Raw genomic sequence first — 57,421 nt, forward strand, 5'->3', positions numbered from 1 at the left:
ATGCGGTCGCCGGCGACAAAGCCGTTAGTCCGATCATCAAAGCGGTTTTTGGGGTGTGTGGCGGGTAGCGATGCGTCACCGTCGCTGTTGTACGGATTGGTCTCGGTCTGGTTGTAGTGGGCGTCTGGCGATAGTCGTTCAGTTTCACGCTCAAGCCGAGCTAATGCGGCTTCAGGAACAAAGTTTTTAAGCACCACACAGCCATCTTCTTCGAGTTGGCGACGGCAATCGGCGATAAACGTTTTTCCTGCCGGCGATGACAACTCATTGAGCGGGTAGCGCTCAAGGTCGATCAGCCCTTCGAGGGCATTCACGGGTTGTTTAGCGGCGGTTATTGTCATGGGGTCACGCTCCTGTCGCGTTGGAAGCCTATCTGGACAGGCTAGTGAAGGCTCTTCCATAATAGAAATGAATAGTTAAGATAACACCCATTTAAATGGCTCATTCATCATGGACACAGACTTACTACGTGCGTTTGTCACCGTCGCCGAATGCCAAGGGTTTAGCGCAGCAGGGAAGGTGCTGCATCGAACTCAATCGGCGATGAGCCTGCAAATCAAGCGGCTTGAAGACCAGATGCATCAAGCGCTTTTTGAGCGCACCAGCCGCAGCGTTCTGTTGACGGCCGCCGGGGAACACCTGCTTCCCTATGCGCGCCATATGCTCAAGCTCGAAGATGAGGCCAAGGATCTTTTGAAGGGCGGAATGCATGGCGAGCTTATTCGGCTGGGCACTTCGGAAGAACAGGCCGCTACCTACCTGCCCGACTTGCTGCCACGCTTTGCGGCCCAGTTTCCGCAAATTCAGTTAGAAGTGCATTGCGATATCAGCGACACCCTGGTCAAGCGGTTTCAGGAAGGGCTATTAGACGTGGTGCTCTCGGTAAGGCACAAGCCCACTCAATCCGGTCACTTGCTTGGCTGGGAGCCGATGGTGTGGGTCATGGCCGACCACGTCTCACTTTCGCAATGGCAAACACTGCCGTTGGCCCTTAATCCCGAGGGCTGCATTTTCAGGGCGCATGCGTTATCTGCGCTGGGCCGCGATGAGACCCGCTGGGAGCTTCGCTACGTCAGCCAATCCCCGACAGGTATCAACGTGCCGGTGCAAAATGGACTGGCGATAACCGTTAAAACCCCACGCAGCGTGCCGCCGGGCTGCCGGATAGTGACCGAAGAAGAAGGCCTCCCCAACCTGGGACATGTCGAAATTGAACTCCACCAACGCCCCGGACACTCCAGCGAGGCGTTTCAGGCGTTATGCAAATCCCTTGAAAGCGTGGTCGCCGAACACGAGTCGATTGCCTGCCTTGGGGGCAGGGAAGCACCTTAGTACGTCGCTGGTTTTTATTGACCTGGATATCAAGTTACGCACAGCGGCTTGAGCAAATGAGCTGAGATTGATTGGGCCTGGTATAGAGCCAGCCGCGCAACTCGCTGTGACAAAGATAAAGTCACTGCGGGCTCTAAACTTGGGTGCTACTGAAGATGGAATGATGTCGGTCCAAGGGGAACTGGACCTTGGTATGCCCCCATTAATTCCGCTTTTTATATCGCTTTAATAAATAGCTTGGTAAAGCAGGCGCCTTTAGCTCAATGGTGGAAATCTGCTTTCTTCTCACTTTTCGGAGAAGACAAAGCAAACCTGATCGGCGTTAATTTTTTCGCTTCAGACGAGGAAGAAAACATCATCCACACAGCGGGGATCATGACGACTATGACCACGCCAATTGGCACTAGCCCCAAAAAACTACCGATACCGATTAAGAAGGCGGCTAAACCTGCCAACATCACCCTTGTGGAACCTCTGCTCGTGACCTTCTCGACATTGTCTAAATGAGCCGCAAGAGTCGTGTGCTGTTCTTCGCTTAACTCCCCCTGACGGTTGCACTGGGGGCAAGCCGACAAGCGTTCATCTTGAATTGCTTTGGCCTTTTTCCAATTAGCCGACCATTGATGGCCACATTGCTCACACGTTAGAACGGCCATCGTGTCCAACGGCCACTTTTCCTTTTGCATCATGATGTCCTTATCTGGGTTCGCTTATGGCTCATGTCGGTCGTGCGTTTTATCTAAAGGGCAGAGTGGGGTAAGACGCATGAGGTGCCTTAGGCACGTCTACCCCAAAGCGTTTCTCGATATCCCCCATCTCCACAAACTTTTCGCCGCGCTGGTAAGCGGCTCGCAAGTGCTCACTCAGTTCACTCACGGCTTGGGAAGGCTTAGCCCATTGGGATTCGGGTAAGGGCTTCGACCACTCAGCTAGCCAGTCACGGGGCACGGCTTTAGGCAGGATGTGCTTCATGCGGTACTCGGTGTACCAGTGGGCGAAGCGAGCATGCTCCCATAGCCGCTTGCGCCGAAAGCGCCGCCATCGGGCGCTGTCATTCGTACGCTCGCATTCGGCTTTTTCACGCGCCACGTAGGCGTCGTACCACTCCACGCCCCACTCCTTGGCGGAAGGCGTAATAGCATCAGCGCCTTCTTCCATAAAGCGACGAATGTACTCCCACTGGGCCAGCGCCCCCGGTAGGCCGCCCACGCCGACGATAATGCCCGCCCCTGGCAGAGTGTAGCCAGGGCGCTCCGGGTCGGGCGGCAGCAGCGCAAAGTTCCAGCCAAAGCCAGTGACCGCCCCAGGCCCCAGGTTGGGTTTAAACCTACAGACTGCGACGACATCTTCCCAGGGCACCAGCACCGTGCGGCGCTCACGCTTGCAGACTCGGCAGATGAGATCGTAAAGAGGGGGATAAACGAAGAAAAAGGCAAACCCACCAACATGCATCAGCAAAAAGCCAAAGGGAAAACTCTCGCGAGCACCGCGCAGCCACTCGCCTATTTCGATGATGCCCATAAACCCAGAGGCAGTCACCGCCAGGCCAGCCGTCGACGCTAGCCACAGATTTTGAGGAGCTGGCAGCCAGAAACGACTTGGAGGATCGACCACAAAGGCCAGTTCACGACGCTGGCGGTGCAACCGAATGGGCGGCATACGTTTGAATAACGTATTGAGCCAGAGAATTGCCAGAGTAAAGACGAATAGAAAACTTGCATACAGTCCTCCCCCCCATACTGCAAATGCTACCTCTTGCATCGTGTTTTTCATAAGGGTTGCCAGAACAAGTATTAAGCAAAACCCACTCATACAAGTCATACCTACACTCAGCATATGCCCCGCTGTCATCATGCTATCCGGACTTGCGCCCTGGCGAATATCCATAGTGGCTTCATCGTGGCGTACATCGATTTGGGCCAAATCCACTGCGTATTCGCTGTCTGTAGGCAGTGGTAAGGGGCTTAAACAGTACTGTTCGCCCCCGGCGCGGCTTTCCCGCCCGCCTGCGCGCATGGGCGGTAGCGCGTTTTGGGGAGTCGTTTTAAACATACGGCGATTATGCCCGTTCCGCCTTCGACCGGAACGGATATGACGGATAAGGGGCCTGTACGGCAGTTGGGGCCGCTAYCCCAAAGCGTTTCTCGATATCMCCCATCTCCACGAACTTTTCGCCGCGCTGRTAAGCGGCGCGCAAGTGCTCACTCAGTTCACTCACGGCTTGGGAAGGCTTAGCCCATTGGGATTTGGGTAAGGGCTTCGACCACTCAGCTAGCCAGYCACGGGGCACGGCTTTAGGCAGGATGTGCTTCATGCGGTACTCGGTGTACCAGTGAGCGAAGCGAGCATGCTCCCATAGCCGCTTACGTCGAAAGCGCCGCCAGCGGGCCATGTCGTTGGTGCGTTCGCATTCAGCTTTTTCACGCGCCACGTAGGCGTCGTACCACTCCACGCCCCACTCCTTGGCGGAGGGTGTAATGGTATCAGCGCCCTCTTCCATAAAGCGGCGAATATACTCCCACTGGGCCAGAGCCCCCGGCAACCCGCCCACGCTGACGATGATACCTGCCCCGGGCAGGGTGTAACCGGGGCGCTCTGGGTCTGGCGGCAGGAGCGCAAAGTTCCAGCCAAATCCGGTGATTGCCCCTGGGGCCAGGCTAGGATTAAAGCCGCATACTGCAACCACGTCTTCCCAAGGCACTAACACCGTACTCCGCTCACGCTTAAAAAGCCTGCAGATGGCGTCATACATCAGTGGGTAAATGAAGAAAAAGGCTAGCCCCCCAATATGCAACAGCATAAAGCCGAGCGGAAAACTTTCCCGAGCACCGCTTAGCCACTTGTCTATTTCAATGATGCCCATGAACCCAGAGGCACTCGCAGCTATGCCAACTATAGAAATGAGCCAAAGGTTATGAGGCGCGGGAAGCCAAAAGCGGCTGGGAGGATCAACCACAAAAGCCATTTCGCGGCGCTGGCGATTTAGCCTGATAGGCGGCATGCGCTTTAATACTAAGTTAACCGCTACGATGCCAGCGAAGAACACAAAGAGACAAACGAAATAGAGCCCCCCCCCCCCCCCAAGTTATAAACGCTATGTTATAAAAAGAATTTTTAGCAACGGCGATTATTAATAGTAGTAAACCAAAGCCGCTCATGAATACGGCACCTACACTCAACATATGCCCTGCCGTCATCACGCTATCTGGGCTAGCGCCCTGGCGAATATCCATGGTGACGTCATCGTGACGCACATCGATATGGGCTACATCCACCGCGTGTTCGCTGTCCACGGGGAGTGGCAAGGGGCTCAAGCAGTACTGCTCCCCGCCGGCGCGGCTTTCCCGTTCGCCTGCGCGCATGGGCGGTAGCGCGTTTTGGGGAGTCGTTTTAAACATACGGCGATTATGCCCGCTCCGCCTTCGACCGGAACGGATATGACGGATAAGGGGCCTGTACGGCAGTTGGGGCCGCTACCCCAAAGCGTTTCTCGATATCACCCATCTCCACGAACTTTTCGCCGCGCTGATAAGCGGCGCGCAAGTGCTCACTCAGTTCACTCACGGCTTGGGAAGGCTTAGCCCATTGGGATTTGGGTAAGGGCTTCGACCACTCAGCTAGCCAGTCACGGGGCACGGCTTTAGGCAGGATGTGCTTCATGCGGTACTCGGTGTACCAGTGAGCGAAGCGAGCATGCTCCCATAGCCGCTTGCGCCGAAAGCGCCGCCAGCGGGCCATGTCGTTGGTGCGTTCGCATTCAGCTTTTTCACGGGCCACGTAGGCGTCGTACCACTCCACGCCCCATTCGCGGGCTGCAGGCGTAATAGCATCAGCGCCGTCTTCCATGAAGCGACGAATATACTCCCACTGGGCCAACGCCCCCGGCAGCCCGCCCACACTGACGATAATGCCCGCCCCAGGCAGAGTGTAGCCAGGGCGCTCCGGGTCGGGCGGCAGCAGCGCAAAGTTCCAGCCAAAGCCAGTGACCGCCCCAGGCCCCAGGTTGGGGTTAAACCCACAGACTGCGACGACATCTTCCCAAGGCACCAGCACCGTGCGCCGCTCGCGCTTGCAGAGTCGGCAGATGAGATCGTAAAGGGGGGGGTAAACGAAGAGAAAAGCCATGGAGGACGTATGGATGATGAAGACTGTAAGCGGAAATAAATCCTCGGAACCTCGAAGCCACTCAGCTAATTCCACTACTACAATTAACCCACTCCCCATAGCGATAGCCCCTATGATAGAGACTACCCATAGATTATGAGGAGCGGGAAGCCAAAAGCGACCTGGAGGGTCAACCACAAAGGCCACTTCACGGCGTTGACGATTTAAACGAATGGGAGGCATACGCCTGAGTAGTGTATTCATCCAGACTATGCTGAGCATAAACACAAACAGGAAAACGGTATAGAGTCCCCCCCCCCATGCGGCTGCAAACTGAGGATTAGGAGGAAATCCTCCGATGCCCACCCATATGATAAGAAAAATTATCATTATGGCGGTGACGCCCACGCTCAGCATATGCCCTGCCGTCATCATGCTATCCGGGCTGGCACCCAGGCGAATATCCATGGTGACCTTATCGTGGCGCGCATCGATATGCGCCACATCCATGGCGTACTCACTATTTACCGGTAGCGGCAAGGGGCTTAGGCAGTACTGTTCCCCGCCGGCGCGGCTTTCCCGTTCGCCTGCGCGCATGGGGGGCAACGCTTTATTGGGAGTCGTTTTAAACATGCTTCATCCTTGTTCAGGGTGCCCAGGGGGTAAGCGGCATGCTGGGCCAAGTACCTATTTTAACGCTACTGAAAAAACTCTCCGTCAGGGCTTCCACCCTACGCCACTCGCTAGTCAGGGAGCGGCCACGGCGATGCAACTCGTAGACCTGGGTGGAGGATTCGCCGTTGAGCCGTAAGCGCACTACCAATCGAACAAAGTGGAACTGGCTCAGCACCTCGGGGGCAAAGTGATAGGTGACATCTGTGCCGTTCCTTTCAGAGGCCTGATGCGAATAGGCCAGGACGTCCCGGGTGAGTTCCTGATGAGCACCGCTCATTGGAACGCCCCAGAGCCCAAAAGAGAGGGTTTCCTCGTCTGCTAGCTGGCCGCCTGGCATGGTCAAACGGAAAGCCAGATCGCTGGGAGCGGGACCAGGCCCTGGGCCTGCATGCGGTGCTGCCACCCCTTGCCGTTCTACTACCGGATCACTACCGCTCAATTTGCCCAGTTCCTGCTGGTGTTCTTCAAGGCCTTCATATTCGCTGCGTTGCCCCCAATAGGAGCGCTGGCACCAGCGCTGTACCGGGCTCAGCGAAAAGCGGCTGGCCAGTAAGTCCCCAGCGACCAGCAGCAGCGTGCTGGCAGCAACAAACCAGCCTACGGGTCCGGCAAATTTCAGAAGCAATAGCCGCCACTGGGCGGCGGGGGCACCCAATATTTTGCCCATGAGACCCATACTCCCCAAGAATAAGCCCCCACCCGCCGTACCCGTAGCACCTAGCAGCGCCACCTGAGTGGCTAAACGTTCAGACTGCGTCTCAGCTCGCCCAAGTTTTTGAGACTGTCTAAGCATCTCGAATGCACCTGCCACCCCGCCAACTAGAGCAACAGCACTCATTGCTTTATTTGCCACTCGCGCCCAGCGCTCCAACTGTGCAGGGCTGCCTGCTGCGGCCCTCAGTTCTGCCTGGGCGACTTGTTGGAATGCACGACCTTCATAGAGTTTGCGATGGCGGGCATCGACTAATATCTCTCGTATGGCCAGCAGGGCTGCAGCAGTACCAAGTCCTTGGGCTACAGTATTGCCGAGATATTCAAGGAACCGCTCATGGCTTCGCTCTGCTTGCAACAACTCTTTCATAGCCACGCATGCAGCAATAGCGCCCAAGGCCGACAAACTTCCGTTCACCAAGACCCCCATCGCCCGGGCTACCGATACTTCGTTCTGCTCATTACGTATCAGGGTATCTAGCGTGCTGCGCATCGTCTCATGGGGCTGGTGGGCAAGCTCCTTGAGCGCAGTGCGCTCAGCCAGCGCGGCTCGCGTCGCCACCTGGCTCAAACCGCCCACTTTTAGCGCATGCGTACCGTTTTCATTGGCGGGGAAACTATGCTCTGCCAGTTCGTCTAATGCCTCGCTTATCAACTGCTGTTGCTGTTTGATTTCCGAGGCTTTGTTGCGGATATTGTTGGCGTGGTATTGATCAGCTGCGCGGCGATGGCTTTGGCTTGTTCCTCGCCTGGAAGCTTGTTTTATCTCTGCCTCCCGCTCCTGGTAATAGCGCTCCAATTCCTGCTCCAACCGCCGAAGCTGTGATAAGGAGCGTTCTGCCTTGGTGATGGCTTGCTGTAACTTCCCTAGCACCGTTTGGTCGGGTATGTCCCAGCCCATTTCCAGCAGCCCCAGGCGCTCAACAAACATCAGCCGCTGGCCTTCGGGTAACATGCCGGCCATATTGGCAAAGCGTTGTGGTAGTTCCATTTGCTGCGCATCATCCAGCAATGTCTTGATCACCGCTTCACCGAGCATCTTTTCTTTGAAATAGACCTCTCCGGCAATATCTGCAGCGACTTCGTCGCTAAGACCCGCGATGCTACGAAAACGCAGACCTGTTTGCTGCTCGATAGTGCCCTGCCATGCTTGGTAGTTTCCTAACGCGCCAGCGGCGGCCATCAGTGCCGCCGCCTGCGTTAAGGCTTTTTGCGGGCCTCCCAGCTCAGTCAGAAAGGTCTCAATAAAGGTGTCAGTCGGCTGAAAGTGGAGCAGATGGGCCGTGGTGGGAACATCCCCCATATAGTGTTGAGACAGGAAGTCTCCTTGCCCACACAGGGCCAGGGTTTCCACCGCGCAATGTTCCAGCTTACTGGTGAAGCTGATGTGTAATTCGTCTTCTCGATCCAGCAGCAGTGCATAGTTGTGCCATACAGGTAATAAGCCAGCCAAATCCTGCCCTATCTCCCGATAAGCGGTTTGCCAACCCTCTTCAAGCCCGTTGGCATACGTTAGAAAGTCTTGCAATTCCTGCTGACGAATAACATCGACAATGCCATGGGGGGCTAAAGCGTAGTTTCCGCCAATCACTTCGTTAAAGTGGGCCTGTTCGCTTTGCTCGACAAACGCTTTTACCGCTTCAGACTCCGTGCCAAGCCGTTCGGCAAGGTGTTCGCTCAGGGCATCAATATCTTCGTCAATAGGTTGTAATGCGCCCCCGATAAAACCGGGGTGCCCGCCCGAACTTGCAGCAACTTCTTCTTCCCTTTCACGGCGCTTTTCATATAGATCTGCCAATTCGCGTAGATCAGCTTGGTCATCATTCTCGGCATTGCCTAACCATTCAGGAATATTGCCTTGGCCCGCATTAGCGGCATGTGGAGAAAAATCCAGGCGCATAAAACCATCAATCGTGCGCGCAGCAAAGTTTTCGGTTTGGTAGTTATCATGCCAGTTCCCTTGCTGCTCGGCATGGCATGCCCACGCCTGCGATAAATCTTTTAACCGCCCGGGGATATCTTCAATGATTAAACAAGCGCTATCTTGCTTATACTCGCTCGTTATAGCCGCCACTATGCTACTGGCCCCTGCAAGCTGCCATTCTTTATCGCTTTCCTCAGCCTCGCACCATGCATAGCTACCTGTATCCAACTGGTTTTGCTCACCTGATGGCTCGGGGGCCTCCGGGATACGTCGATGGTCGCCGACGTCATCGGCTAAAGCACTCGCTATATCGTCAGGGTTGAGTAGGTGTGACGTACCATTCCCTGGGCAATAAGCGCCTACATTTACGCGGGTCATGACCAAGTCGCGAAATGCCTCCTGGCGCAACATGGAAACATGCAGAGGTGTCAGTTCAAGAGGGCTATAGAGCACCTGTACCGAGCCTTCTCGCTTGATGACGACGGGGTCGCCACTTCCGTCTGGCTCTACCTTGAACACCTGTACTTCATCGGGCATTAGGCTGTGGACAAGATAAAGCCAGCCACTGCGAATGGGTCGAATACCTGAGCGGCGAAACGTACCCTCATGGGTTGGAGAAAACCCTGGTAGCGCAGCCGCAAGATCCGCTTCATCGGCTTCGGCAATCGCGTATCGCACAGGTACCAATTGAAGATCGGTGCGCGTTAATGGACATTGCCCCTGCGCCTGGCCTGGATCATTGTCTGGCTGGCTTTCCGCAACGCGCTGCGCTTCCGTCATGGAGTCGCTCATACTTGTTTCTCCGTATTCATGAGCCGCGAAGACGCCTCCGCTGCGGCTTTCAATCGTTCCATTGGCGCTCGTTGGTCAGGTCGTTGAAGTAAGGCCGCCATATCAGGCATGACATGATCATCCAGTGCCTGCTCTCCATGCGCGCCCAGAATATTGGCCATGTAGTAATGTGCTCGCCGACCCGTAAATCCCAATTCTCTCGTCAGGTGGATAACTCTTTCTGCGGCAAGGTGGGAGCCACCATGCGCACTCAAAAACACGCCAGAGGAAAAAAAGGTGTCAAGGTGAGTAGACAGCTCTTCAGCAAAGCGCTCCCAAGCAATGTGGCTTAGCGCATCTAGGTGTGCCTGCTGCAGTTGAAAGCTTGCCTCGCGCTGAGAACGCTCCGTACGCTCATTGGCAACCTCATACCAGCTCACCTCGCCATGCTTATTCACCGGGAACCAAGCGGTTTCCATATCTCCCAGTAATTCACTTTGCTGGGGTGACATTTCCGCACTGAGAAGAAGCCTCATGACATCCGCCGACGCCACTCGCAGGATTTTTTCCCCTTCCAATGGGTGTTCAACGAAGAGTAACCATCGTAAGTGCTGTAGCAGCTCGTCAAACCCGGCTGAGCTTGCGAACCCCCATCCCCACTTTCCCTCCACGCCACTCTCCAGAAAGCGCTTCCAGAGAGGATCGTTATCCTGAAGTTGAACCAAACACGGCGAAATGCCCCGGCACCCCTCCAGCGGCGTACCCAAATAAAGCGGTTCGTAAGTAGGGGACTCAACCTGCTCATAAAGCCATCTTTCCAACGGCTCCAGCTGGAGGCCGTCCAGTACCAGATAACGATTTAGCCAGTGGTCGTTGACATGCACTGGAGACGAAATGGCCCGCAACCCTTCCATGCCTTACTCCTGGTTATCCAGAGGCGTGCAGGGCTGAGTTAATGCCATTTCCTGTCTAAGTGCGGCGTCCTGTCGTGGCGGCTCAACTCTGGTGAACTGAGGAGCGGCCTCCACCTCCTCCGGCAACCGCGGCCCCTGCGCGGCTTGCCCGCTACCACTGCCTGGGCTGCCGCCGGAGTTGATCTTGACCTGTGGACCTACAATGGTGACGCCGCTGGGGTCGATTTTCAGAAAGCTACCCCCGGCCTTGAGGGTGATTTCGGCGCCTGCTTCGATCACGACCTTCATGCCGGCCTTGTGGTGTACTTCCTGCCCGGCTTCCAGCAGCTGCGCTCGGCCGACTTTTTCGTGGCGGGTGCCGTCGATCATCAGGTGGTCGTCGCCGTCGACCTTCGTATGGCGGTTGTTATGCACCGTGTGGTGATCGTCGTTATCGATCTCGCTGATGCGGTCGTTGTGCACCTTGAGGTGGCTGTCGCGGCGGATTTCTTCGGTGCGATCATTGAGCGTCAGCAGCTCCAGGTCTTTCTGGGCGTGGAGCCAGATTTGCTCTTCGCCCGCTTCGTCTTCAAAGCGCAGCTCATTGAAGCCTTCTGCCTTGTGGCTTTGGGTGCGCAGCACCGTGCGGGTCTTGTGCTCGGGGAGTGGGTACGGCGCGGTATTGACCGCGTGGTAGGTGCGTCCGGTGACCAAGGGCTGGTCCGGGTCGCCTTCCAGAAACGAGACAATCACCTCGTGGCCAATGCGGGGGATGGCGATGCTGCCGTAGCCGCCGCCTGCCCAGCCCTGAGCGACCCGTACCCAACAGCTTGCCGTTTCATTGGGTTCGGCATAGCGGTCCCAGGGGAACTGGACCTTGACCCGGCCGTGTTCGTCGCAGTGAATCTCTTCGCCGTCGGGGCCGACCACAAAGGCGACCTGGGGGCCGTCGACACGGGGCTTGGGATTTGGCGTGGCCCGCCAGGGCGCATCGCCGGGGATCAGCGTGACCTGGTTGTAATAACGGGTCATACCGTTTGCATCACCCTGGGTGATGCCGTCCTCTTCCAACGCCTGGGGTTGCTCGCCGTGGTGAGTAACGCTAATGGCCTGCCAGTCGCGGTTGAGGCTGTCGGTGTCGTGGTCGGTCAGCGTGAAGCGCAGGCCGGGGGCGAGCTCGGGCAGGTCGCTTTCGGCGCTGGCAGTAATCGCCTCACGGCGCAGCTGTTCCAGTCGAATGCGGGTAAACGGCTCGCCGGAAGCGTCCTGCTTGTAGCGGCCGGGGTAGTCATAGTGTTCGTAATCCACTTGCTGGCCGTGCTGCTCGACGTCCCGCCCCAGGTGGTCGTGCAATTGAGCGTAGGCGGGATTTTTAAAGCTGTAATCCTTGAGCGTGGCGGACGAACTCGCCACCCGGGCGGTGTGGCTAAGCTTGCGTACATGGCGCGTGGGCGCAGTGCCCCCGGCACGGCTGTGGTACGTGCRCTCGCCGAGATGGGTCAGTACCTGCGGGTCATCGGCAAACACCAGCCGATGGGCGCCGTTGGCACTATCTTCGAACTCATGAAAGTAAAACAGGCCTTCTTCGGCGGCCAGGCGCTCGATAAAGGCAAGGTCAGTCTCACGGTACTGCACGCAGTACTCGCGCTCGGCAAGCTCGCGGGTGACCGCAAAGGCTACGTCCCGGATGCCGCGCTCGTCGCATAGGGTATTGATAATGGTGAGCGGGTCGACTTTCTGAAAGATGCGCGAGTTGTGGCGCAGCGAGAGGCGCCAAAGTGCCGGGCGCAGTAACAGGGAGTAGAAGGTACGCCGGTGGCCACGGTCGCCCCGGCCAAATTCGCTGACAATACCGTGCACCCGGCGTAGCGGTTCGCCGTCCTGCCAGATGGTCAGGGTGGCTTCGCGATCCAGGAGGTCGGCGGCATCCAGACTGCCGTCGCGGCTGGCCAGGTTGAGCGCCAGCTCGAAAGGCTGGGAGAGCGCTTCGCGGTGGGTAAAGTCAATCACCGCGATGTCGTCAACACCGGGGAGCGTTAGGGTGAATTGCAGACCTGTGCTTGTCATATCAACTGCCCTCCCCTGAGCCAGAGCCAATCACCACGCCGCCGCAATCCACCGCGTGGCCCGTCAGTGAAGCCGGTTTGCCATCGATTAAAATAGTGCTTGAACCCTGTGCGATGGCACGTGGGTGTGGCGGATGGTCGGGTTTGTCATGTGGTGCCAGAGGGTCACCCACGCGGGCGATTGGCTTGCCGTCCATCACCACCGTGCCACTGCCTGCAGTGACCGGTGTCGGTGGAAAGCCATCGTGGTCGGTCCCCATGTCACCGACGAGTACAAATTTCTGGCCCATTGCGCTACTCCTTTTGCAATCCTGCTTATTCGTGCTTGGTCGCCCTGCTCATTTATCCCGCTCATTCATCCCACATGGCAGGCGCTTCATAGCTGGCGACGTCGAAGGCATCTACGTATTGGCGGCTGAACCCCGCTGCCTCGAGGCTATCGATGGCGGAGTGGCAAGAAACCGGCAGGCGTGTTTGCAGCGGTACGCCATTCAAGCTGCGGCGTACGGCTCTCAATAGCCGCGTGCCATGACCACTGCCTTTCCACTCCTGGCTGATGTAGAAAAACCGCAGCTGCCAAGCGGCCTCATCATCGGGCCGACAGGCAAGTACCATACCCAGCGGGGGGCCCTCGCCAAGATGCAGTGCTAGCAGGCGCCCCTGCCAATGCATCACTTGGCCCTCCACTTGCTGGAGCCATAGGCCACGGTGAACGGTGAATTCCAGTGCGCGGCGCAATGTTTCAAGCACGCTGTTATCACGTAGCACCCAGGGCGAATGCCCCTTGGCATCTGCCTGGTAGACCGCTTCGAGAAACTTATCGATATCCTCATCGCGCGCCGACTCTAACGGGCGGGCACGCTTCACACCTTGACGCGCAGGGTGCGAAGCGGGCCGGGTATTACCCGAGGTAAACAGCTGCTTAAGTTGCTTAAGCATCGTTATCTCGCTCCGCATAGAGTGCTGACGGCAGTTGGAAGCCTGTCACCTGTGAGCGCGTAAAGGGATTGGGCGCCCCGTTGGCAAACAGGCGATAGCGCATCGTACCGCCGTCAACGTTGAAGCGCAGTTCCAGCTCACGCTCGCCAACGTTGGTGATATCGGCCTGTTCCAGCAGGCGGAACCATGCCCAGGCGCCATCCCGTGTCATGCTGCGAGGCGAGCGGTTGACCTCACTGGGCACCATCGTGACACGGCTCTCCGTTCCACCCCGCAGCGAGTTGGGCCATACCATCGACACGCGCTGGCTGGGGCTATGGGCATACTCGATCAGTTGGCCATCCACGCTAATCACGCTTCGCCGTTTATCGGGGCTCAGGCTGATGGGTTCGAGGGCAAACTCAACGTCCAGGGCACCATCCCGGCTGAAGTAAGCACGCCGAATCTGCTCGGCCTGGTCAACCGCGCTATGCACGCTGTCACGCAGTATCGAATTACCCTGGGCATCCACTAGATGCTCGGGGGCGCCCTCAATGAAAGGCTTGAGGTTATCTTGATAGAAAGCATCCAAGGTGCCGTCGGGCGCAAAGAAGTCCTCGAAGTCGCTCAGCGACACGTCCCGGCTTGCATTGGGTACCAGGGGATAACGCCCGGCCAGCCGCTCCTGGTAGGGTGCCACGACATCATCAAGCCATTGGCGTTCGAGGTGGCGAGTGGCGCTGGCCATCAATAGCTGCCAGCTTTGGTCGGCCAAATCCTGCAGCATGCCACCCACCGGCTGAGGCGTGTTTTCGGCTATTTTTTCCAGGTTATTGATGGGGTCGTCACCCCGCAGCGATAGACGATCACGCACGTTCACAAAGGCAGCACGACCGGCGTCACCGGATTCTTCAATATCGAGCAGATAGTCGCGTAGCTCAGTGACAGCCGCCTTGATTTCCTCTAGTGAAGACGGATTATCATCGCGGGCTTCGCTGAGTTGATTGATGGGTGTGAAAGGCTGTTCAATCTGGGCAGCGAGTTCATAGCGCGGGGAGTGCCTTAATGCCTCACGCGCTTTTTCATCGTCTTCTGGAAGCTCTGGATAAAGGCTTGTGTTGTGCTCAACGGCCGATAGCAAACGATCCAGTGGACGCTTGGCACCCACCAGGGCGTCGGCCACCACAATGGCTTGATGAATATCCGGCAGGGGAACCAGTTGGGTATCGCGCAGGGCATCGCGCCAGCTGACATGGTAGTCACTGACATAGTGCTCACGCAGGGCGGTTTTCAACTGCTGTTTATCAGCGTCGCTGAAGTTGATGTCGTCGCGCTGACCCAGCGTCCACGCATCGATGAGCGCTAACTCAGTCGCATGCTCCAACTCTTGTAAAAAGTAGTTCTCAAAACCCTCACGCGTGAGCAAATACGGTAGCGTCACATGGTCCGGGTTGTCGTTGCGAGCCATGAAAACGGTATCAAACAGCGTGCCCACACGCCGCCGTAGATCCAAGGGGTCACCTTCACGACTTCCCGCTGTTTTCAATGCCTCATACACGCGCTCATCGATCGGCTGGCGTGACAGTTCCTCCTGAGCGGCGACCAGGCTGCCCCTGAGTGGCTCCATCGCCTGCTTGGCTCGCTGGCTGCCATCCGCGATATGCCCTTCCAGATCGGTATGGGCCATGGCGAAGTCAAGGTGATCCAGGAGGCGCTCCTGGACCGCGCCCTGCTGGGGAAAGTCGCCTTGCCAGCGCCGAGCCATGAAACGCATCACCCGGTCTGGCTGACGACCGCTGGCGTCGGACATCATGCGTAGCACGCGCAGCAGGGCGAGTTTTGCATTGCTGCCTGCCTCGGCGCGGTTCATGTCATCCATGATGCCGATCATCAAGGCGGGCAGGAATTGATGCTCAAGCATCGCCACGTAGGCACGCTCTACCTGAGCACCGATGACATGCCCCTGATACAGCCCCATGTCTGCCAGGTACGGGGTATGGGTACGGTATTCATCGAAGGTTTCCAGCGCGCTGCGTAAACGATCAAGCGGCTCCAGCAGTTCATAACCGGTGGGATCATCACTTCTGAAAGCCTCAGGATCAGTGGCCAGAAAGGTTTCGGCACGGGCTTCCACGGCAGATAAGGAGACGCTGTTTTTCTGATAAAAATGCGTCCAGCCCCCCACCAGGACCACGCCCATGATCAGGCAGGCCGCCAGGCTTATATTGCGCGTGCGGCGACGCTGCCGGGTCACGCGGGCATTGTCACCCGCCAGCCCCGCTTCGGGATAAATGATATTTTCGAACAGTTCCTCGGTAAAATAGAGGGCGCTGCGCGTCGCCCGGTGAGCGGGCTGAACGCTTTCATCCATGCCATAGCGGCGAGCAGCGGCACCCACGAAGGGGTCTTCGGGCACTCCCTGCTGATAGACCGAGGTAAAGTAGGTACCGCGCACCATGGCGGCCGTCGAGAAACGATCGCTGGAAAGCGACTCGGTCAAAAAGCCCAGCAGCACATCGCGAAGCCCGGCCAGTTGACGCACGAAACGGAATACGGACTCGCGCTCTTCCCGGTCTCGGCATTCCGACAACATGGTGGGCAGTTGCTTGTTCAGACGCGCAAGCATTTCGTCGTACTCGGCTTCGAATTCGGCTTCCCACTTCCCTTGGGTTTCCATTGAGGTAGGGGTAAACGTAAAACCCAGCGGAGCTTTGCGGGCGGCGCGGGAGTAATGCCGGAAAAAGTCGTCAAAACCATGCAGCAAATCCATTTTACTGAAGGTGACATACACCGGCAGTCGTGTGCCGTGACGTTCCATGAGTTCACGCAACCGGGTGCGCAACAGTGCCGCATAGGCCTTGCGCACGGCGACCTGGGCATGGCTTAAACGAGCGAGATCAAGCACCAGAACAACGCCATCGAGTGGCCGCTGGGCACGATTACGTTCCAACCACTCCACAAAGTGGTCCCACAACCGACTCTGAAGCGCTTGGGGCTCGCCGCCTTCCATCGCGCCCTGGGTGAGCAATTCACCGTCAGGATCGATCAGTACGGCTTGGTCACCGATCCACCAGTCAAAGCCAAGATGCCCTTGTTTGGTGCTTTGACCCGAGGCTTTCATCACATGGGTCAACGCAAAGTTCTGGCCAGAGCGGTTGATAAGGCTGGTTTTGCCGGCATTCTCTACCCCCATGACCAGATACCAGGGCAAGCGGTATCGGCTACTGTCACCCCCGCCCAGGTTGGCGGTAATTTCACTCAGAACGTTGTTGAGTGCCGTTTCCTGACGCTCCACCTGGAGCATCACCGGGTCTTGCTGGCGAGCCTCTTCCTGCTCACGCTCGTCATTCAACGAGCGTAACCGCCGTGCAAGGCGTACCCCCCAGATCACGACGACCACGGTGACGATGGCCAACGTCGCTAGCAAGCGGTTGGTCAGCGGGGCCAGGGGCGTTACGCCAAAGACCTCCCAGCGTGGCCCCAGCCACCAAATGGCAATCAATAACGCCACCACCAGCAGCGCCCAAAGCAGCGTTGAAAGCCGTAACAGTCCTTTTGCCTTGTTGCTCTTGGCCTTGGCACTATTGTGCGCGGTCTGTGCTCTAGATAGGCCCGGCACCCAGCGGCCCAGCTTTGATTTTAACGTTGACCACATTAGCCTTTATCCCTCGTCCCTTGTATTAACGATATCGTCAGTGCGATGCATTGAGTGCGGCTTCCAGCCGCGAGACCAATGTCGGCTCCCACTGCTCTAGCGCCAGCGCCGTGACTGTTTGGTGAAGCGTTCGGTAGTGCTGCTGAGCCAGACTTTCCAGTCCCGCTTCATGTAACAAATCTGCGCTTGCCAAACGCCAATAGGCGCTATCACGTGGCGAGCGGGCACGACTCAATCCTTGATCAAGCACTTTTAACGCGGCTCCGACATTGCCATCCGCCATGGCATCGCGAGCCTCTTGCAAGCCTGCCTGCCAAGCTTCCCCACCGTCGCTTGATGCTCCCGCACCCTGCGAACTGCTGAACAACCACCGTTTTGTTTCATCATCAATAAATGCCACCCCGTTATTAAAGGCCAGGGTGTCGATACCCGATAACCGCTCCACAAAGCGCTGGGCTTCCTCACGAATCGCCTCGGCGCAGCGGGGGTGCCCTAACTGTTTCGCAACCCCTGCGCTCAAGCGATGGCCTTCCAGCCAATAAGGGCTCAACGTCAGACTGTTCTCAATACGCTCCCACAGGTCGTGATCGCTTCCCCGCGCAATCGCGTCGCGGTAATCGGCAACCCGGTCAGCTGAAACAGGCGCCAGTTCGGTTTTACCGTCCTCCCTGGCATTGGGAAGTGCCTGAATCGCGCCCCAGATCGCGAAACGACGCAATCGATAGGCCAAAGGTTCTCCGGGGGTTTGCTCGAGCAGGAAATCGGCCATCTTCAACAAGCTTTGGCGATTCGAGCGCTCGTTTCCGGCTTCCATGCGCAGCTCAGGCGCTTTGGCTGAAGAGGGCTGCGTTGTCGTCGCCGACTGTCTATTCGCATCAGGCTGGTCAGGCAGCGTGTTGTCCGACGGCGTTGTCTCGGCAGCGGACGTTGATGCTGTCGGCCGTTGGGCAAGCAATTGTCGGCTCAGCTCATCCAGATTCTGCCCGGGCAACGCGTTCGCTTCTGCTTGCTGCTGGAGCTCTTCAAGCGATGCCTGACAGGCCTCAAATTCATCCTCTGCGTTGTGAAAATCGAGGCTCGACACCAACTTCACGCTGCGCTGGGTGAACTGCTGAAATAAACGGGTACGTAGCTTGGCACCCCGGCTGCCCGAGAACGGGTAAGCCTGTGACCACCAGGGCTGGTCAACGCTGCGGGCAAGCAGCCGCAGCGAAAGCGCAAATCGCACGCCATTCCCGCCGTGCTGCAGGCAATGCACTAAGTGCCCCAACACCTTTAGGTCCTTGCCTTTGTCGCTCAGCATCCGCACGGCAAGGGTTTCAGCGGTGTCCCAGTCAACGTGGGCATGCTGCAACGAGCCTACCTTCATCATTTCTTCATCGAGCGCCAGATAGTCATTGGTGTCTTCCAGCGGCTCGCCGACGGGGTGCCCTTCATCGTTAACGTTCAGCGGAGCCAACACGGGCGTTAGATGATCTTCAACGGTGATGCGCATTGAGTGACTCCTTTACCAGCGACACGCATTGCGCAGTGGTTGAATATCCTCACGAAGGCCTGATACATCAAAGCGCAGCCCGTCCAAGGCACTCTCATCACTGCGTAATGTCAGTTCCTCTGCACTAAGTAATTGGCGAAGGGTATCGATGGCAGGCAAACCGCGGCCGCCGCTAATCACCTGCCCACCGTCACGAACCCGCCACTGCTGCTCAATAACGCCTCCATGACCGGTAAGCTCAAGCGTCACTCGGGCGCTATCTATGGCTACCGGCATATGCAGTTGAAACCGGGTAATCAGCTTTTCACAGGCCATCACCATGATGGGCCTGGGCGGTGTGGTGCCTAATGCGGGCACACTGATCAGCACGTCGCTGCCCGCTTCGCGTATGATCAACCCCATGTCGTCGCCGGAGCGCGCCGCCTCCTGGCGTTCAATGGCGTGCCATAACGCGGGCAATTCGCTGGTGTCGACGCTTGGCGTTGGCGTTTTAAACAGCGCGTCGTAGCAGTTCAGGCGCTCTAAACGGGAGGACTCCTCGGCGCATGCCCGGGCATTTTCCAGCAACGCTGTGGACCCTTCCGCGCGGGAGGGGTGGCTTAATAGCGTCAATAGCAAAAGCAAACCACCGGCTAAGACGTGGCGGTTTAACAACATCGTGTTCATTTGGTATCCAGTTCTAATAGCTGGCATTTATGGGCCAGGGTTCGCTTGGGTAAACCGAGGCTTTCTGCTACCTGGGCACGATTGCCCCCGAACCGCCGCAAGCGTTGACGGATAATGGCGGACTCGACATCGCGCAGGGCTTGGCGCAGGTCATCAATGTCATCGGGTAGTGCGAACCCAGCGTCTTCCGTCACCTCCGATGCCGATGAGGCTTGATCGCTTTGTTCACCTGGCAACAGGTAAGCGTCGATATCGGCCCCCTGAGGCGTCATGGCGCAGGCATAATCAATCACGTTTTTTAGTTCGCGGACGTTGCCCGGGTAATCGCGGCGATACAGCAGGCGCAGTGCGGCGGGGGTAATGCCCATTTCGTCCCGTCCTTCGCGTTCACAAAAGTCGCGAATAAAGGACTGGGCTAACGTGGCAATATCGTCGCGCCGTTCGCAAAGTGGTGGCAATTCAAGAGGGAACTGGCCTAACCGGTAGTAAAGGTCTGCGCGAAACCGCTGCTCACGAATCTGTTCACGCAGCGGTTGATGCGTGGCCGCCACCAGGCGCAAATTCGCGCAGCGTTCCTCACTGGCCCCGAGCGGTCGGTAGCGGCCGCTTTCCAGCACACGCAACAGTTTGGCTTGCAGGGCTAACGGCATATCACCAATTTCATCAAGGAATAACGTGCCTCCATCCGCTTGGCTGATGAGTCCTTCGCGGGCCTGGTCGGCCCCGGAAAAAGCCCCCTTGGCATGGCCAAAAAGCTCTGACTCAAGCAGCGCTTCGGGAATGGCGGCACAGTTAATCGCCATGAAGGGACCTTTTGACCGTCCTGAAAGCTGATGGATAGCCCGAGCCACCCGGTCTTTGCCCGTGCCGGTTTCACCCTGGAGGAGGACTGCCAGATTTGTTTCGGCCGCACGCACCACATGCCGGCGCAGTGCTTGCATGGCTGACGACTGACCCAGCAGGTCGTCGGCGAGCTGATCAGCCAGTGCCTGGCGACGGGCACCATCGTTCAGTTTGGCAAGCGAATCTTGCAGCAGGCGTGAGCGCTGACGCTCCCCCTGCTCCCGGGCCAATCGGGCCCATACACGGCACAACAAGGCATCAAACGCCACCATGCCGGGGTCTTCCGTCAGGCTGCGTAGCCTTGACTGGGTGCCTACCAATACCATCACCCCCAGCCATTCGCGGCCTTTGTCCGCCGCCCGCAGGGGGCGGATGTGCAGGTACGAGCCTGCGCCAAGTGCGGCCACCTGTTGCTGGAAAGTGGCATCATCCAGGCGTGTGCGTGCATCGGCGACGCTAAGGGTCAACGCTTTGCCGCTGCGAATGACGTGGGCATAGGGGTGATTGAAATCGCTGCAATCAAACTGCCCCTCATCGCCATCTCGCCCCAGCCAGCGGCCGCTGCCATCGATATACAGGCATTCGGCCGATGCCAGCCCCAGTTGGTCTTGCAGCAGTTGGGCTGCTCGCTGGCGCAACATCGACGTTGAGCGACTTTCCACCAGCATCAATGCCAATGGCATAGCCGCCAGTTCAGCTGATAACGCACTCTTGGCAGTGGATGTGGCATCGGCAGCAGACGTCATGGTGTCAGGCTACCTCCGCCGTAAAGCTGCCGTGATCAGGATCGACTCCCAACACAACGCTAGCCACGCTTTCACGACGCGCCATCCGCTCAAGCAGTGCACGGGAAAGCGGCGGTAACAACTCGCCGTCGATCACCGACTCCAGCATGCGGGCCCCATTTTCACTGCGCGTTGCCCGAGCACAGATCGCCTCGACCAGTGCATCATCCAGTGTCACGTCTACCTGACGGTGGCGTTCGCGGATGCGCGCCGCCAGGGTGGCAAGCTTGGCATTGACGATAGCACGGAGGGTATCGCCCTCTAGTGGTAAGTAAGTCACCACTTCCATACGTGCCAGCAAGGCCGGCTTGAAGAAGTCGGCCAGCTGCGGATAGAGCGCATCGTCGCGTGCCGTGGGGTTATCACGGTGAGCGACGATGGTTTCATAACCCAGGTTGGAGGTGAGGAAGAAAAGCACGTTCTTACAGTCGATCAACCGGCCTTCCCCATCCGCCAGCTCGCCTTTATCAAACGCCTGGTAAAACAGATTGAGCACATCAGGGTGGGCTTTTTCCACTTCGTCCAGCAGAACGACCGAATAAGGGCGCTGACGAATCGCCTCTGTCAGCAGCCCACCTTCACCAAAACCGACATAACCGGGCGGCGAACCAATAAGGCGGGATACTGTGTGCTTGTCCTGGTACTCGGACATGTTGATCGTCGTAAGAAACTGGCGACCGCCATACAGCTGGTCGGCGATCTGTACCACGGTTTCGGTCTTGCCGACCCCGCTGGGGCCAACGAGCAGGAAAGCACCCAGCGGCCGCCCAGGGCGACGCAGGTCGGCACGCGCGGTCAGTAGATGACGGTGGATACGTTCAATGGCAGCGTCTTGCCCCTGAATCATGTCACCAAGGTAGGCAGGTAGCGCGGTCAAACGCGTTAATTCATCGCTTGTCATCCGCTCAACCGGCACGCCGGTCCAGTCGCCAATCACCTGGGCAACTTGCGCTTCTTCAACGCTCGGGTTGACCAGGGTAAAGGTCTGCTGCAATTGGGCTAGCTGCTGTTCACGCGCCGCCAGCTCGGCGTGCAGGGAAGAGGAAAGCGGGTCTTCAGCATGACTGCCGTCATCGAGTAGTTGGCGGTGCAAGGCGACGATGGCATCGACACATTCACGCTGCTCGCCCCAGGCCGCTTCCAGCGTCGCCAGTTCATCGTCGAGGTTGGCTAAACGCTCGTCGAGTTCCTGACGGCGTGATACGTCGACGTCTCGGCCCAGCAGCGTTTCACGGGCTAGCTGATCACGTTCGCGCAGCGCTGCGGTATGCTCGCTTTGCAAATGGCTAAGCTTTCGCGGCGGTGTATCAAGCGTTTGTGCCAGGCGCGTGCAGGCAGTATCCAGCACGTCGATCGCCTTATCCGGCAATTGCCGACCGGCCAGGTAGCGAGCGGACAGGGCCGCTGCCGCTCTTAGGCCACTGTCGCCAATCAGTACGCCGTGGGCCTGTTCATAGACATCCCGTAAGCCCCGCAGAATCACCAGGGCTTGATCGACGCTGGGCTCAGACAGCGTAACGGGTTGAAAGCGCCGCGAGAGCGCCGGGTCTTTTTCAAAGTATTTCTTGTACTCCCGCCAGGTAGTGGCGGCGATGGTGCGCAGCTCCCCTCGCGCCAGCGCTGGCTTGAGCAAATTGGCCGCATCACCACCGCCTTCCTGGTTACCCGCACCAATCAGGGTATGCGCCTCATCAATAAACAACAGCGTGGGGCGCGCCGCGTTCTTAACCTCGTCAATGACAGCTTTAAGCCGTTTTTCAAACTCACCTTTGACAGCCGCCCCTGCTTGCAGGGCCCCAAGGTCGAGCGTGAGCAGCTCGACATCGGCAAGCGCCGCAGGCACCTGGCCGGCCACAATGCGCGACGCGAGACCTTCAACGACAGCACTTTTGCCGACCCCGGCATCGCCAATTACGATGGGGTTGTTTTTGCGTCGACGCCCCAGGATATCGAGCATCTGGTCAATCTCAGGGTCGCGCCCCAATACAGGGTCGAGCGTGCCTTGTCGCGCCTGCTCGGTGAGTGAGGTAGCGAAGCGGGCCAGCGCACTGTCGTCAGCGTCAGCGGGTACTTGGCGTGGAAACCCCGTTGCCTCGTCCTGGGGAGCTTCGGCTGAATGCGCGGTTATCTGATCCAGGTGACGGCGCAGGCTTTCCCGGTTGATGTCGGCCAGCAGCCTTACCACACCTGCCCCCAGGTAGCGTTCCGGGTTATGCAGCAGCGCGGTAAATACAGCGCCGCTTCGCAGGGTTGGGTGCTGATACTCGGTGGAGGCAAGTAACCAGGCATCTTGAAGCAGCTCGACCAAAAGCGGTGAAAAGCTCGGCGTTGCCACCTCTACCTCGCGGGGTGGGCGTGTTTCTTCCGCCAACTGCGCACGTAACGGTGCGATATCCATATCCAGGTGTTCACATATGATGCGCACATCGCACAGCGGCTGATCCAGCATGGCTTGCAACAAATGCCCCACCGTCACCTCGGGCGCCTGCTGTTGCGCACACAGCAACGCGGCTTGCTCTAGCCCTTGGCGAGCAATCGTATTAAGACGGCCAATGAGCGCTGGTAGCTCTACCCTGAGCATGGTTTCTCCTAACGGTAAAGTTGATTAAGTAGCGAGGTAATTTGTGCCGCCTGTTGGTCCAGCGACCAGGAAAAGCCCCAATAAACGCCGACCATGGCGATACCAAACAACGCAAAGATGCCCCAGGTAGGGAAATGCGTTGAACGGCGTTGATGCCCCTGCACGACATTATCGAGGGGGTGGGTTAGCGCTTCTTCACCTGGCTCCTCGAGGCTGTTTAGCTGGTCACCCAAGGCCCTGACAACTTGCTCGTACTCTTCACGACCGTGAGACATCACCCGGTATCGACCTTCAAAGCCAAGGCACAGGCACAGGTAAATGAACGCCAGCATGTCTCGGTAGCGTTGGGGTTCTTGCTGGAGGCGGGCAAGAATCGAAAACACTTTTTCACCGCCCCAGGTTTCGTTATGAAAGCGGGTCAACAGCGAGTGTTCGGCCCATTTACTTTGCCGCCCCCAGGGCATGCCCATCACGGCCTCATCGATAAACGAACACAGCACGTAGCGATAGGCGAGCAGCGTGGCTCGGTCATAACCCTGCTCGGTCAGTTCGATTTCAATGGCAGCGATTTCATCGACAACCTGACGGTAAAGGCGCTCAATATCGCCCGCTTCATCCAGTTGCCGCACCCTGACCACCATGCCCAGCAGGCTGCTGGCCGCATCAACCAAAGGATTCAGGTTATGCCCGCGCAAGCGGAACCAATAATCCTCATCGGCATCAAGCTGCTCGGCGTGGCTATGAATCAAATGCTCCAAACCACGCTCGTTAATTAGATCCTCATGACGCACGCTGTCATTAGGTGCCTGGGAACGGCTCAAGCTGTGCGAATCGGTGGCAAGCTGCTGCATGGTTTAACTCCTGATAGCCCAGAACTGCATTTCCAGCCCTGGAAATTCACCGGCGACGTGAAAAGCAAAGCCGCTGGCACCGTTGAGCATGCCCCACGCCTCGCTTTGGCGGTCGAGCTGGAAATAGCTATAGCCAGCGTGATAGGGCAGTTCGCGGGGAGCCACCGGTAACGGCTCAAGCGGAATGCCGGGTAGCTGAAGGCTGATGAGATCGCGGATTCGCTCGACGCTCGCCACCTTGGTTTGCTGTAAAAACAGCTTGCGTAGCCGTTCATTGGGCATGTCGGCGCGCACGGCGAGGATGAATTCCGCAGATTCGATCAGGCTAAGGTCAGACAGCGGCGCCACTAGCAGGCCATAGCGTCGTGTCTGCAGCTGGATAGCCACGGCACGGGGTTCGAGCACCGTCGACAGCGCCTGGCGAAGCATTTTCATCAACGGATGAAAGGCGCCTTCCGGGTGATCGTGGTCGTAGGCAGGACACTCTGGGGGCAGCCGTGATTCGTCAGTGAAGGTGACAAGTTCACAGGCCACTTCATGCATGGTGTCGTAAAGTCGCTCAGGGTGCAGTTGACCCAACCGAGCGAGGTGCTGAAAACGCGGCTGGGCGCGGTTAAGCAGTTGCAGCAACATAAAATCGGAGACGTCAGCGACGCCCGCCTGATGCGGGGTTGACAGGCGCTGGGCAATGTTACGCGCGCGCTCACGCATCAACCCGGCCATCTCGCCCACAAAGCGCTGCAACCCAGGTGCCGCTTGCACATTGAGCAGCGTTGGCAAGAACTGCTCATCAAGCACCAGGCTGCCGTCAGGGCGACGCTCTACAATGCGCGCAACGGCGAGGCAGGCGTAGCCGCTACGGTCATCGCGTTCGAGCAGCAAGCGGGGCGACACCCGAGCGACATTGATATCGGTGGACACGCCCTCCTGTGAGTGAAGATCACGCACGCTGCGCGACAATAACCGGTAGCGCGCCGGCAAGTTGTCTTCAGGCCAACGCACTTCGCCAATACCATCGGTTGCCAGCGGCAAGCCTAGGTACACGACCTGATTGGTAATACTGGCGTCACTAATTTCCAGCGGCGCGGGCTCAACGTCATCGCCTGGCAGGTGAAACGCCACGCCGTCGGGCATGACGCCACTTGCCCGACTGATGGCGATGCGGCCAAAACTGAGGAATTCATTATTGAGTTCCAGCGAGAGAAAGCCGTATAAATAATGGCTTACCCCCTTTAAGCGCGTATCCAACATCCCTTCCAGGCTGCGCTGCTGTTGCTGGAAGTGCTGAGGCTTAATGAATAAGCCCTCGCTCCACACCACACGATTCCGGCTGGCCATTATCCCTCCTTCCTTAACTCAACTTCGCTGTCACGGAGGTGAACCAGCAGGTGATAGTGCTCGCCACGGCTTTTCACCTTGACGACCTTCTTCCATTCCGCCTCATTGGGAGAGGCGTAATACGCAATCAGCCCGATATAGCGAGTGTTTTCATCAACCTCGAAGGGCGCGTAGAACTTCCACTGCTCCGGCAGCAACGTAAAGTCGTCGTGGGCCAGGTAATTCGTGCCAAGGGTTTCTTCCAGGTCGCTTTCCAGCTGACCTAAATCCGCTGCCATTAGCATTGAATCATCTTTCAACTGCAGGACTTGAAAGCGAAGCGGTGTCCCCTCGCCTTCCACGTTAGGGTTCACGTCAGGTTCCGCCAGCATGCTGAGGTCAACCTTGGTAGGCTGATCACCGGGATAACCCACCGGGATGTCGGGGTCCTTCATGACCTGCCAGGCTTTACTGGTAGCTTCCCGAGTCGACGCGCAGCTTGTCAGCAGCAAGGTGAGGCAGAGCAGTCCGACAAGCCTTGCGATACCAGGCGCAATCATGCGTCCTCCCGCTGCTGGCGACGCACAGACTGGTCGTAGGCTTGCTCAAACACTTCCCAAAACAGCTTTTGAAACCCTTGCTGCCGGTCAGAATTCAGTTCTCGGTAATAGTGGTCATACATTTCCCACGCCCAGCCACTTTCGTTATCGATACGATTTCCGGCGCCGCGATAGGCATGAAAGCGTTTAAGCAACGCCTCGGGGGAAAAGGCGTCCAGAATGGCGCTCAATGCGTGGCCAATGGCGTCTTCGACCGCCGCTTGATGCTGGCCTTGGTGACGCAGACTCTCGGCCACGGCTTCCGGAGCTGATAGGTGTACTGGACTGCGGGACGCCGACAGCATGGTTTCAGCCGTTTCCTCGAATGACTGCCCTAATCGCAGCGGATTGTCTTCGATCGGTTGCAGGCGCCGGTCACGTAGCGGGTACTTACTGTCATTTTGGGTCTGTTGTAATACCCGCAGCCCGTCGATGGCAGCACGCAGGGTTTGGCCGGCTTCTTCCAGGAAAGCTTGTTGCTCTTCACTGTCCCGAAAAGGCAGGTCAATCCCCAATCCCCGCAGCAATGGGTCAGCACCAACATGGCTTAGCGAGCGCGTCGTCGGTTTTTGCCAACGGTCTTCCAATTGCTCACCCACCGAGCGTTCCAGGTCATCTAATTGCCGCTCATCCATGTTATTGCTCCTGTGCGTTTTTTGGCCGTTAAGAGAGGGTATGTCTGGCAGGCTCACCGCTTCGTGGCGGCGCTCTTGTTGAGCCCATTGCTGATATTCATGGCGCTGGGAAACGGGCAGTGTATCGACCGATTCCAACATGGCCGGTCTGGGAGCATCGTCTTCCAGTGCCACCATCGGGTCGTGCTGCAACGATCCAGGGATGACACCGCCCAGCGCTTCAATAGGATCTTCGCGTTGTGGTTGCTCACGACTGGGACCGTGGCTCCCCACCGGCGACGCATACCCATGGACGGTGACGTCTTCGTGCTCCTCGTCAACCAGAGTCGCGAGCGAGTGCGCGCCAGGCTGCCAGGACTGACGATCGCCAAGATGCACTTTCAAGCGGTACTCACCGATCAGCAGCTCGTCACCGTCACGCAGTGCTGCTTTCCGGCCACGCCCCAAAGGCAAGGTCGAGCGGTTGATGAAGGTTTGCCCACTGCTATCGATGAGGCAAAATTTCCCGTCAATTCTGGTAATGTCGGCGTGGCCGGGCCGAATACGCCCTCTATGGTCTTGCAGTAGCCAGTTATCGTGCGTGCCGCTGCCCAAGGTGCCACCGCCGCCACGGAAGACGAAACTGCTCGTCGAGCGCCCTTCGAGCGCTTCACTGTTGACAACCACCAAGGTGATGGCATCGGTCTGAATGGCATTCATGGTTTAACTCGTCATTTGGATGCGCACGCGGCGACGACTTGGGTTATCAACGCTTTCTGGGTCGACAAAGGTGGTCCAGCCAAGCTGACACGAACTACCATCCCCCAGACGCATGGGTTTGACAGCGCTGGGCAACAGTTCAAGTTCAAGGTCATAGGCCAGCGGCTCACGCAGCACAAAACTCACCAGTGTTTTCAGTGAATTATGCTCCTCACCATCGGGCAAAAAGTCTCTAAAACGAGAGAGGCTCAAGCCCCGCAAGCAAAGCGCGAATTTGCCCTTGACGTCGACAACACGCTCCCCGGCCACCACGTCCTCGCCCAAGGTCATACCGGCAAGGCCCGCGCGGCTTCGTTGGTCGGGGGGTATGTCGACCCAACGCAACACCCACTCATCAACCTCTACCTGATCCAGGTCAAAACAATGACCGACAATGCCGCATACCACGTCGGGAGAGCGCGAGCGGCCCGCCAGCAGACCTGCGTAGGCCAGCATCTTGCTCCAGTTGATCGGCGTCTCGCCGCGCAGATCACCGTCGGCTAGTCCCACCAACGCAAAAATCGCCGCTGAAAACCCGTCCTTGGCATCATCCTGGTAACGCACGTAGTGGCGGTATTTACGCCAATTACGGTGCATCAGGGTCAGCAGGCGATGATTAAAAAAATCCAGAAAATCGCCTGCCGCCCCTTCCTGATGCGCTGACTCATGGGCCAGCGCTTCAAGGTAATAGCTCGGGAGCGGTGACTGGGCGCCCTGCAGCCCCATAAAGCTGACCTTCATCTCGTACTGGCCACTTTCGTTCATCGCCAGGGTCAGCACATCGCTACCGGGGAAGCCCAGTGAAGCCGATGCCTTGAAGCGGACGCGCTGCAGTGAGGGCACGCTACCGCCAGGCCCCTGCTCTAAATCATCGCCATGATGACGGTGCAGGAGCTCAACCAACTGGAAAAACTCGTAACGTCTTGCCTCCTTAATGAGAGGCGTTAGCGCTACATCAGGGGCTGCTGCCCCGCCTGTAAACTCCATGTGTAGCGCTCTTGGTTATGTCGATTAACAACATGCAACTCATGAAAAGAGTTGATGCTGGCGTAAAGAGAGAAAAACCGCGCCAACACACTGCCAAACAGGTACAAACTGCCTTCATCACCAAAGGCGTCCTGGTCCAACGTCATCACTGAGCGAAGGCCACGTATGGGCATGCCTTTGCGCAGTCGATCAACCGACTGTGTTTCGATATCCACGATGCCTGCCCATCTTTTTTGCGCGATGCGTTCTGCTTGACGATCGACAAGCGCGCGAAAGTCATAAGCTCGCAGCACTGAACACAGGGCATCACGCTCCAGTAACGAGAGGTAGTTGAGGGACAGGTTGGAGATCAGCATCCAGAGCAGCCCATCATCCAGTGCGGGTCGCAGCACGGGCGTCGGCCGGGTGATATTGCGAAAGTCGGCATAGGCAGGGCTGTTCTCAGTTGGCACGCAAACATCACCCACCGTCAGTTGCTCTGGCAATTCACGATTGCTGCAAGTCAGCTGCAATGAGATTGTTTCACGGCTTTCAAGGTGTGCCTGCTCGTCGCCCCGCATAAAGGCAATATCGTGGTCAAAGCCATCACTACGCAGGCTGTCACGCACTCGTAAACGGTAATAGAGGGCTTCACGCCCCCGGTCGCGCTCAATTTGATGCTGAAAACTTTCAAAGGGAACGTAACGCCGAGGCTCGCCCTGCCGGTCTGTCTCTGCTCGCCCTACCCAACCGTGAACATTGTCGACGCTGAACACTTCATAATGTGACGGTGAGCGTGTACTGGGCCGCAGGCGATACTCGCTATGCTCACCGCTCAGGTCGATCGGCTCGGCATCGTGGCTGAACAAGTTAATCGCGGGCGTGCAATAAAGCGCCAGGTGCTCATCCTGAACCCGCACATCCGTCGGCAGAGTGCGAGAAAACTCAAAGCGCAACGTGACCCTTTCCGCGGGTTTTGACGGTAAGTACTGGTTCAGCCTTGTGACATCGAAAAAATGAAACGCCTCGGGAAAGCAGAGGTACTCTTGTAAAATTCGGTAGCCCTGATGCACATTACGGGGGTAAGGCAATAGCGCCTGATCGCGCTCAAAACCTACCGCTTGAAGTGCATTGGTGGGCAGGGATTGCTGCCAGCCGTCAACGTCCAGCTCGACGCGGGTCAGGTAGTGATTAAGCCATAGGTACAACGTTCTTGCCGTATAGGCATCGCCGCCCAGATGCAGCCGCAACGACTCAATCCCCATGGCGTCCATCGGCTGGTCGCTATGCACATCCATCGCCAGCTCGACCACCGAGGTTTCACGGGTATGGCGCGCGCTCACACCACTATGAGCTAGCGGGTATAGCGTTACATCGTGACAAGTGCGGAATAAACAGGCGGTCTTTTCCACGGGCGTACTGGCAAGTGATGTGCCTCTTGCAACGGGCTGCTGATGGCTTAACGCATGCCACGCTGGGGTAAATTGCACGACCGTCATGCTGGGTACGGGCCGCAGGTAGTTCGGCCACAGCATGCTGATAAGCGAATGGGTGAGCTCAGGAAACTCGTCTTCCACTTTCTCACGCATACGACCGGTTAAAAAGGCAAACCCTTCCAGCAGGCGCTCGACATCCGGGTCGGTACTGCGCTCAGACAGGAAGCGACTCAGGCCTGGATTTGCTTGTGCAAACTCCCGTCCCTGACGCTTCAGAAAGTTGAGTTCATCTCGATAATAGCGATTGAGCATGCGTGCCCCTCAGCCCATCAGTTGAGACACTGATAACGCTTGTTGTTAAGCAACAGATCGATGGTGGTTTGGGCACTCGCCTTCCCAAGCGCAACGGTGGCATGGACTTGAAAACGCAGTTGCAATGGATCGCCTGCACTGGGCAACGCCTCAACATCCACGCGCTTTACCCGCGGTTCAAAGTGCTCAATGCATTGCCGGATCGCCTGCTGGACGCTGAGCTCCAGATCGAGTACGCCGATCGTGGCATCGTTAAAATCCAGCAGCCCCAATTCCGGTGCGCAGGTGCAGTTTCCAGGATGACTGTTCAGCAACTCCACCAGATGGCGCTTGATCGACTCAACGACATCTTCAAGCCGATCATTTTCTTCTTGCCTCACCGGTTGATGAGGTGCAGCAAGGCGCTCGAACAAGCGAGTGCCTAATACCCCGTTGCTGTTAGCTGCCATCGACCTGCCGTCCCTATTATTCCTTGTCGAGACGCCCGACGAGTGATAGCTCGAAGTTAGCTCCCATGTATTTAAAATGCGGCCGAACCGCCATTGAGACCTGATACCAGCCCGGATCGCCCTCTACATCTGACACCTGAATAGAGGCCGCACGGAGCGGGCGCCGACTACGCACATCAGCCGGCGGGTTCTCTTGGTCAGCGACGTACTGGCGAATCCAGGTGTTGAGCTCACGCTCAAGGTCCTGACGCTCTTTCCAGGAGCCGATCTGCTCGCGCTGAAGCACCTTCACGTAGTGTGCCAGGCGGTTGATAATGAACATGTAAGGCAGCTGAGTGCCTAACTTGAAGTTGGTTTCTGCCTCTTTGCCTTCGGCGGTATTAGGGAACACCTTGGGCTTTTGCACAGAATTCGCCGAGAAGAAAGCTGCATTGTCGCTACCTTTTCGCATGGTCAGCGAAATAAAACCCTCTTCAGCCATTTCAAATTCACGCCGATCCGTGATCAGCACTTCCGTGGGGATTTTGGCCTGCAGTTGACCAAATGCTTCATAGGTGTGAACCGGGAGGTTTTCGACGGCTCCTCCACTTTGCGGGCCAATGATATTGGGGCACCAACGGTATTTAGCGAAGCTGTCAGTCAAGCGCTCGGCAAGTAGGTAGGCGGTATTACCCCACAGGTAATGATCATGGTCTTCACTTACCGTTTCCCGGTAATTAAATGTTTTAACAGGGTTTTCAACGGGATCGTAAGGCGTACGCAACAGGAAGCGTGGCGCCGTCAACCCTAGATACCGCGCATCTTCAGACTCACGCAAGCTGCGCCAGCGCGCATATTTGGGGCCTTCAAAGATGGCTTTGAAATCTTTAATGTTCGGCAGTTCTTCAAAGCTTTCAATACCGAAGAATGACGGTGCCACCGATGACATAAAGGGGGCGTGCGCCATGGCACCCACCGCGGCAGTGTGCTGCAGCAACTTCATGTCAGGGGTGGACGGCGAAAAATCGTAATGCCCGATAATCCCCGCTACCGGCTCGCCACCAAACTGGCCATAACCGGCGTTGTACACATGGTGGTAGAGGCCGCTCTGACTGATTTCGGGCGCGAACTCGAAGTCTTCCAGCAGCTCTTGCTTGGTGGCGTGCAACACATCAAGCTTAATGTTTTCACGAAAGTCAGTCCGGTCAACAAGCAGTTTCAGGCCGCGCCACGCCGATTCCAACTGCTGGAATCCAGGCTCATGCAAAATTTCATCAACTTGATGGCTGATCTTGCGATCCAGCTCAACGATCATGTTATCGACCAGCGACTTATTGACACTGGGTGTTGTTTCACTGCCTTTAAGCAACTCTGATATAAACGCTGCAACACCCTGCTTGGCGACGTCATACCCCTCATCGGCTGGCGCCATGCGGGTTTGGGCCATCACCTGATCGAGAAGCGAAACATCCTCTGACTCTGTCTCTGCCGTCGTTGTCTGCTGCTTTGCTGCTTTACTCATCATTCCGCCCCGAATTCGCTGAAACGCACGCTTGAAAAATCCACCTGACTAATGCGCTACTCACCCTTGCCCTGGGTATCGAGCAGCGCCAGCTCATCCAGCAGTTGCTGTCGGGCCTCATCGCTTTCCAACAACTTTTGCAAACGATCACGGAAGGCGGGGACATTGCCCAGCGGCCCTTTCAAGGCCACCAGAGCTTCACGCAACTCGACCAGCTGGCGCAATTCAGGCACCTGCTTGGCGATCGAATCAGGGGAGAAATCGCTGAGCGATTTGAAGGACAGGTCCACCGCCATGTCGCCCGGCTCTTCGCTCTCTTCGGCCAGACGGTTAGGCACCGACGCCTGCAAGGTGAGTCCCGCTTCGCGCATGACTGACTGAAAGTTGTTTTTATCAACAGAAACGGCTTGACGCTCTTCTATCGGCGCTTCTTCCTCGTTGCCTTTAAAATCGCCCACAACCAGCAGCTTAAGCGGCAACTCAGTCTCCGCCTGCTGGTCACCTGTCGCCGGTACATACTTGATATTGATGCGCTCTTTTGGCGCGACGGTGCCTTGTTTAGCCATGGTGGTTCGCTCTGCCCCGAAGCCCAGCAAAAGGCTTCCTACAACTGTGAATGGTTATCAATCCCGGGAATGTAGCGAACTTAGCAACTACCCGCCAACCCGGGGACTAGGTAACGACAAGCCACCTTTGCTTAGCAGGATTACAAACATTGATTGTTTTTACCGAACTTCGACGCTTTTAGCCTCTAATTTGACTTTAAAACACCAAGCCGAAATTTCCATGTAAGAAATATCTTACAAACGAATCGGCAATCTCTTATAAAAATGAACCGCTTTTTCTTACAAACCAACTTATCTTTTATCGCGTAAAGCTCAATCTGATCGCTAATTAGAAACAAATAACACAACAAAAAAGCACCAAGGAAAGACCGAGCAAGATACCGCCAGAGGAAGCAAAGACTTGCTTAAAACCAGGCAAAAAATTGCCTAATTTAAAATAGCCTTACATATATATTAAAATAAATATATGAAATACAACAAAAATATAGTTTAGGCACGATAGTTGCTGTCTTATAGCACCCACACTGGGTTTTTCTTTTATTTATTCCGTCTAGGAGCAGTTTTATGCCAACTCCATGTTATATCAGCATCGAAGGACAGTCTCAGGGCAACATTACGGCAGGCGCATTCACACCGGACTCGGTCGGCAACATTTATGTCGAGGGTCACGAAGATGAAATGCTGGTGCAGGAATTCAAGCATGTGGTAACGGTTCCCACCGATCCACAATCTGGCCAGCCTTCCGGTCAGCGCGCCCACAAACCCTTTGTGTTTACCGTGGCGCTGAACAAGGCCGTTCCGTTGATGTATAACGCGCTGGCATCAGGCGAAATGCTGCCCAACGTCGAGCTCAAGTGGTACCGCACGTCGGTTGAAGGCAAGCAAGAGCATTTCTTTACTACGGCACTAACCGACGCCACCATTGTGGATATCAATCTGCGCATGCCGCACGCCCAAGACGTTACCAAGTCTGAGTTTACTCAGTTGATGGACGTATCCCTGTCTTACCGCAAGATTGATTGGGAGCATACCGTCGCAGGCACATCAGGCTCTGACGACTGGCGCGCACCCATCGAGAGTTAATCTCTTCACCATGCGTCGCCTTCAGGCGACGCATGGGTTCATATCGATAGCTCAACCGCCTCAGTGAGCCTCATCCCAGTTGTTACCGCTTTCGGCTTCCACAATGAGGGGCACACTCAGTTTGACGGCGCCCTGCATGCGCGTCTGCACCTCTTCAATGAAGGCCTTCACCTGGTCCTCGGCGACTTCAAACACCAGCTCGTCGTGCACCTGCATGACCATTAGCGCGTCAAACTCGCCCTCTGCAAGCCAGGCATCCACATCGATCATCGCCTGCTTGATGATATCTGCCGCGGTGCCCTGCATGGGCGCGTTGATCGCGGTACGCTCGGCCCCCTGCCGACGGTTACGGTTTTGCGAGTGGATTTCCGGTAAGTAGAGACGGCGCCCTCTTACGGTTTCCACATAGCCGTCCTCTGCCGCCTGACTGCGAATACGATCCATGTAGCGCGCCACCCCTGGGTAGCGATCAAAGTAGCGGTCGATATAGGTTTGCGCCTGGTTACGCTCGATGTGCAGCTGGCGCGACAGGCCCCAGGCACTCATGCCGTAGATCAAGCCAAAGTTGATGGCCTTGGCACTACGCCGCTGATCGCCGGAGACGTTCTCAAGCGACGTACCAAACACCTCCGCCGCGGTGGCCGTGTGGATATCGCGCCCTTCGGCAAAGGCTTCAAGCAGGCCCTTGTCTTCCGACAGGTGCGCCATGATGCGCAGCTCGATCTGTGAGTAGTCGGCCGCCACAATACGGTAACCGGGACGAGCCACAAACGCCTGGCGAATCTTGCGGCCTTCTTCGGTGCGGATGGGGATGTTCTGCAGGTTGGGGTCGGACGATGACAGCCGACCTGTAGCCGTGACCGCCTGATGGTAGCTGGTGTGTACGCGTCCGGTGGCTTTGTTCAAAAGACGCGGTAGCTTGTCGGTGTAAGTGGACTTCAGCTTGGCAAGCCCACGGTGCTGCATAATCACCTTGGGCAGCGGGTAATCCAGCGCCAGCTCTTCCAGCACCGCTTCTGCGGTCGAAGGAGCACCTTTGGGGGTCTTTTTGAGGACCGGAATTTTCTGTTCTTCAAACAGAATCTGCCCCAACTGCTTGGGTGAACCCAGATTGAATTCGCGCCCAGCCAGTTCATACGCCTGGCTTTCCAGCTCACGGATGCGGGTTTCCAACTGCTGGCTGTGCTCATGAAGGCGTTCTGCATCCAACGCCACGCCATTGCGCTCGATGCGCGATAGCACGCTCACCAGCGGTAGCTCCAGATGATCCAGTACCTCAGCGAGGCGGCCTTTGCGCTCGACCTGAGGGCGCAGGGTTTCCTGCAACCGCAGGGTAATATCCACGTCTTCACAGGCGTACGGGGCCGCCTGCTCCAGAGCGACCTGATTGAAGGTCAACTGTTTGGCGCCTTTACCAGCGATGTCTTCAAACGAAATGGTGCTTTCACCCAGATACTTCAGCGCCAGGGAGTCCATGTCGTGTCGCGTGGCGGTAGAATTCAGCACGTAGGAGGCCAGCATGGTGTCAGCCAGCGGTCCCGCCACGGCAATATCATAGTTGGCCAGCACGGAAATATCGTACTTGAGGTTCTGGCCAATTTTGGTTTTATGGATGTCTTCCAACAGCGGTTTCAGCGCGGTCAATACCGCTTTGCGGTCAAGCTGCGCCGGGGCATCCAGGTAATCATGGGCCACAGGAATATAGGCGGCTTCACCAGCCTCAAGCGCCAGGCCAATGCCGACAATTTCGGCGTCCATGTAGTTGAGGCTGGTGGTTTCCAGGTCGAAGCAGAAGCGCTCAGCGTTATGCAAGCGTTCCAGCCACGTATCCAGCTCACTTTGCTCTACGATCACATGATCGCGTCGTTCGCAGGGGGCGGCAACGCTATCATCGGCGGCGCTTGCGGGCGCGGGCTCGCCGCTCTTGACGTCATCAACGCCTTCGTCCTGGCCTTCAAGAAGCTCACCCAGCCACTGCTTGAACTCCATCTCTTTGTAGAGCTCTACCAGCGCTTCACGATCTGGGTGTGCGATGTCCAGGTCGTCCAGCCCCACGGGCAACTCACAATCGATCTTGATGGTAGCAAGTTGATAAGAAAGAAACGCCTGCTCACGGTGTTCTTCCAGTTTTTTGGGCAACGTTTTGGCACCCCGGAATGACAAGGTTTTAACCCGGTCCAGATCTCCATAAATGGTATCCAACCCCCCGCCCATGCCCTGAAGCAAGCCAATGGCAGTTTTTTCCCCGACCCCTGGCACGCCGGGAATGTTATCGACCTTGTCGCCCATCAAGGCGAGAAAATCGATGACCAATGCTGGCGGCAGACCGAATTTCTGCTCAACGCCTGCCTCATCCAGCGTCTCATCCTTCATGGTATTGACCAGCGTGATATGGGCATTGACCAGTTGAGCCATGTCCTTATCGCCAGTAGAGATCACCGCGTCGCGCCCTGCCTGAGTGGCATGGTGGGCCAGGGTGCCAATCACGTCGTCAGCTTCAACACCTTCAATACACAGCAGCGGCAGGCCGAGAGCTTTCACGCACTCGTGCAGTGGCTTGACCTGACTGCGCAGGTCGTCGGGCATCGGCGGCCGATGGGCCTTGTAGTCGCTGTACAGGTCATCGCGAAAGGTCTTACCCGGCGCGTCAAAAACGACGGCCATGGGGCTTTCGGGATAATCCTTGATCAGCCGTTTGAGCATGTTCAGCACCCCCTTCACGGCGCCCGTAGGCTGGCCATTGGAGGTGGTTAGCGGCGGCAGCGCATGAAACGCGCGGTACAGGTAAGAGGAGCCATCGACAAGCACGATCGGAGCACGGGCCATAACCAAATTCCATTGTTGGCAAACAGTAAGACATCGACTTTCCATGATACGCGTTCGGCGCCAACACTGCAGACCCAAGATGATGGCATGTGTTATTCAACATGACACAACGCTGCCAACTGATGCATCAAGCCGCTACAATAATGGGCTTAGCAACCTGGGCGAGATTCTCATGGCTGTATTCACTCCGCTTAGCGACGCACAGGTCGCTACGTTTTTAGAAAAATTTGATGTTGGCAGCTTCGTTTCCCTTCAGGGCGTCGCGGCGGGCACAGAAAATTCGACGTTCTTTGTGACCACCGACCATCGCGAACTGGTATTGACCCTGTTCGAACAGGGCGAGCATGCCGAGCTGCCGTTTTTTGTCGAGTTATTGGACTACCTGGATGAGCACCGTCTGCCCGTCCCCGGCACCGTTCACGACCGCGATGGCGTTGCGCTTCACAGCTTGGCCGGCAAGCCCGCGCTAATGTTTCCGCGCTTGCGGGGTCGTCACCCAGAGGCACCCAATCTGGCCCAATGCCTTGCGCTGGGCGATACCCTTGGGCGAATGCACGTGGTGTCAAAGCACTTCCCCGGGCATCGCCCCAATCCGCGGGACCTGCATTGGCTACATGCCATGCATCACAGGGTGCTGACTTACCTGAGTCCTGATGACCAGACGCTGATGAAAGACGAGGTCGATGACTTCGAAAGTGCCTTCGCCCAACACGATGAGTTGCCCCAGGGCGCGCTTCATGGCGACCTTTTCCGCGACAACACGCTGTTTGAAGGCGACGAGCTTGGCGGCATTATCGACTTTTACAATGGCTGCACCGGTGACTTGCTGTTTGACCTCGCCATTGTCATTAACGACTGGGCTTCCAATGGGGACGGTACGCTGAACAGCGAACGCTATGCGGCCATCCTTAGTGCGTATCAGGCCCGCCGTCCATTAACGGCGGATGAGCAAGCACTGTGGCCGACCATGCTGCGCATGACAGCGCTGCGCTACTGGCTCTCGCGCCTGCTGGTGGTTTACGTGGACCCACCCGCCCACGACTTGACCCCCCATGACCCCGACCGTTTCCGAACCATCCTGAAAGCGCGCATCACCCATGGTGCATTACCACTACCCGAGGCATCTTCATGAGCGAAGCGTCCACCACCCGTTCAGCCCAGCGTGCTCGTCGCACCTGGAACATTGACCAGTGGGGGAGTGGCTACTTCGATGTGGATGACCAGGGCCAGGCACTGGTGAGGCCATTAGGCAACGCGGCCGAGGGGCCGGCACTGCCGCTGAGTAGCCTCGTGCGCCAACTTCAGAAAACCGGGTTACGCCTACCGGTACTGGTGCGTTTCAGCGACATCCTTCACGATCGCGTTGAGCAACTTTGCGGCGCTTTTGACGTCGCCATGCAAGAGCTCGACTATGCGGGCGGCTATACGGCGGTTTACCCTATCAAGGTCAACCAGCAACGACGCGTGGTGGAGGAAATCCTGGCCACCGCCGAACGCGGCCGCGGTCGTGTCGGCCTGGAAGCCGGCAGCAAGCCCGAATTGCTGGCAGTGCTTGCCCTCTCGGAGGGCGGCTCTTCGCTGATCGTGTGTAACGGCTATAAAGATCGTGAGTACATCCGCCTGGCATTGCTGGGCGAGAAACTCGGCCACCGGGTTTACCTGGTAGTCGAAAAACTCTCAGAGCTCGACGTCATTCTTGAAGAGGCTCGTGAGCTGGACGTGACGCCGCGTATCGGCTTGCGCGCTCGGCTTGCTTCCGTCGGCAAAGGCAAGTGGCAAAATACCGGCGGCGAAAAATCCAAGTTTGGCCTTACCGCCAGCCAGATTCTGTCCGTCGTGGAGACTCTGCGTACTCAGAAAGCCCTCGATAGCCTGCAGCTTGTGCACTTCCATCTGGGTTCTCAGATTGCCAATATCCGCGATATTCAGCGTGGTCTGCGTGAGTGTGCCCGCTTCTATCAAAACCTGATTACCCTGGGCGCCCCGATTGATACCGTCGATGTGGGCGGTGGCCTGGGTATCGATTATGAAGGCACCCGGTCGCGCAGCGACTGCTCGGCCAACTATTCAATGCGCGAGTATGCCCGCAACGTGGTCAGTGCCTTTGCCCAGCTCTGCCAGGATGCCAAGCTGCCCCAGCCGCACCTGATCAGCGAGTCCGGCCGGGCACTAACCGCCCATCATGCCGTGCTGATTACCAATGTGATTGGCGATGAGCGTATCGACGACACGCCGCCCGAGCGTTCCCAACAGGATGATCTGCAAGTAGCCGCGTTATGGCGCGTCTTTGAGCAGTTGGCAGAACCCCAGGAACCTCGCGTGCTGGTCGAGGCGTGGCATGATTTGTTCCAGGCGGTCAGCGAATTACAGGACCGCTTCGTGCTGGGGCTCAGCGATATCAATGCCCGCGCCGAAGGCGAGCGCCTGTATATGGCCGCGTGCGCAAGACTGCGCAGCCAACTGGATACGCGCAACCGGGCGCATCGCGACATCATGGATGAGCTCGCGGAGAAGCTGGCCGACAAGCTCTTCGTCAACTTCTCGCTGTTCCAGTCAGTGCCCGATGTCTGGGGCATAGAGCAGATTTTCCCGGTACTGCCGTTAAGCGGGCTGGATCAACCTCCGACGCGTCGAGCGATTATCCAGGACATCACCTGCGACTCCGATGGCCGCATCGATAGCTATGTAGACGGCCAGGGCGTTGAAAGCACCTTGCCGATTCCTGAGTGGGCAACCGAGGATGAGCGCTGGCTGGGCTTTTTCCTGGTGGGGGCTTATCAGGAAATTCTCGGTGACTTGCACAACCTTTTCGGCGATACCGACTCAGTGGATGCGGCTCTGGGCCCCGACGGTGAGTGGCAGCTGTCCAATGCTCAGGCCGGGGATACGGTGGCGGAGGTGCTCGCCTACGTGAACTTCGATGCCCGGGTATTGAAGCAAAAGCTCACTGAACAGTTGGCTACCAGTGGTTTTTCCGCCAGCGAGCAGGCACGTTTTGCCGCCAGCTTGAGCGACGGATTGGAAGGCTACACCTACCTGGAATAGCGTTGGCTTACCCGCCTTTGTCAAAACTAAGGCCACCGACGCTGTCGGTGGCCTTTTACTGTCAGCGGCTCACTCAACCACGCTGGTGGTAATATCCAAACCACCGGTCAGCGTCATGTGCAGCGTGGCGCCACGTGGCAGCTCACCCACTCCCGAGGGCGTCCCGGTTAAAATGACGTCTCCTGCTTCCAGGGTGAAATGACGGCTCATCTCTGCGACCAGGGTAGGGATGGTGAAAATCATGTCCGCCCCCTCACCGTGCTGGCGTTCTTCACCGTCAATCTCCAGCTTGAAGGACAGCGCGTTCCAATTTGGTTCGCGGCTCAATGGTAGAAACGGCGACAGCGGGCAGGCACCGTCAAATGCCTTGGCAACCTCCCAGGGATGTCCTTTGTCTTTCAGTTCGGTTTGAACATCGCGCAGCGTTAAATCAAGCGCCAGCCCCAGCCCGACAATCGCTGCACTGGCTTCATCCGGCGTCGCATCACTGATGGTTTTGCCGACTAACAGGGCCAGTTCAGTCTCGTAGTGAACATCGCCACGTTGAAAGGGAGGTGACAACGGCTGCTGAATATCCACGACGCTGGTCGCCGGTTTGATAAACAGCAGTGGCTGGGTGGGAACCGGATTATCCAGCTCTTTAGCGTGGTCAGCATAGTTGCGCCCAACACACACAACCTTGCCCAGCTCGTAGGGAAACGCTTGACCATCGGTAAATTGGGGAACAAAACGCATGATGGGGTGACTCCTTATGATGCACACACAGTAGCAAGCGCACCAGTCTACCCCAGCCATGCGATTGTTCCACACCTGAGTGGTTACCGGGTTAATTTACCGGGATGGCGCTGTTAACGACTGGACGTCGTCATCAGGTTCGTGGGCAAGAAAGCCAGGACGCGATGCTGGTGCTGCATAAGGCTCGCGGCAACGGTTATCCGGACGGTTAAACACAAAAAAAACGTTGCTGCGCGGATCTGGCGACAGGTTGGCATTGGAAGCATGCAGCGTGTTGCAGTCAAACAGCAACAAGCCACCTGCCTGACCCTTGGGCGCCTCAATCCCATGCTCGGCGACCAGTTCCGTCAGTGCTTCTTTGCTTGGCACGCCAACTTCCTGCGCTTTAAGTGAGCTTTTGTAGTTGTCTCCTGGCGTTTCCCCCAGACACGGCACGAATTTCTTGTGCGACCCTGGGATCAACATCAAAGGGCCATTAAATTCGTGGTTTTCTGTCAGAATCAGTGAGGCGCTCACGGCATGCATATTGGGCATCCCGTCTTCAGCGTGCCAGGTTTCAAAGTCGGAGTGCCAGTTGAAACCTTTGCCGGCAAACCCAGGCTTATAATTGATGCGCGACTGATGCACATAGGGCTCGGCGCCGATCAGTTGCCGCGCAGCCCCCGCCAGGCGCTCATCCCGGGCGAGCTCACCCATGCGCTGCGAGAGAAGATGCACGGCAAACAGCGAACGGATCTCCTGACTTTCCGGCTCGGTAACGCTATACGGTTTATCCCGATAGGCATCATGATTCATTAGTGCCCGCAACTCCCGACGCAGCTCATCAAGCTCTGAACCGACGATCAGATCAGGGATAAACAGAAACCCTTTGCGTTCGAACTCGTCGAGTTGCGCCTGGCTGAGAGGGCCAGACAAGTGCCGACCTTTCACCACTGACTCCTGGCGCGGTTGCCAGAGTGACGCTGGGGCGTTAGCCAGCCGCGATGGATAGGGATCCTTGACCATCGAAAACTGAGCAGACGGCATGTCTGTCATTTCGCTATATTGCTTGTGTGTGTTAACAACATTGAGAGGTGTGTTGCTGACTGTCATCTAATCCACTCCTTGTATGATTAAATTTCAGATCAATTTCAGGTAACTCATCTTGCAGTGCACAAGGTAGACAACCTCAGCTTCCCTGCAAGTCGTACATGCGCACCCCATAACATGGGTTACGTGAAAAAAATTCACTCTTTTGCGCCTGTACATCCAGGGAAGGTCTTACAGTGTATACAGTCCGATTCAGCCCATTCAAGACAGTACCTACCACCCCCACACGCACCGGTAGTTTTCAGCCTATCCATTACAAAATCGATACCATATAAACTACAAGTAAAATGTCTGTATACTTTATAACCCATCGTTTTGCGGGCAACAGGAGACCCCATGCTGGTCCTGCATCAGGTACACAAAACCTTCAGCACCCCGCAGGGGACATTGCCAGTCCTCAACGGTATCAACCTGACGCTCCAACAGGGCGATAGCCTGGCCTTGATGGGCGAATCGGGCAGTGGCAAATCCACGCTGCTGCATTTGGCGGCAGGCCTGGATCTGCCCAGTGACGGCGAGATCTGCATTGACGGTCATGCGCTCTCCTCCCTGGATGAGCCTGCTCGCGCCAGACTGCGTCGCCAGTCGCTGGGGCTCGTGTTTCAGCAGTTCCATCTGGTGCCCAGCCTGAGCGTCATCGATAACCTGCGACTCCAGGCGCGCCTGGCGGGCCGCGAGGACGCAGAATGGACTGCCCACCTGATGGCGCGTCTGGGGCTTTCCGGTCGCGAGACCTACTATCCCGAGCAGCTGTCGGGTGGCCAACAGCAGCGTCTGGCGATTGGTCGCGCGCTGGCCGCTCGTCCCCGCCTGTTGCTAGCGGATGAGCCCACCGGCAACCTGGACGAGCAAAGCGCGGATACGGTCCTCGGGCTATTGCTCGATCTGGTGAAAGAGACGCACTGTGCGTTATTGATGGTGACGCACAGCGCTCGCGTCGCGGCACCGCTCGACCGCCTGGTACACCTCCACCTGGGGCGCCTGGAGGATAACGCTTCATGATCCTGCGCGTGCTGGCGACATTACTGGCCCACTACCGGCGCCATCCAGGGCAGCTAGCCATGCTATTGCTGGGTCTGTGGGTCGCAAGCGCCCTGTGGAGCAGCGTCCAGGCCGTTAACGCCACCGCCAAGGACAGCTATGCCCGTGCCAATGCACTGTTCAGTGCCAACCTTGACGAGCTGTCGCGGCGCGATGGCCAGCCACTCACCCGCGAGGACTACCTGAGACTGCGTCGAGAAGGCTTCCCCGTCTCTCCGATGCTGGAAGGCACCCTGGAAATCGATGGGGAACGCCTGACCATCGTCGGCATTGAGCCGCTCACCTTGCCAAGCAGCAACACGCTGGGCGCCAGCGGTGCCGCGTTAACGGCCTTTATCACGCCACCCTGGCAAACCCGGCTCGCTCCCGACACGCTCGACTTGCTGGGGCTTGCTCGACAGCAGTCGCCAGGCATGACACCTGCTGTCGATAGTGCTGGAGACAGAGCTGGAGATAGTGCTGAAGACAGAGCTGGAGATAGTATTGAAGATAGCGGCCAGCGCCTTCCGCCACTGGCGCTGCGCACCGACCTTCCGCCGAACACCCTGGTGATGGACATCGCCGCAGCCGCCCTCTTGCTAGATCGCGATAACACCTTGAGCCAACTGGTCACCGCCCCGGGTGCGCTATCCACAGCGCCCGAAGGCTATCGGCTCACCCGCGCCGCTACACTGGCATCCCCAGAGCAGCTCACCGAAAGCTTCCATCTCAACCTCACCGCCCTGGCACTGCTGTCATTAGTCGTCGGCCTGTTTATCGTCCAGGCCGCACTGGGACTTGCCATGGAACAGCGCCTCACCACACTAAGAACGCTGCGCGCTCTGGGCGTCCCCGCCGCCACGCTCGTCATGGCCATTCTGCTTGAATTGCTGGTATTCGGCGTCCTGGGCGCAGCGCTTGGGCTCGCCAGCGGCATTTGGCTGGCAGGCCAGCTACTCCCTGATGTCGCCACGACGCTGTCGTCACTTTATCAAGCCGACGTCAATCGCAGCCTGGTGCTGCCGTGGCACTACTGGGTGGGCAGCCTGGCGATTACCTTCGGCGGCCTGCTGCTGGCGGGCAGCGGTGTGCTTTGGCGGGCGGCTCGCCTCAATGTGTTGGCACTGGGCCAATCCCAGGCATGGCGACTAGCCTACCAGCGCCAGCTAAAACGCATGACACTGGGTGCCGCCGCGGTGGCCGTTCTCGCCTTGGGGTTAGTACTGTGGCTTAGTCTACTGCCGCCCGGCCAGGGTGTGCAGATAAGCTTTGGGTTTGTTGCCGCGCTACTGCTGAGCAGCGCGCTATGCCTGCCGCCGCTGATAAATGGGGTGCTCCATCTCCTGCAGCGATGGCTCCGCCGTCACCCGCTTGCCCACTGGGCGGTCGCCGATATTCAGCTACAGCTGCCGCGACTTTCCCTGGCCATGATGGCGTTGCTGATTGCGCTTGCCACCAACCTGGGCGTCAGCAGCATGGTCGGTGGCTTTCGCCTTACCTTCCTGGACTGGCTGGACCAACGGTTGGCCGCCCCGTTATATGTCAATGCCTCGCCATCGACCTTGGCACCCATGCTGGATTGGCTCGATGCGCGACCTGACGTTGCTGAAACACTGCCCACCGCTCGCGGCAGCGTCGACCTGCTGGCGATGGACGACGCACAAGAACGGGGTACCCGCAAGCGCATTGCGCTGTTCGGCATTACCCCTGCACCCACCATCACCGACCGCTGGCCGCTGCTTGATACAACCGAAGGAAGACCCACTGCATGGGCAGCGTTATCGGCGAATAGCGTGTTTATCAACGAGCAGATGGCCGTGGCACAACAACTCGTACCGGGTGACGCGGTCACGCTGGATACCCCGCAAGGGGCGAGGCCATTTGAGATTGCCGCGGTTTACCCTGACTACGGCAACCCACGCCAGCAGATCCTGGTACCCACCGAAGTGCTGATTCAGCGCTTCGGTGGCGAAGTTGCCTCGATAGGGCTGGTGGTCAACGACCGCGCCGACCGCCAGGCATTGCGACAGGCAATGACTGATCGCTTTGACGTATCCACGGAGGCGATGGTCGATCAACAGGAAATCAAACGGCTGGCGACGCAAATTTTCGAACGCACCTTTACCATCACCCGCGCATTGAACGGTCTCACCCTGGGCGTGGCGGCATTAGCGCTGCTCGCCACGTTGCTGGCCCAGGCGCGAGAACGACGGCGCCAGCTGGCTTCGCTATGGGCACTCGGCGTGCCGCGCAAAACGCTGACCTTCCTGCCGCTTTTTCAACTCGGCGGGCTGGCACTGTTTACCGGGGTGGTGGCGATTCCGCTGGGCATTGCCATCACCTGGACGCTCGTGGCAATCATCAACGTTGCGGCATTTGGCTGGCGGCTACCGCTCTACCTTTTCCCATGGGACATACTCATCACGCTGATCACCGCGTTGGGCGTGGCCTTGGCCGCCGCCGCCCTGCCATCAATTCAGCTGTGGCGTACCTCTCCCCAGGCGATGCTAAACCAGGGGGCCACATGAATTATTTTCGGTTATCGACTGCGCTCGTGGCGATGGCATGTGCCACCCTCATCGGCTGCCAGGAATCCCCTTCCGATGCGGCGCCCCAGGGGTTTGCGGGTCTGGGTGAAAACGCGGAGGAATTTGCTCAGGCGGATGCGTCCACGCCATTGAGCTTCCCCCAGGATCACGGGTCGCACCCCGACTACCGCATCGAATGGTGGTACCTGACCGCCAACCTTGAAGACGACAAGGGCGAGCCGCTCGGTCTTCAATGGACGCTGTTTCGCCAGGCGCTGACACCCCCTGACGAGCGCCCTGAGCCGTCGCCATGGGCAGCCGACCAGGTGTGGATGGCGCACCTGGGGATTTCCCGGGGAGAAACGCACGTTGCCGCCGAGCGCTTTGCGCGCAGCCACAGTGAACACACCAATGGGCAAGCGGGCGTCGAAGCGGCGCCGTTTCAGGCCTGGATTGATGACTGGTCACTCGAAAGCCCGTCAGACGCCAACTTTGAGGATTTTACCCTACAGGCCTACAGCGGTGAGGGTGCTGAGCGTTCTGGTTACACGCTTAACCTCAGCGCTCAAGGCCCATTGATCTGGCACGGAGAGAATGGGTTTAATGCGAAAACCGTCGAGGGCCAGGGGTCGCGCTACTACAGCCAGCCGTTCCTAAGCATCACCGGCCGTGTCACGCTCAACGGTGAAACCCGCGAGGTCAGCGGCCAAGGCTGGCTGGACCGCGAATGGAGCAGCCAACTGCTCACCCCGGAACAAACCGGCTGGGACTGGTTTTCGCTGCATCTGGACGATGGGCGTAAGCTGATGGCCTACCGGTTAAGAGGCGGCGGCTCGGAAGGGGGTGACTATCTATTCGCGCATTTGCTCTCAGCGGACGGACAAACCCAAATCATCGGGCCTGATAGCGTCTCGTTAACGCCACTGGAAATGCAGTCTGTCGCCAACCGAGATGTCCCCACACGCTGGTCGCTCACGCTGCCCGATGCTGGGTTACAACTTATCGTAGAGGCACGCCACCCCAATCGCTGGATGCCCACTTCGGTACCCTACTGGGAAGGCGATGTCGTGATTCGCCAGGCAGAAACGCAGGAAAATGTTGGTGTCGGCTATTTGGAGATGACCGGGTATTGATCACACCAACTGTGGGTTAGCAGGAGATATGGCACAACGGTCTAATGTGGGACTATAAAAAGCAAAGCGGGATAAACAGGGATGAGCGGCGAAATTTAGCGGCGTAGATTCAGAAGGTTACGAACAGGAAGCCAGTATATAGCGCCAGCAGATTAGACACCAGCAGTGCCAAAGGCGCGCAAATCGGAAAAACGCCGTTCCTACGTGGAGCGGCGTTTTTTTGCGCATGTTTTGGCACCGCCAAGAATGAGCCATTTAGCGGGCTGCCATGCATGCAAGCATCTGTTCCTATGGAGATTCGACCATTGGCTTCACTGAACGCGGAGGGCCGTTTCTTTTCAGGGGAATCGGAACGAAGACGAAAGTGGAACGAAAAATTAAAAAGCCAAATAAGTGGCTGAAAATAAGAACAAAAGAAGCGAACAACAGAGGAAGAACTTGAAAGAGAAAGGGATGCTAACATTGAAGCCAATGTTGTTCTTTTTCTCTATGGCCAACCACAGGCTAAAGCCCTTTAAAACCACGCATCGTTCGCACGGGCCTTGTCATCTTGCTGGATGGCAGCTGCCGCAATCGCCACTAGCTGTTCAAGATGTTCGTCGGATATATGCTCGGGCCACGTTTTCAGGTCAACGGTAAGCACCATCACCATCGAGATCACACGATCCAGGAGCTTCTCTATCGTCTTCGCATCCGATGAGTGCTTGTTGAGCGTGGGCACCAGGCGGGCGTAGAAGCTTGCGGGTAACGACTGCTGCCAATACTCCTTCTCCGCCTTCTCCTTCCGCGCCATGTGCGCCTCAAAGATGGATTCCCCTTTGCCTCGCCCCGCTTCGTTCACTGAAGGCTCTTCACCGCCGTTGGCTTTGGATCTTTCAAAGTAGGAGGTCCACCAACCTTCCTCTTTCCCCTCGATTGGCCTTGGCTCCTTACCTGTTGCAAGCCACTCAACGGAAACACCAGCCGCATCAGCAAGCTTAATGAGGTTCACCCTGGATGGCTCTGAGCTCCCGGAGCGCCACTTTCGTAGCACTGAGCCAGATACGCCCGCCTTTTCTGCCATTTTCGTAGCACCACCAGCCTTTTCTATCGCCACGACTACGCGCTTACTGAACTCGTCAATGTTCAGAGCTTCAACTTTTGCGTCGCTTTCATTTAAGGACTGCTGCGTCATAGTTCCATTAACCGTTTGATATAAAAGAAATAATTATTTTGTTTTACGAATAGAGCGCGCTTTTGAACTTTGACCAACACAAACGTGCTTGACTGCGCACGTTCGTGGCGATATGTTTATGGGGAACGACAGGTTAGACACCCCAAAAAAACGCCACCGAGGTGACGCCATGAACCAACAAATTCCTTCTAATCCTACCCAGCGCTGGGAGTGGCTGAAGTACCAGCTCCGCAGCCAGGGTTCGAGCTTGCGCAAGCTAAGCGATGAGCTGGGCGTCACCGGCAATGCAGTGCAAATGGTGAAGTACACACCCTACCCACGCATGGAACGCGCTATCGCCAAAAAGCTTGGGCTTAGCCCCCATGCTGTTTGGCCAGAGCGCTGGAACCACGACGGCACCCCATGCCGTGAGCGCCCCAATCGTGCTGAAAAGCTTACTGTCGCAAAGCCGCACAAACGTTTATGCGACAAGGATAGCGCTTCTAACGTGTCGACGCATCGTCAAATGGTGCGGGAGGCATAGCCATGAGGCGCGTCAAAGATACCCAAACATTAGACATCTTCGAAGTGCCTGCCCCCGTGGTGCCTTTGCCGGGCAGTGGCAACTACGCAAGCCAGGTTAGCGAGCTTGTCGGGGTCGTACTGAAGGATTGCCCCGTCGACCGCTACGAAGTGGCTGCACAGATGAGCCGCCTGTCTGGCGACGACGTCTCCAAGCACATGCTGGATGCCTGGAGCTCGCCAGGGCGCTGCGACCACAACATTCCTTTCTACCGCATTCCGCTGCTGGAAGAGGTCTGTCAGAGCCACGCCTTTACTGACTGGATCGTTCACCTACGGGGTGGCCGCGTGGCTTATGGCCGTGAAGCGCTGGCCGCCGAGTACGGCAAACGCCAGCAGATGCTCGAAAAGCTCAAAGGTGAAATGAAGGAACTCAAGCGGCTGATGGGGGATGACCAATGAACTGGTACTCCGCTAAAGAGCTGGCAGGGCTGCCTGGCATGCCTCAATCCGTCAGCGGTGTTATCCGTAAAGCCACATCGCAAGGTTGGGAAGCTCAAAAACGCATGGGTCGCGGTGGCGGTTACGAATACGCCTTCGCCGTGCTGCCTATCGAAACCCAGAACGCGTTGCTTTTGGCACAGGCGGAGAACGCCGAGCCCGCACCCGCCAGCACCGTGGGTTCAACACCTGAAGACCCGCGCCCAGGGCAGCAGCAGCTGACCGACGCACAGCGCCAGGTAATGAGCGCCCGCGTGGCCTTCGTGCGCGAGATCGAGCGCATGAGCCGGATGGTCAGCCAGCAGCGCGCCATCGAAACGTTAGTCGCCCACGCAAAAGAGGACGATCTAACGCCATACCTAAAGCAGCGCGTGGTGCTGGCCAACGACCGAAAAACCGCTACCCGCAACCTCAGCGAGCGCACGTTAAAACGCTGGATCGCTGACTTTAAAAAGCACGGCGAGCGTGGCCTGGCACCCAAGCGCCGCCAGGCAGATATGAGCATGCCGCCCTGGGCGGGTGATTTTCTCAAGCGTTACCAGAAACCGCAGAAACCAAGCGTAGAAGCGGCCTACCAAATGCTGGTCGAGCAGACTCCGCCGCCGCATCCGTCTATCCACCAGGTGCGCCGGTGGCTTGCCAAGCTCAGCCCGGAAGCGCGCGAACGTGGCCGTATGGGCGCGCATGAGCTGAAAGCGTTGCAGCCCTTTAAGCGGCGTAAAACAGATGGCCTATGGCCCAACGACGTATGGGTGGCCGATGGCCATACATTCGACGCCGAGGTGATCAACCCGCTAACCGGCCAAGCCTTCCGGCCCGAAATCACGTTGATTATCGACTGGGCAACGCGCCGGATCGTTGGCTTCGCCCTCAACCTTGCCGAGTCGACTGTGGCCACGCTGGATGCGTTGCGCGATGCCGTTAGCCGCGCGGGCATGTTCAATCTGTTCTACGTCGATAACGGCTCAGGCTTTGACAACGCCACAGTTTATGAAGTCGTCGACCGCCTGGGCGGCACCATCACCCACTCGCTGCCGTACAACTCCCAAGGGCGCGGCGTCATTGAGCGGCCGCACAAAACCATCTTGGTGCGGTTGGCTAAAACCATGGACAGCTATATCGGCGCGGACATGGATAAAGAAGCCGCCACTAAAGCGCACAAGCTGAGCCGCCGCGACATCAAACAAGGCCTCAAGCCCGCGCTGATTCCCACGTTCCAGGAGTTTTTCGACCGGCTCAACGACGCCCTGGACGTCTATAACCACCGCCCGCACTCGGGCCTTACCAAAATTCGCGACCTGGACAGCGGCAGGCTACGCCACCAAAGCCCGATGGAAGCCTGGAAGAACGCCGAGGCCGAAGGCTTTGAAGCGCTGACCGCGCCTAGTGATGTGGTCGCCTCGCTCATGCGCCCGCAAGAGGTACGCAAAACCAATCGCGGCGAAGTGCGCATCAACGGCGGCACCTACTTTATGGACGCCCTGCGCGACTTCCACGGCGAAGAGATCCGCGTTGCCTGGGACTACCGCGACACAGGCAGTGTCGGCGTCTACACCCTGGAAGGCGAACACCTGGGCGATGCCCAGCTAGACGGCAACGCCACCCCCGCAATGCCTGCAAGCATGATCCAGCGCGCCGCCGAGAAGCGTGAAAAAGGTCAGCTCAACCGCCTGGCACAGAAAGCCAAAACCATCACCGGCGGCGACGTCGAGATCCGCGCGATTACCCCCGCCGCCAGCTACTCGGATGAAAAGCAGGCAGCCGAAGGCCGCGCCTACGCCAAGCAACTGGCAGATGAAGGCACTCGCTTTCAGATACCCAACAACAAAATGGAGCGGTACCGGCTTTGGAAGAAGCTGGATGGACAGTTGCAGAAAGGTGAGGAAGTGCCCGAAGCCGCCCGTGAATGGCATGAGCGTTATCAGCACCACAGAGATTTGAAAGCCATCGCCAAAGTGATGGATGCAGAAGTGGATGCGGGTGGGCGGCAACCCACCCGCAACCGCCGGGCCGTCTGAACCACGGCCCATGACACCCCAACCTTGAATAAGGAAGCACTATGAGCGTCAACACCATTGTACCACTCACCAACGTCGGCTTACTCGCGGCAGCAGTCGAAAGCGCCGCGAACCGGCCGCCCGAGCTCCCAGGTCTGGTCGTGATGTACGGCCCCAGCGGCTACGGCAAAAGCCTGGCAGCGGCCTACGCGGCCAACATGCATCGCGCATACTACGTCGAGTGCCGCGAAAGCTGGACGAAAAAGGCATTCGTCGTGGCCGTGCTGCGCGAGATGGGCATCATCCCTATGAAGACGCTAAGCGAGATGGTCGACCAGATCGCCGAGCAGCTCAGCCGAAGTGGTCGCCCGCTGATCATTGATGACGTCCAGTACGTGATCGACAAAGCCGCCGCTAACGTCCTCACAGACATCTATAACGCCAGCCAAGGCACCTTGATCCTGATCGGCGAAGAGCGTGTACCCGCCTCAATGGCGCGGCTGGAGCGTCTGCACAACCGCGTACTGGAATGGGTGCCCGCCCAAGCCGCCAGCTTGGAAGACGTGCGCGCCCTGGCCGACAAAAGTTACCCGGATATTGAGATCGAAGACGACCTGCTGGAAACCGTCAACGACCGCGTTAAAGGCTGCCTGCGCCGCGTCGCCGTCAACCTCTACCAGATCAACTCGGAAGCCACCGCCAACGGTTGGACCATGGTTGGCATGCGGGAATGGGGCGAGCGTGAGATCCACACCGGCCAGCCACCGGCGCGGAGGGGCTAAGGCATGGCAAAACGTAAACCCCAACTCAACGCCCAGGGGCCACGCATCGACCGCCAGGCCATTTGGGAAACCCTACGCGACATGCACGCCAAAGGGTTGGCCATTACCACGGTCGACGTATCGCTACTGATGCCGGATGCCGTCAGCCAGGGCCGCGTACGTGACTACCTGAACGGCCTCGAAAAAGGCGGCTACCTCGCCCGTCTCGATGTGCCCCGCAAAAGCGGCGAGCCGGTGCAGTTCAAGCTTGAAAAAGACGTCGGCGTTGAAGCCCCACGCGTGCGCAAAGACGGCTCCACACCTACCGGTGGCCTTGGCCGTGAACAGATGTGGCGCACGCTCAAGATCGTCGGCGACTGCACCGCCCGCGAGCTGGCAGACGCCGCCACAACGCCCAATACCGAGATCGCCGAGGCCACGGCCAACGAATATTTGCGCTTTCTTGCAGCCGCCGAGTACGTCGCCATCGTCCGCCCTGGCTCCCCCGGCGTGCTGACCCGCTACCGGCTGGTCAGTTCACGCTGGACAGGCCCGCGCGCGCCGATGATCCAGCGCACCAAGCAACTCTATGACCCCAACACCGGTGAAGTGGTGTACGTCCGCGTCACCAAAACCGAAGGGGGTGAGCCATGAAAGACATCATCCGCCGTACCCGCACCGTCGACATCTCCAACTGGGGTGACGACGTGCCGCGCTGGATCGTGCTGCTCGCCGACGAAGTGCGCGCCACCAACCGCAAGATCGCTGCGGAACGCATCGGCGTCTCGCGTAGCGCGGTGTCGTTGGCACTGGCCAACCGCTACCCCAGCCCTTCCACCGCCAGCATCGAAAAGAAGGTACTGGAAGCGCTCGACGGCCTCGACTGCCCAGCGCTTGCGATCAAGATCAGCGCCGAGCAATGCCGTGACTACCGCGCACGCCCCGCGCCGACCCACAACCCTATGGCCATGCGCATGTGGCAACACTGCCAGCGCTGCCCCCACAACCCCGACAACCAGGACGGAGGCGACCAATGACCCTTAAAGCGACGTGCCCCGAGTGCGGCATGACGGCCGACATGGCCGCCTTCGTCACCCAGGGCGAGCACAACATGGCGCTCGCCGCTGCGCTGGATATGCCCGCGCTGCTGAGTAGCCGCATCGTCCGCTACCTCGGCTTTTTCCGGCCTGCCAGCCGAGCGCTGGCCAGCGCCAAGAGCGCCCGGCTGCTGACCGAGCTGAAAGACACGATCACCAGCGGCGTGATCGAGCGCAAAGGCATCACCCGAGAGGCACCTCTCAAGGTGTGGGTGATGGCCCTCGACCAGATGCTGGAAAGCCCGCCTAGCGGCTTGCCGCTAAGCGGCCACGGCTACCTCTATGAAGTGGTTGCCCGCTGCGCAGACCGCCACGCCGGTGAGCAGGAAAGGCAGCAGGAAGAAGCCAAGCGCAGCGGTGCCAAACCGCCTGCAAATCGCGCCCTCGCTGCCGCGTTTCAAGAGCGCTCGACCGATGACGTGCTGGCCGAACACCGGCGCATGGCTGAGCGCGGAGCCAACGTACCCAAAAAGACCAACGGCCAACGCCGCACCGCCAAAGAAGACGAACAGGCGCGGGGCCCCAAACAGCTGAGCCAGTTGCTCAACGCCGCAACCCAACGCCAGGGAGACGACCAATGACCACGTACAGCGATGAGACCTTGGAGCAATACGCCGACCGCTTCGTGCAGCTGCGGCTGGCCCGCCACGGCGTCAACCTGGCGCAGTACCTGGCCAACCCAGTGCAGTTTGAACGCCTGGCGTTGGAACCGGAACCGCTACTCCCCGCCCAGCAAGCCGCAGTGCTTCGCATCTGGCAGCGCTGGGATACCGGCCTAGCCGAGCAGCAAGCCGTTGAAAAGGAAAGCACGGTACCGGACTGGGACTGGCGCGACCTGCTGGAGCGTTGGAGCACCGAAACCGAACAGGCCGAGCGAGCCGTGGCGCGCATGCAGCAGCGCAACGGTGCCTATGTCGAGCCGCTGCACCACAACCGCCACAACGCCCGTAACCGCAGTGCCAACTTTGCCAAGCGAGGTGCCTGATGAGCCACATGGTCCTCTCCCATTTACAGGCCAACGACGGTGCCACGCTCGATGAGCTATGCACCGCCACCGGCCTGAACGCCGACGCGGTACGCCACATCCTCAGCGGCCTGGTGAATAGCCGCTTTGTGATCGGCGTCGCGCGCTACAACCGCACGCCGAAGTTTTACGCCGTCACCAGCCAAGGGCATTGCGAGTGTTGCGGCCTCTACGAGCATCGCCGCGTTGCCGCCATGTGCCAGCGCTGCATCGACAAAAGCAGCGGCCTGGAGTCGCTGACCGAATCGCCCATAGCCGCGCTACCGGCAGGCCTAAACACACCCGAAAGGACCCAAGCATGAACACCCAAGCGAATGAAACACAGCAAGTACCCGACGGCTTCCGCATGGATGCCAAAGGCCGCCTGGTGCCCGAAGAGCAAATCAAAGAAATCGACCAACTCCGCGATGAGCTGGTGCTCTCGATTATTGACCGCGCTTGTGAGCTGCGCGACCAGCTTCGCGACTTCAAAAGCGACGTTTTCAGCGAGATCGAAGCCTTTGTGCAGACCTCCGCCCAGGAGTACGACGTCCAGATCGGTGGCAAGAAAGGCAACATCCAGCTGGTCAGCTTCTGTGGCAAATACAAGGTGCTGCGCGCCATCTCCGAAAACATCACCTTCGATGAGCGCCTCCAGGCTGCCAAAGGGCTGATTGAAGAGTGCCTGCGGGACTGGACAACAGACGCCCGCCCCGAGGTTGCCACCATCGTTCAGGACGCCTTCCGCGTCGACCAGGCAGGCAACATCCGCACCGGCCAGGTGCTCGGCCTGCGCCGCCTCAACATTCAGGACAAACGCTGGCTGCGCGCCATGGATGCCATTAGCGATGCCATCCAGGTGACTGGCTCCAAGAGCTACATCCGTATCTATGAGCGAGTCGGCAGTACCGACCAGTACAAACCCATCAGCCTAGATATCGCGGGGGTGTAAGCCATGCCTAGCAAATGCGAGTTCTTTTACAAGCTCCAGGAGCGCGGCATTACCGCCGCGCAAGCTAAGAAATGGCTCAAGGCCAATCCGCCGCGTAAGGGTTGGAAGCACAGCGCCTGGCGCTGGGCCTTTGAGCAGATGGGAGACGCATCATGACCGCTATCACCAACGCCTCATCCATCCGCGTCAGCCCCGCCATGGGTGGGTTTGTCGCCATCCTGCGCGGCCACCGTGCCACGGGCACCACTCACCGCGACGCAGCGCTCGCTGTCGCAAGGCGGGTGTACGGCCCGCGCGTCAACGTCCGCACCGATTATCTACGGGACTCAGACCCCATGGCGGGCATCCAGTACCGCTACCACATCACCCACATGATAGGTGCCGCATGAGACAGAAAAGACAAGAAGTAACGCTTGAACTAACCACCGAAGTTAACGGGGCTCAATGGCATTTGTTCGGTTTTAGCTACTCGACTCCAGACGGCCAGTTCAGTGGATACCTGCACGCGACCTCACCAGAACATGCCAGCTACATGCTTGAGGAGCTTAAAGCGACAGCCGTGCTAGATGGGCAAATCATCGAAACCGGCACCTGTGGAGAACCCTAGAAAAGCCAGCGCGAAACGCCCCAGCGTGGGGCGTCTGCCGGGCGTGGTGGCCCAGCACTGATGAGCAGCCAAGGGGAAAGAAATGGACAGTAAAGCGTTAGACAAAATCAAAAAGTGCCTACGGCTTGCCAAGTCGAGCAATGCCAATGAAGCCGCTGCCGCGCTGCGCCAGGCGCAAAAGCTGATGGCCATGCACGGTGTTACCACTGACGACGTGGCCATCAGCGATGTAGGCAGCCACACCGCTAAAACAGGCGCGGGTAAAACGCCACCCAAATACGTCACCATGCTGGCACACATGGTAGCCGGAGCCTTTGGCGCTGAGACGGTCTACCAGCAGGTTTACGACGGTGAGCGGTGGGCGCTGAACGTTGAATTCTACGGCCTAAATGGCGCTGCCGAAGTAGCGGGCTACGCCTTTGAAGTGCTGGCCCGACAGCTAAAGCGCCACCGTACCGCCTACCTAGCCACCCTCAACAAGCGCCTGAAAAGAACTACCAAGGTGCGTCGTGGCGACCTCTACGCTCAGGCCTGGATTAACGCCGTCGCTAAACAGGTAACGCGCCAACAACGCACCGAGGCCGAGACTTCCATCGTGAAAGCCTACAAGGCTAAACGCTGGGAAGATCTGGACACCATGAAGCCTCGCGATAACACCAAGGGCATGCGCAGCCATGACCATGGAGCCATTTACCAGGGCTACCAGGACGGCAAGAAAGTCAGCTTCCACCAGGGCGTGAACGGCAACCGCTACGCACAGATCGGTGAGGTGTCGTCATGAACAAATGGCAACAACTAGAAGAGAAGCTGTCGGGCGTTTTTGGCAACGCTACCGTGCTTGCTGGCGGCCATGAGGTGACGTTTAGCAAGTGCCTCGACCAAGAAAAGCTGGTCATCCAGGTCTTTGTAGATGGCTGGATGAAAGGCGGCTGGACATGTGTTGACGATAACGGAGAGCCGAAACACCCAGAAGGCCGCTTTTTCCGCCCGATGAAGCGTCGCCCTTGGAAGCTGAAACAGTACAAGGATCTGAAGAAGGTTTTCGGAAAGAAGGAAGCCGACCGCATGACCCAGCTACGGGTGGTTGGCTTTCTGCCCTACTGGGGTAGCCCGCGCACGCTAATCAGCCATCTAAAAAAGAACTTCCCAGACCTTGAGATCAAGCCTGATGAGGTGTCGTCATGATCAGCAAAGGCAAGCTAGCCCAGATCCACATCGCCAAGGCACAGTTGGGGTTAAGCGATGAAGACTATCGCGCGATCCTCGCACGAACCGCAGGTGTGAGCAGTGCCAAAGAACTCACAAATCGCACCGTTGGCGGTGTGATGCATGAGTTTCGCCGTCTCGGGTTTGAGCCGAAGCCCGCCAAGAAAGCGGGCCGGAAGGCACCGCGCCCGCCGCGTTCACGCCAAGCTGAAATGAACAAGGTCGAAGCCCTGCTGGCTGACGCTGGCCGCGCCTGGGCCTACGCCGATGATATGGCCAAGAACATGTTCAAAGTGGACCGCGTGGACTTTCTCGACGATAACCAACTGCACAAGCTGCTCCAGGCGTTGATCATAGACGCCAAGCGGCAAGGACGGTATCCCGATGACCTCGCATAAGGCAGACAACCTCGACCTGGGCTTCGGCATCCCCAACGATGCGCTGGACTACCTCGACCCCGAGATCCTCAAGAAGTGGCCACAGGGACTCTCAGACATGCTTACCGTGGTCGAGAGTGCTCACATTCGCGCCGGTGATGAGCCCACAATAGCCCGCCGCCGCGCCTTTGCCGCCGTGCGCGCTATCAGCTCGTTTGCGGGTGGGCGCAGTCTCTACGTTCCACAGGGCCGCCAGCTCGACCGCGCCCTTCGGGATCGCGAGATCTGGGAGCGTCACCGTGGCGACAACATCCCCCAACTGGTCGAAGACTACGAACTGACCGAGGCGCAGATTTACAGCATCCTCGCTGAGCAGCGTAAGCTGGCCCGCGCCCGCTTGCAGTCAGACCTGTTCGCTGATCACGAAAGCGGATAAGATCTAGCCAAGCACCTGCTAACAAACCCGCTACGGCGGGTTGTTTGCTTTCTGGCCCATGAAAACTCTTAAAGCGCTTGATTCCCGACGCCTAGCCTAACCCCTCTAGCCTGAACCTCACTGCAATGTGCTTTCGCCACCCATGCAATGAGGCTTCAACGTGAACCAAAAGAACCTGTTCGATAAGCTGCGCATCGGCCCTTGGCTGATCCTCGCCTTAATCACCACGGTTGCCGTCGGGTTCTTATACCCGCATCAGCTCGGTGTACTTCTCTGGTCGCTCACCAAGCTCTGCTGGGGTGCGTACCTGGGCTACTGGATCGACCGCTCGATATTCCCGTATGCCCGAACCGGCGACCATGCGCTTATCAATAACGCTGAGCTTTCTGCCCTCGCGTTGATGATGCTTCGCCGCGCTCTCATCATCGCCGCCGCCATCCTCGCCCTTGGGCTTGGGGTGTGACATGGGGGCTGATACCGCTGCCGAACTGCTGGCAGAAGGCAAGCGCCTAGTGGCTGAGATCGACGCCCTACCCAGTGCTGCTCCGATGCTGCCCCTGT

The 57,421-nt window shown here is 57.9% G+C and carries 54 protein-coding genes and 1 other RNA gene (2 of these 55 only partly in view); 27 read left to right on the top strand and 28 right to left on the bottom strand.

Features of this window, described 5'->3' with window-relative positions; genetic code table 11:
- Positions 1 to 341, bottom strand: partial view of a HalD/BesD family halogenase gene (locus tag B7L15_RS11015; protein WP_085919028.1) — the beginning only. The gene continues 541 nt to the left of window position 1, outside the view; the window shows 341 of its 882 coding nt (coding positions 1–341); its start codon is at positions 339 to 341; its stop codon lies beyond the left edge, outside the window.
- Between the two features lie 109 nt (positions 342 to 450).
- On the opposite strand from B7L15_RS11015, the gene B7L15_RS11020 reads away from it, so the two are divergent.
- Positions 451 to 1,332 carry a LysR family transcriptional regulator gene (locus B7L15_RS11020; protein ID WP_066319289.1) on the top strand — a complete coding sequence of 294 codons (882 nt, stop codon included), beginning with the start codon at positions 451 to 453 and terminating at the stop codon, positions 1,330 to 1,332.
- A 260-nt stretch (positions 1,333 to 1,592) separates the two neighbouring features.
- On the opposite strand, the gene B7L15_RS11025 is transcribed toward B7L15_RS11020, so the two are convergent.
- The 23 genes from B7L15_RS11025 to tssB form a co-directional block, all read right to left on the bottom strand.
- Entirely contained in the window at positions 1,593 to 2,018 is a 426-nt protein-coding gene (locus tag B7L15_RS11025) for a hypothetical protein (RefSeq protein WP_085919029.1), read from the bottom strand.
- A 49-nt stretch (positions 2,019 to 2,067) separates the two neighbouring features.
- On the bottom strand, positions 2,068 to 3,105 hold the full coding sequence (locus B7L15_RS11030; RefSeq protein ID WP_254902923.1) for a hypothetical protein: 1,038 nt from the start codon (positions 3,103 to 3,105) through the stop codon (positions 2,068 to 2,070).
- Positions 3,106 to 3,391: 286 nt separating this feature from the next.
- Positions 3,392 to 4,195 carry a hypothetical protein gene (locus tag B7L15_RS11035; RefSeq protein WP_254902924.1) on the bottom strand — a complete coding sequence of 268 codons (804 nt, stop codon included), beginning with the start codon at positions 4,193 to 4,195 and terminating at the stop codon, positions 3,392 to 3,394.
- A gap of 542 nt (positions 4,196 to 4,737) precedes the next feature.
- Positions 4,738 to 6,069, bottom strand: coding sequence for a hypothetical protein (locus tag B7L15_RS11045; RefSeq protein ID WP_085919032.1), 1,332 nt, complete (start codon positions 6,067 to 6,069; stop codon positions 4,738 to 4,740).
- 13 nt (positions 6,070 to 6,082) lie between these two features.
- The gene (locus tag B7L15_RS11050; protein ID WP_217808024.1) at positions 6,083 to 9,538 is read right to left on the bottom strand and encodes a toxin VasX; all 3,456 of its coding nucleotides are present in this window, start codon (positions 9,536 to 9,538) and stop codon (positions 6,083 to 6,085) included.
- Positions 9,535 to 10,431, bottom strand: a complete 897-nt coding sequence (locus tag B7L15_RS11055; protein WP_085919033.1) for a DUF4123 domain-containing protein — start codon at positions 10,429 to 10,431, stop codon at positions 9,535 to 9,537. The genes B7L15_RS11050 and B7L15_RS11055 overlap by 4 nt, the downstream gene beginning before the upstream one ends.
- A 3-nt stretch (positions 10,432 to 10,434) precedes the next feature.
- Positions 10,435 to 12,477 carry a type VI secretion system Vgr family protein gene (locus B7L15_RS11060; protein ID WP_085919034.1) on the bottom strand — a complete coding sequence of 681 codons (2,043 nt, stop codon included), beginning with the start codon at positions 12,475 to 12,477 and terminating at the stop codon, positions 10,435 to 10,437.
- Between the two features lies 1 nt (position 12,478).
- The gene (locus B7L15_RS11065) at positions 12,479 to 12,766 is read right to left on the bottom strand and encodes a type VI secretion system PAAR protein (RefSeq protein ID WP_085919035.1); all 288 of its coding nucleotides are present in this window, start codon (positions 12,764 to 12,766) and stop codon (positions 12,479 to 12,481) included.
- A gap of 61 nt (positions 12,767 to 12,827) precedes the next feature.
- Positions 12,828 to 13,415, bottom strand: a complete 588-nt coding sequence (locus tag B7L15_RS11070; RefSeq protein ID WP_085919036.1) for a GNAT family N-acetyltransferase — start codon at positions 13,413 to 13,415, stop codon at positions 12,828 to 12,830.
- Entirely contained in the window at positions 13,408 to 17,049 is a 3,642-nt protein-coding gene (tssM, locus tag B7L15_RS11075; RefSeq protein WP_085919037.1) for a type VI secretion system membrane subunit TssM, read from the bottom strand. Before tssM ends, B7L15_RS11070 begins: the two co-directional genes overlap by 8 nt.
- Positions 17,050 to 17,086: 37 nt before the next feature.
- Positions 17,087 to 18,544: a type VI secretion system protein TssA gene (gene tssA, locus B7L15_RS11080; protein ID WP_085919038.1), complete on the bottom strand. Its 1,458-nt coding sequence runs from the start codon at positions 18,542 to 18,544 to the stop codon at positions 17,087 to 17,089.
- A 12-nt stretch (positions 18,545 to 18,556) separates the two neighbouring features.
- A complete protein-coding gene (vasI, locus tag B7L15_RS11085) occupies positions 18,557 to 19,210 on the bottom strand; it encodes a type VI secretion system-associated protein VasI (protein WP_085919039.1) in 654 nt (217 codons plus the stop codon).
- On the bottom strand, positions 19,207 to 20,799 hold the full coding sequence (locus tag B7L15_RS11090) for a sigma-54 interaction domain-containing protein (protein ID WP_085919040.1): 1,593 nt from the start codon (positions 20,797 to 20,799) through the stop codon (positions 19,207 to 19,209). The genes vasI and B7L15_RS11090 overlap by 4 nt, the downstream gene beginning before the upstream one ends.
- 4 nt (positions 20,800 to 20,803) lie before the next feature.
- Positions 20,804 to 23,419 carry a type VI secretion system ATPase TssH gene (tssH, locus tag B7L15_RS11095; protein WP_085919041.1) on the bottom strand — a complete coding sequence of 872 codons (2,616 nt, stop codon included), beginning with the start codon at positions 23,417 to 23,419 and terminating at the stop codon, positions 20,804 to 20,806.
- Positions 23,420 to 23,427: 8 nt separating this feature from the next.
- A complete protein-coding gene (gene icmH / locus B7L15_RS11100) occupies positions 23,428 to 24,270 on the bottom strand; it encodes a type IVB secretion system protein IcmH/DotU (RefSeq protein WP_085919042.1) in 843 nt (280 codons plus the stop codon).
- Between the two features lie 3 nt (positions 24,271 to 24,273).
- Complete coding sequence (tssK, locus tag B7L15_RS11105) at positions 24,274 to 25,608, bottom strand: type VI secretion system baseplate subunit TssK (protein ID WP_085919043.1); 1,335 nt, start codon at positions 25,606 to 25,608, stop codon at positions 24,274 to 24,276.
- Entirely contained in the window at positions 25,608 to 26,147 is a 540-nt protein-coding gene (tssJ, locus tag B7L15_RS11110; protein WP_085919044.1) for a type VI secretion system lipoprotein TssJ, read from the bottom strand. The genes tssK and tssJ overlap by 1 nt, the downstream gene beginning before the upstream one ends.
- Positions 26,144 to 27,520: a type VI secretion system-associated FHA domain protein TagH gene (gene tagH, locus B7L15_RS11115; RefSeq protein WP_085919045.1), complete on the bottom strand. Its 1,377-nt coding sequence runs from the start codon at positions 27,518 to 27,520 to the stop codon at positions 26,144 to 26,146. The genes tssJ and tagH overlap by 4 nt, the downstream gene beginning before the upstream one ends.
- Positions 27,521 to 27,523: 3 nt before the next feature.
- Positions 27,524 to 28,546 carry a type VI secretion system baseplate subunit TssG gene (gene tssG / locus B7L15_RS11120; protein ID WP_085919046.1) on the bottom strand — a complete coding sequence of 341 codons (1,023 nt, stop codon included), beginning with the start codon at positions 28,544 to 28,546 and terminating at the stop codon, positions 27,524 to 27,526.
- Positions 28,510 to 30,273, bottom strand: coding sequence for a type VI secretion system baseplate subunit TssF (tssF, locus tag B7L15_RS11125; protein WP_085919047.1), 1,764 nt, complete (start codon positions 30,271 to 30,273; stop codon positions 28,510 to 28,512). Before tssF ends, tssG begins: the two co-directional genes overlap by 37 nt.
- Positions 30,274 to 30,290: 17 nt before the next feature.
- Complete coding sequence (tssE, locus tag B7L15_RS11130; RefSeq protein ID WP_085919048.1) at positions 30,291 to 30,722, bottom strand: type VI secretion system baseplate subunit TssE; 432 nt, start codon at positions 30,720 to 30,722, stop codon at positions 30,291 to 30,293.
- Positions 30,723 to 30,738: 16 nt separating this feature from the next.
- Complete coding sequence (gene tssC, locus B7L15_RS11135; RefSeq protein WP_085919049.1) at positions 30,739 to 32,223, bottom strand: type VI secretion system contractile sheath large subunit; 1,485 nt, start codon at positions 32,221 to 32,223, stop codon at positions 30,739 to 30,741.
- Between the two features lie 56 nt (positions 32,224 to 32,279).
- Complete coding sequence (gene tssB / locus B7L15_RS11140) at positions 32,280 to 32,789, bottom strand: type VI secretion system contractile sheath small subunit (protein ID WP_085919123.1); 510 nt, start codon at positions 32,787 to 32,789, stop codon at positions 32,280 to 32,282.
- A gap of 564 nt (positions 32,790 to 33,353) precedes the next feature.
- On the opposite strand from tssB, the gene B7L15_RS11145 reads away from it, so the two are divergent.
- Positions 33,354 to 33,872, top strand: a complete 519-nt coding sequence (locus tag B7L15_RS11145) for an Hcp family type VI secretion system effector (RefSeq protein ID WP_085919050.1) — start codon at positions 33,354 to 33,356, stop codon at positions 33,870 to 33,872.
- 60 nt (positions 33,873 to 33,932) lie between these two features.
- Here B7L15_RS11145 and polA read toward each other — a convergent pair whose 3' ends face one another.
- Complete coding sequence (gene polA / locus B7L15_RS11150) at positions 33,933 to 36,698, bottom strand: DNA polymerase I (RefSeq protein WP_085919051.1); 2,766 nt, start codon at positions 36,696 to 36,698, stop codon at positions 33,933 to 33,935.
- Positions 36,699 to 36,870: 172 nt separating this feature from the next.
- Between polA and B7L15_RS11155 the strand changes: the two genes are divergently transcribed.
- A complete protein-coding gene (locus tag B7L15_RS11155; RefSeq protein WP_085919124.1) occupies positions 36,871 to 37,830 on the top strand; it encodes a homoserine kinase in 960 nt (319 codons plus the stop codon).
- Positions 37,827 to 39,743, top strand: coding sequence for a biosynthetic arginine decarboxylase (gene speA, locus B7L15_RS11160; protein WP_085919052.1), 1,917 nt, complete (start codon positions 37,827 to 37,829; stop codon positions 39,741 to 39,743). The genes B7L15_RS11155 and speA overlap by 4 nt, the downstream gene beginning before the upstream one ends.
- A 69-nt stretch (positions 39,744 to 39,812) precedes the next feature.
- Here the strand turns inward: speA and B7L15_RS11165 are convergent, their stop codons facing one another.
- Both B7L15_RS11165 and thpD read right to left on the bottom strand, forming a co-directional pair.
- Positions 39,813 to 40,478 carry a fumarylacetoacetate hydrolase family protein gene (locus tag B7L15_RS11165; RefSeq protein ID WP_085919053.1) on the bottom strand — a complete coding sequence of 222 codons (666 nt, stop codon included), beginning with the start codon at positions 40,476 to 40,478 and terminating at the stop codon, positions 39,813 to 39,815.
- 96 nt (positions 40,479 to 40,574) lie between these two features.
- Entirely contained in the window at positions 40,575 to 41,570 is a 996-nt protein-coding gene (thpD, locus tag B7L15_RS11170; protein ID WP_085919054.1) for an ectoine hydroxylase, read from the bottom strand.
- A 333-nt stretch (positions 41,571 to 41,903) separates the two neighbouring features.
- Here thpD and B7L15_RS11175 point away from each other — a divergent pair, with 333 nt between their 5' ends.
- Genes B7L15_RS11175 through B7L15_RS11185 form a run of 3 tightly spaced genes read left to right on the top strand, consistent with a single transcriptional unit; the run spans position 41,904 to position 46,248 of the window.
- Complete coding sequence (locus B7L15_RS11175; RefSeq protein WP_085919055.1) at positions 41,904 to 42,569, top strand: ABC transporter ATP-binding protein; 666 nt, start codon at positions 41,904 to 41,906, stop codon at positions 42,567 to 42,569.
- Positions 42,566 to 45,115, top strand: a complete 2,550-nt coding sequence (locus B7L15_RS11180) for an ABC transporter permease (RefSeq protein ID WP_176243670.1) — start codon at positions 42,566 to 42,568, stop codon at positions 45,113 to 45,115. The genes B7L15_RS11175 and B7L15_RS11180 overlap by 4 nt, the downstream gene beginning before the upstream one ends.
- A complete protein-coding gene (locus B7L15_RS11185) occupies positions 45,112 to 46,248 on the top strand; it encodes a lipocalin-like domain-containing protein (protein ID WP_085919056.1) in 1,137 nt (378 codons plus the stop codon). The genes B7L15_RS11180 and B7L15_RS11185 overlap by 4 nt, the downstream gene beginning before the upstream one ends.
- A 514-nt stretch (positions 46,249 to 46,762) precedes the next feature.
- On the opposite strand, the gene B7L15_RS11190 is transcribed toward B7L15_RS11185, so the two are convergent.
- Positions 46,763 to 47,422 carry a helix-turn-helix domain-containing protein gene (locus B7L15_RS11190; RefSeq protein WP_085919057.1) on the bottom strand — a complete coding sequence of 220 codons (660 nt, stop codon included), beginning with the start codon at positions 47,420 to 47,422 and terminating at the stop codon, positions 46,763 to 46,765.
- A 169-nt stretch (positions 47,423 to 47,591) separates the two neighbouring features.
- Between B7L15_RS11190 and B7L15_RS11195 the strand changes: the two genes are divergently transcribed.
- The 20 genes from B7L15_RS11195 to B7L15_RS19565 all read left to right on the top strand — a co-directional run.
- Positions 47,592 to 47,945 (top strand): helix-turn-helix domain-containing protein, encoded by a 354-nt coding sequence (locus B7L15_RS11195; RefSeq protein ID WP_176243671.1) that lies wholly within the window; start codon positions 47,592 to 47,594, stop codon positions 47,943 to 47,945.
- A gap of 2 nt (positions 47,946 to 47,947) precedes the next feature.
- A complete protein-coding gene (locus B7L15_RS11200) occupies positions 47,948 to 48,385 on the top strand; it encodes a hypothetical protein (protein WP_085919059.1) in 438 nt (145 codons plus the stop codon).
- Positions 48,382 to 50,442: a DNA-binding protein gene (locus tag B7L15_RS11205; RefSeq protein WP_085919060.1), complete on the top strand. Its 2,061-nt coding sequence runs from the start codon at positions 48,382 to 48,384 to the stop codon at positions 50,440 to 50,442. The genes B7L15_RS11200 and B7L15_RS11205 overlap by 4 nt, the downstream gene beginning before the upstream one ends.
- A gap of 41 nt (positions 50,443 to 50,483) precedes the next feature.
- Positions 50,484 to 51,203: an AAA family ATPase gene (locus tag B7L15_RS11210; RefSeq protein ID WP_085919061.1), complete on the top strand. Its 720-nt coding sequence runs from the start codon at positions 50,484 to 50,486 to the stop codon at positions 51,201 to 51,203.
- 3 nt (positions 51,204 to 51,206) lie between these two features.
- On the top strand, positions 51,207 to 51,836 hold the full coding sequence (locus B7L15_RS11215) for a hypothetical protein (protein WP_085919062.1): 630 nt from the start codon (positions 51,207 to 51,209) through the stop codon (positions 51,834 to 51,836).
- A complete protein-coding gene (locus tag B7L15_RS11220) occupies positions 51,833 to 52,219 on the top strand; it encodes a hypothetical protein (RefSeq protein WP_085919063.1) in 387 nt (128 codons plus the stop codon). The genes B7L15_RS11215 and B7L15_RS11220 overlap by 4 nt, the downstream gene beginning before the upstream one ends.
- Complete coding sequence (locus B7L15_RS11225; protein WP_085919064.1) at positions 52,216 to 52,860, top strand: hypothetical protein; 645 nt, start codon at positions 52,216 to 52,218, stop codon at positions 52,858 to 52,860. Before B7L15_RS11220 ends, B7L15_RS11225 begins: the two co-directional genes overlap by 4 nt.
- Positions 52,857 to 53,264, top strand: coding sequence for a hypothetical protein (locus B7L15_RS11230; protein ID WP_085919065.1), 408 nt, complete (start codon positions 52,857 to 52,859; stop codon positions 53,262 to 53,264). Before B7L15_RS11225 ends, B7L15_RS11230 begins: the two co-directional genes overlap by 4 nt.
- Positions 53,264 to 53,605: a hypothetical protein gene (locus B7L15_RS11235; protein ID WP_085919066.1), complete on the top strand. Its 342-nt coding sequence runs from the start codon at positions 53,264 to 53,266 to the stop codon at positions 53,603 to 53,605. The genes B7L15_RS11230 and B7L15_RS11235 overlap by 1 nt, the downstream gene beginning before the upstream one ends.
- Complete coding sequence (locus B7L15_RS11240; RefSeq protein ID WP_085919067.1) at positions 53,602 to 54,234, top strand: DUF3164 family protein; 633 nt, start codon at positions 53,602 to 53,604, stop codon at positions 54,232 to 54,234. The genes B7L15_RS11235 and B7L15_RS11240 overlap by 4 nt, the downstream gene beginning before the upstream one ends.
- A gap of 3 nt (positions 54,235 to 54,237) precedes the next feature.
- Positions 54,238 to 54,390 carry a hypothetical protein gene (locus B7L15_RS19560; RefSeq protein WP_176243672.1) on the top strand — a complete coding sequence of 51 codons (153 nt, stop codon included), beginning with the start codon at positions 54,238 to 54,240 and terminating at the stop codon, positions 54,388 to 54,390.
- Complete coding sequence (locus B7L15_RS11245; RefSeq protein WP_085919068.1) at positions 54,387 to 54,623, top strand: hypothetical protein; 237 nt, start codon at positions 54,387 to 54,389, stop codon at positions 54,621 to 54,623. The genes B7L15_RS19560 and B7L15_RS11245 overlap by 4 nt, the downstream gene beginning before the upstream one ends.
- Positions 54,620 to 54,841 carry a hypothetical protein gene (locus B7L15_RS11250; protein WP_085919069.1) on the top strand — a complete coding sequence of 74 codons (222 nt, stop codon included), beginning with the start codon at positions 54,620 to 54,622 and terminating at the stop codon, positions 54,839 to 54,841. The genes B7L15_RS11245 and B7L15_RS11250 overlap by 4 nt, the downstream gene beginning before the upstream one ends.
- An 8-nt stretch (positions 54,842 to 54,849) precedes the next feature.
- Positions 54,850 to 54,915, top strand: an RNA gene (locus tag B7L15_RS11255) — hammerhead ribozyme type II.
- Between the two features lie 8 nt (positions 54,916 to 54,923).
- Positions 54,924 to 55,622, top strand: coding sequence for a DUF2786 domain-containing protein (locus B7L15_RS11260; RefSeq protein ID WP_085919070.1), 699 nt, complete (start codon positions 54,924 to 54,926; stop codon positions 55,620 to 55,622).
- Positions 55,619 to 56,026, top strand: coding sequence for a hypothetical protein (locus tag B7L15_RS11265; protein ID WP_085919071.1), 408 nt, complete (start codon positions 55,619 to 55,621; stop codon positions 56,024 to 56,026). The genes B7L15_RS11260 and B7L15_RS11265 overlap by 4 nt, the downstream gene beginning before the upstream one ends.
- Complete coding sequence (locus tag B7L15_RS11270; RefSeq protein ID WP_085919072.1) at positions 56,023 to 56,445, top strand: gp16 family protein; 423 nt, start codon at positions 56,023 to 56,025, stop codon at positions 56,443 to 56,445. The genes B7L15_RS11265 and B7L15_RS11270 overlap by 4 nt, the downstream gene beginning before the upstream one ends.
- Entirely contained in the window at positions 56,432 to 56,860 is a 429-nt protein-coding gene (locus B7L15_RS11275) for a Mor transcription activator family protein (RefSeq protein WP_085919073.1), read from the top strand. The genes B7L15_RS11270 and B7L15_RS11275 overlap by 14 nt, the downstream gene beginning before the upstream one ends.
- 160 nt (positions 56,861 to 57,020) lie before the next feature.
- Positions 57,021 to 57,323: a putative holin gene (locus tag B7L15_RS11280; RefSeq protein ID WP_085919074.1), complete on the top strand. Its 303-nt coding sequence runs from the start codon at positions 57,021 to 57,023 to the stop codon at positions 57,321 to 57,323.
- A 1-nt stretch (position 57,324) separates the two neighbouring features.
- Positions 57,325 to 57,421, top strand: the 5' portion of a protein-coding gene (locus tag B7L15_RS19565) for a hypothetical protein (protein ID WP_176243673.1). 62 nt of this gene lie beyond the right edge of the window; the window shows 97 of its 159 coding nt (coding positions 1–97); the start codon lies at positions 57,325 to 57,327; its stop codon lies beyond the right edge, outside the window.

The sequence above is a fragment of the Halomonas sp. CSM-2 genome (assembly GCF_002119345.1).
Classification (GTDB): Bacteria; Pseudomonadota; Gammaproteobacteria; order Pseudomonadales; family Halomonadaceae; genus Vreelandella; species Vreelandella janggokensis.

Coding starts and splice junctions, on each gene's coding strand:
- B7L15_RS11185 (WP_085919056.1), top strand. CDS start 45,112: ATGAATTATTTTCGGTTATCGACTGCGCTCGTGGCGATGGCATGTGCC.
- polA (WP_085919051.1), bottom strand. CDS start 36,698: ATGGCCCGTGCTCCGATCGTGCTTGTCGATGGCTCCTCTTACCTGTAC.
- B7L15_RS11235 (WP_085919066.1), top strand. CDS start 53,264: ATGAGCCACATGGTCCTCTCCCATTTACAGGCCAACGACGGTGCCACG.
- vasI (WP_085919039.1), bottom strand. CDS start 19,210: ATGAACACGATGTTGTTAAACCGCCACGTCTTAGCCGGTGGTTTGCTT.
- B7L15_RS11275 (WP_085919073.1), top strand. CDS start 56,432: ATGACCTCGCATAAGGCAGACAACCTCGACCTGGGCTTCGGCATCCCC.
- B7L15_RS11205 (WP_085919060.1), top strand. CDS start 48,382: ATGAACTGGTACTCCGCTAAAGAGCTGGCAGGGCTGCCTGGCATGCCT.
- B7L15_RS11050 (WP_217808024.1), bottom strand. CDS start 9,538: ATGAGCGACTCCATGACGGAAGCGCAGCGCGTTGCGGAAAGCCAGCCA.
- B7L15_RS11215 (WP_085919062.1), top strand. CDS start 51,207: ATGGCAAAACGTAAACCCCAACTCAACGCCCAGGGGCCACGCATCGAC.
- tssA (WP_085919038.1), bottom strand. CDS start 18,544: ATGCGCATCACCGTTGAAGATCATCTAACGCCCGTGTTGGCTCCGCTG.
- B7L15_RS11230 (WP_085919065.1), top strand. CDS start 52,857: ATGACCACGTACAGCGATGAGACCTTGGAGCAATACGCCGACCGCTTC.
- tssM (WP_085919037.1), bottom strand. CDS start 17,049: ATGTGGTCAACGTTAAAATCAAAGCTGGGCCGCTGGGTGCCGGGCCTA.
- B7L15_RS11260 (WP_085919070.1), top strand. CDS start 54,924: ATGGACAGTAAAGCGTTAGACAAAATCAAAAAGTGCCTACGGCTTGCC.
- B7L15_RS11200 (WP_085919059.1), top strand. CDS start 47,948: ATGAGGCGCGTCAAAGATACCCAAACATTAGACATCTTCGAAGTGCCT.
- B7L15_RS11045 (WP_085919032.1), bottom strand. CDS start 6,069: ATGTTTAAAACGACTCCCAATAAAGCGTTGCCCCCCATGCGCGCAGGC.
- B7L15_RS11065 (WP_085919035.1), bottom strand. CDS start 12,766: ATGGGCCAGAAATTTGTACTCGTCGGTGACATGGGGACCGACCACGAT.
- B7L15_RS11270 (WP_085919072.1), top strand. CDS start 56,023: ATGATCAGCAAAGGCAAGCTAGCCCAGATCCACATCGCCAAGGCACAG.
- B7L15_RS11030 (WP_254902923.1), bottom strand. CDS start 3,105: ATGAAAAACACGATGCAAGAGGTAGCATTTGCAGTATGGGGGGGAGGA.
- B7L15_RS11175 (WP_085919055.1), top strand. CDS start 41,904: ATGCTGGTCCTGCATCAGGTACACAAAACCTTCAGCACCCCGCAGGGG.
- tagH (WP_085919045.1), bottom strand. CDS start 27,520: ATGAATGCCATTCAGACCGATGCCATCACCTTGGTGGTTGTCAACAGT.
- B7L15_RS11220 (WP_085919063.1), top strand. CDS start 51,833: ATGAAAGACATCATCCGCCGTACCCGCACCGTCGACATCTCCAACTGG.
- B7L15_RS11155 (WP_085919124.1), top strand. CDS start 36,871: ATGGCTGTATTCACTCCGCTTAGCGACGCACAGGTCGCTACGTTTTTA.
- speA (WP_085919052.1), top strand. CDS start 37,827: ATGAGCGAAGCGTCCACCACCCGTTCAGCCCAGCGTGCTCGTCGCACC.
- B7L15_RS11190 (WP_085919057.1), bottom strand. CDS start 47,422: ATGACGCAGCAGTCCTTAAATGAAAGCGACGCAAAAGTTGAAGCTCTG.
- B7L15_RS19560 (WP_176243672.1), top strand. CDS start 54,238: ATGCCTAGCAAATGCGAGTTCTTTTACAAGCTCCAGGAGCGCGGCATT.
- tssH (WP_085919041.1), bottom strand. CDS start 23,419: ATGCTCAGGGTAGAGCTACCAGCGCTCATTGGCCGTCTTAATACGATT.
- tssG (WP_085919046.1), bottom strand. CDS start 28,546: ATGGAGTTTACAGGCGGGGCAGCAGCCCCTGATGTAGCGCTAACGCCT.
- B7L15_RS11265 (WP_085919071.1), top strand. CDS start 55,619: ATGAACAAATGGCAACAACTAGAAGAGAAGCTGTCGGGCGTTTTTGGC.
- B7L15_RS11225 (WP_085919064.1), top strand. CDS start 52,216: ATGACCCTTAAAGCGACGTGCCCCGAGTGCGGCATGACGGCCGACATG.
- B7L15_RS11165 (WP_085919053.1), bottom strand. CDS start 40,478: ATGCGTTTTGTTCCCCAATTTACCGATGGTCAAGCGTTTCCCTACGAG.
- tssK (WP_085919043.1), bottom strand. CDS start 25,608: ATGGCCAGCCGGAATCGTGTGGTGTGGAGCGAGGGCTTATTCATTAAG.
- B7L15_RS11020 (WP_066319289.1), top strand. CDS start 451: ATGGACACAGACTTACTACGTGCGTTTGTCACCGTCGCCGAATGCCAA.
- B7L15_RS11180 (WP_176243670.1), top strand. CDS start 42,566: ATGATCCTGCGCGTGCTGGCGACATTACTGGCCCACTACCGGCGCCAT.
- B7L15_RS11195 (WP_176243671.1), top strand. CDS start 47,592: ATGAACCAACAAATTCCTTCTAATCCTACCCAGCGCTGGGAGTGGCTG.
- thpD (WP_085919054.1), bottom strand. CDS start 41,570: ATGACAGTCAGCAACACACCTCTCAATGTTGTTAACACACACAAGCAA.
- tssC (WP_085919049.1), bottom strand. CDS start 32,223: ATGAGTAAAGCAGCAAAGCAGCAGACAACGACGGCAGAGACAGAGTCA.
- B7L15_RS11210 (WP_085919061.1), top strand. CDS start 50,484: ATGAGCGTCAACACCATTGTACCACTCACCAACGTCGGCTTACTCGCG.
- tssF (WP_085919047.1), bottom strand. CDS start 30,273: ATGCTCAATCGCTATTATCGAGATGAACTCAACTTTCTGAAGCGTCAG.
- tssJ (WP_085919044.1), bottom strand. CDS start 26,147: ATGATTGCGCCTGGTATCGCAAGGCTTGTCGGACTGCTCTGCCTCACC.
- tssB (WP_085919123.1), bottom strand. CDS start 32,789: ATGGCTAAACAAGGCACCGTCGCGCCAAAAGAGCGCATCAATATCAAG.
- B7L15_RS11055 (WP_085919033.1), bottom strand. CDS start 10,431: ATGGAAGGGTTGCGGGCCATTTCGTCTCCAGTGCATGTCAACGACCAC.
- B7L15_RS11240 (WP_085919067.1), top strand. CDS start 53,602: ATGAACACCCAAGCGAATGAAACACAGCAAGTACCCGACGGCTTCCGC.
- tssE (WP_085919048.1), bottom strand. CDS start 30,722: ATGGCAGCTAACAGCAACGGGGTATTAGGCACTCGCTTGTTCGAGCGC.
- B7L15_RS11245 (WP_085919068.1), top strand. CDS start 54,387: ATGACCGCTATCACCAACGCCTCATCCATCCGCGTCAGCCCCGCCATG.
- B7L15_RS11070 (WP_085919036.1), bottom strand. CDS start 13,415: ATGCTTAAGCAACTTAAGCAGCTGTTTACCTCGGGTAATACCCGGCCC.
- B7L15_RS11025 (WP_085919029.1), bottom strand. CDS start 2,018: ATGCAAAAGGAAAAGTGGCCGTTGGACACGATGGCCGTTCTAACGTGT.
- B7L15_RS11145 (WP_085919050.1), top strand. CDS start 33,354: ATGCCAACTCCATGTTATATCAGCATCGAAGGACAGTCTCAGGGCAAC.
- B7L15_RS11090 (WP_085919040.1), bottom strand. CDS start 20,799: ATGACGTCTGCTGCCGATGCCACATCCACTGCCAAGAGTGCGTTATCA.
- icmH (WP_085919042.1), bottom strand. CDS start 24,270: ATGCAGCAGCTTGCCACCGATTCGCACAGCTTGAGCCGTTCCCAGGCA.
- B7L15_RS11250 (WP_085919069.1), top strand. CDS start 54,620: ATGAGACAGAAAAGACAAGAAGTAACGCTTGAACTAACCACCGAAGTT.